Raw genomic sequence first — 52,509 nt, forward strand, 5'->3', positions numbered from 1 at the left:
CGCGGCGCACCTGGCGGATGGTCTCGCGCTGCGCGGCCTTCACGGCGGCCAGCTCACGGCGGGCGGTGGGGCCAAGGACGGGACGCGGGGGGAGGGCGCTCATCGTGGTCTCCGATCGGGTGGGGCGGGGTTCCAGTACCGCCTCGCAAGATCAGCCTAAGCCAAACGCGGGAAACACGCAAGTCACACTTGCATGTTTCCCGCGTCAAGTCGGCTAGAAGCAGATGTTCGTCCGCACCTCGTACGGCAGGCTCCCCACCGTGCCCTGCTCCACGAGGTACACGACCTCCGGATCCGGGTTGCGCTCGTCGGCGACGCCCACGGTGTCCGTGGCCAGCAGCATCTCCAGCGGGTTGTTCGGCATGTAGGCCACGCGGATCTCGGTGTCGTCCTCGAACGGCTCCAGCAGCTCCAGCAGGCGGGCCTTCGTCATGCGCTCCATCGGGCTCCTCAGGTGTGGGGCGGGGTTCCAGTACCGCGCCTCGCAAGCACAGCCTACGCCCGCCCACGGAAACATGCAAGAGCGCCCCGCATGTTTCCATGCGAGGCGCTCGTTTGCGCTGGTCAGACCGCCAGCATCACCTCACCCGTGAACGGGTTCAGGTTCGGCGCCTGCTCCCGCGCCTCCGCCACGGTCAGGCCGGCGGCCGGGTAGTCCTTGCCGTACACCGCGATGGCGTAGCTGCCCAGCTTCTGCAGCTCCAGGCTGGCCCGGTGGCGCGCGTGAGCGGTGTTCAGGCCGCTCTTGCCCTTGACCCCCTTGGGCTCCATCTCCCCGCACGAGCAGACGATGACCTCGTCAATGCCCGGCCCGAACGTGTTGTAGATGATCACCGGCAGGTGGTCGTCACCTGCGGGCATGTCGCCCTTGACGAACGCGGGGGCCTCGGCCTCCGGCTCGAAGATCTCCACGCCGTCCTCGCCCGGGTCCTCGGCCAGCTCGACCCCGTCACCCAGGTCCTGGAGCACCTGCGCCTCAGCAGGACCCTCGGCGGGCTCCGTGGTGGCCTCGGTCATGGCGGCCAGGACCTCGGTCGCCTCCGGGTCCACGGCGGGCGCCGGGGCGGGCGCCGCGGTGGCGCGGCCACGGCCGGTGCGGACCGGCGGGGGCGGGGCGGGCAGGTCGATCACCGGCAGCGCGGAGTTCGGCAGGGTGACCTTCTGGGCGACGCCCCACGTGGTGCGGTAGCCGCGGACGGCCTCGCCGTCGACCTTGACCAGCCAGTACGCGATGCGCTGGTCCCGGCGGAACCGCGGGTCCGGGACGGTCAGCGGGCCGCTGCGGGTCAGCAGCGCGATCCGGAGCTCGTCCTCCCCGGCGGCGCTCGTCACGGCCACCGTGACCTGGTTCCGCTTGACGGTGAACGCCTCCAGGTCGTAGCGCGGGCCGATCGTCGCGGTGTTCTCAGTGCTCATGGTTCTCCTTCGTCGGTGGGTCCAGGAGGGGTTCCAGATCCCCCTGGTGACACGCCTACTCTACAGCCGTCCCGGGAAACATGCAACTCGGGCCGTCCTGTTTCCCTGCAAACACGGGTGACGCTCGCGCGTGCCCCCACCGGCAGCGCCGGTAGCTGGGGACGAGCGCCACCACCACGCGCACCAGTGGTGGCGTGCTGAGCGAAGGACACCCCCATGCCCGCATCCCGCGCCCAGCAGACGGTCACCGCCAAGCGGCGGGCCCAAGCCGTCCAGATGCGCCTCGCCGGCGTCGACCTGGCCACCATCGCCAACAAGCTCGGCTACTCCTCCGTGGCCTCCGTGTCCAAGGACCTCAAGCGCGCGTTCGACGCCGCGCGCAAGGAGGCGGTCACCAACACCCAGCACCTCAAGCAGCAGACCCTGATGCGCCTGGAGCGCCTGCTGGCCGCCCACTGGTCCGCCGCCATCGGCGGGTCCACCAAGAGCGCCGAGTTCTGCTTCAAGGTCATCGAGCGCCTGGACCGGCTGCAGGGCGTCGGGGAGAAGGGCACCGCGAACGAGGCGGCCCGCTCCGTGCTCGGCGACCTCGCCGCGGCGCTCAAGGTCGCGTCCGAGCTGCTGCCCGAGGGCGACGTCCGCGACGACGAGGAACCCCGGATGGCCGACGACGCGGACGACGACGACGCGGACGGTGACGAGCCCGGCGCCGGCGTGCCCGCGCTCGTGCGGTGATCGACCCGGTCCGGCTGACCAAGGTCCTCTCGCCCAAGCAGATCCGCTCGATCGTCAACGCCAACCAGCGCGTGAACATCTGGAGCGGGGCGATCCGCAGCGGCAAGACGGTGGCGTCGCTGATCCGCTGGATGATCTTCCTGGCCAGCGACGAGTGCCCCACCCACGGGCGCCTGATCATCGTCGGGCAGACGAACCAGACCATCAGCCGCAACGTCTTCAGCGTGCTCCAGGACCCCGCGATCTTCGGGGAGCTGGCCAACGAGGTCAAGTACACCCCCGGTGCGCCCACGGCCGTGATCTTGGGCAAGACCATCGACATCATCGGCGCCAACGACGCGCGGTCGGAGCGCAAGCTCCGTGGTCTCACCTGCGCCGCGGCGTACGTCGATGAAGCCACTTTGGTCCCGAACGAGTTTTGGACCCAGCTGATGGGCCGCGCCTCCGTCAAGGGCGCCAAGATCTTTGCGACCACGAACCCGGACAACCCGGCGCACTGGCTCCGCAAGGACTTCATCAACCGCCGCTACGAGCCGGGCATGCGGCTCGCCTACTGGCACTTCACCCTGGACGACAACCCCGGCCTGCCACAGGAGACGAAGGACTCGTACAAGGCCGAGTTCGTCGGCCTGTGGTACCGGCGCTTCATCTTGGGCCACTGGGTCGCCGCCGAGGGCGCGATCTACGACATGTGGGACGACCGCAAGCACGTCGTCGACGACCACCAGATGCCCACGATCTCCCGCTGGATCAGCGCCGGCGTGGACTACGGCACCGTCAACCCGTTCGCCGCCGAGCTGCTCGGCCTCGGCAGCGACAACCGCCTGTACGTCGCCAGCGAGTACTACTACTCGTCCAAGCACGCCCGCAAGTCCATGACGGACGGCGACTACAGCAAGGGCCTGCGGAACTGGCTGGAGACCTGCCGCATCCCCGGCAGCGACCAGCGCGGCGCCCGGCCGGCGTACACGTGCGTCGACCCGAGCGCGTCCTCGTTCATCGTCCAGCTGCACCGCGACGGGCTGACCCCCACCCCGGCCCGCAACTCGGTCGTCGACGGCATCCGCACCGTGGCCACCCTGCTCGGCCAGGACCGGTTGCGCGTGCACAAGTCCGCCAAGGCCCTCATCGAGGAGTTCCCCGGCTACAGCTGGGACGACGAGGCGGCGCTCAAGGGCCTGGACGAGCCCATCAAGACCGATGACCACTGCCTCGATGCTCTCCGCTACGGCATCTACACCACTGAGACCGTCTGGCGCCCGCACATCGGGGACCTGGTCACGGTGTAGCGCGCAGCGCACCTCGAGGCGACCCCCCTGGACCGCGAGGAGTCGTTGATGGCCGGTTTGCCCGAGGGTGGGCGTGGTTTCGAGTGGCCACCGAAGGACGTGAAGGACCAGCTGGAGCTGATGGGCGTCTACGACGCCTGGTACGCCGGCGACCCGGACCGGCTCGCCAACGTGTACGGCGGCGGCCGGTACGGCACCACCTACAGCGAGCGCCGGTTCGACACCCCCCGCAACCACCCCAGCCAGCACCGCGGCGGGCTGATGGGCACGATCGCGCGCATGTGGTGGGGCAAGCCCACGCCACAGGGGGACTTCCCGCACAAGCTGCACCTTCCGGCGGCCGAGGACCTCGCCGTCGTGTCCTCCGAGCTGCTGTTCGCGGAGCCCCCGCGGGTGGTGTTCGAGGACACCGCCACCCAGAAGCGGTGGGACGAGGTGGCCGGCAAGTCGGGGCTGCACGCCAAGCTGCTGCAGGGCGCTGAGGTCCAAGCACCCCTTGGCGGGGTGTACATGGTCATCACCTGGGACAAGAACCTCGCCCCCTACCCGTTCCTGCGCCCCGTGCACGCCGACGTCGCCCTGCCCGAGTTCCGGTTCGGGATCCTGACGGCGGTCACGTTCCACCAGATCGTGCACGAGGACAAGGGCCAGCGGTGGCGGCACCTGGAGCGGCACGAGCCCGGCCGGATCCTGCACGGCCTCTACAACGGCACAGAGGACGAGCTCGGCTGGCCGCTGCCCCTCGAAGCGCACCCGGAGACCGCCGGCCTCCAGCCGATCGTGCCCACGATCGACCGCCGGATGACCGCGGCGTACGTCCCGAACGGGCTGCCGAACCGCCTGGACCGCGCCTCCAACTGGGGGCGCTCCGACTACTCCCCCGGCATCATCACCCTGTTCGATGCCCTGGACGAGACATACACGTCGGTCATGCGGGACCTGGACCACGGCAAGTCCCGGCTGGTCGTCCCGGAGTCGTACCTGCAGAGCAACGGCGCGGGGCACGGCAGCCGGTTCGAGAGCGACCGGCAGATCTTCACCCCGATCTCCGCGATCGACTCCCCGGAGCGCGCGGCCACGATCGCCCAGGTGCAGTTCGCGATCCGCGCGCAGGACCACCTGCTGATCGCCACCGACCTGATGAACCAGATCGTGCGGTCGGCCGGCTACAGCTCCCAGAGCGTGCTCGGCGACGACAGCACGGTGGAGACCACCGCGACCGAGACCAACGTCAAGAACCGCCGGTCCAACCAAACCAGGGACAAGAAGGCCCTGTACTGGGGCGATGCCCTGGAAGGCCTGATCGAGACGTACCTGATGCTCGACGCCCTCGTGTTCGGGAGCGGGGTCAAGGCGGAACGCCCTGAGATCGACTTCGGCGAGCAGGTCCAGGAGCAGCCCCTGGTGCTCGCCCAGACCGCCCTGGCGCTGTTCCAGGCGGAGGCGGCCTCGATCGATACGCGGGTGCGGACCGCGCACCCCGGCTGGGAGGACACCCAGGTCAAGGAAGAGGTCGAGAAGATCAAGGAGGAGATCGGCACCGCCATGCAGAAGGAGGAGATGGCGCTGCCGCCGGTCCTCCCGGGTATGGGCAAGCCGGGCGTGCCGGGGAAGCCGGGCCAGGGCAAGCCGGCCGGGCTGCCGGGCACGAACCCGACCGGCGCGACCAAGCCGACACCGCCCGGGGGCAGCAAGTGACCCGCCGGGGGAACGATCACTGGCGGTTCCAGCGCCGCGACGCCAAGGGCCGGTGGACAAAATCGGCCACCTCGCTGCTGAAGCAGAAGGACGTGGACCGGGCGCGGGAGATCGTTTCCGGTCACCGGCCTACCGTCCGCCTGGACAAGGGCGAGCAGCGCGCGTTCCTGGCCGGCCTGGACGCCTCCAGGGGCAACGCCGCCGTCGACCGGTTCCGTGCGGGCGGGTGGCAGAGCGTCAACGCCTCCCTGCGGCAAGGAGGCACACCGCGGGACGTGGTGCAGATCGACGCTGCGATGAGCCCGCTCCCGGAACCGATCACCGTGACCCGGCGCATCCCGCGGGAGGTGTTCGGTCGTGAGGACCTGCTCGTCGACGCGCTCGTGGGCCGCAGCCTGCGGGACGCCGGGTACACCTCGGCGCAGTACGGCGACAGCGACCCGGCCGGGCCCGGCGAGGTGCGGATCACGATGGCGGTCCCGGCCGGGACGCCGGCGATCGTGGACCCGTCCACCGGTGAGGTCACCCTCGCCCGGGATGCGGAGGTCGCCATCGGGGCGGCCCGCGCCACCCCCGGTGGCGGGTGGGAACTCGCCGGCGTGGTCCTGGGCACCCGCGAGGCCGCGCCGGCACGGCGGCCGCGCGCGTCGTCCCGCGCAACCCGCGGGGAGACACCGCCGACGGTCCAGGTCGAGCGCGCCCGGGCGGAACAGACGCCCGCAACGACGTCCACACCCAGCGCGCCCGCGCCCGCCCCGGCTGGCGTGGACGTGGCCAGGATGAGCGTGGTCCAGCGGGCGCGGTGGCGCTCCGAGATGATGCACGAGGAGGCGGGGACCACCGACCTGGGCGCGATGACCCCGGAGCAGCTGGCGAAGGTCAGAGACCGGGCCGCGGCCGCAGGGGACACCGATCTGGCGACCCGGGCGGAGAACATGCGGACCGGTGCCGGGCCCCAGCTGCTGGAGCCGGACGCGGTGGGCCGCGCAGTGTCCGACGCGCACACCCAGGCGCTCCAGGCACCTGCCGTGCCGCCGGCGTTGTCCGAGCGGCACCAGGCGGACCTGGCGGACATGCGTCAGCAGCTGGCGGACGCGCGGGCGCGTGGCGACGGCACCCCGGCGACGAACCGGGCGCTGGACGCCATGACCGCGCAGGCGGAGCGTGGTGCGGTCACCCCGGACGACGTCCGGACCGTGCTCAAGGGCATGGGGCTGGGCCCGAAGGAGAGCGGCCCGCCGGCTGGCGGGCTGCTGGACGAGATGGGCCAGGTCGACATGGAGGACCCGGACTCGGTCCGCGCGTTCAACGAGGACGCGGCGGAGTTCATGCGGGAGCACACCAGCTTCACCGACCCCGACACCGGGCTCCAGGCGGAGCTGGACTCGGTCATCCTCGACGAGGCCGACATCTTCCAGAACCAGCGGGGGATCGGGGGCCTGATGGAGGCCACCTACACCATCCGGGACAGCCAGGGGAACGAGGTCGGTGAGGCCACCCGGATCTTCCTGATGGGCATCAACGGGGCGCCCAACCGGGTGGAGCACTCCTATTTCCAGATCAACGAGAACGTCCGGGGTGGAGGGTTCGCCAGCCGCTGGAACCGGCGGATGGAGGACCTCTATCGGTCCCAGGGCTTCACCGAGGTCCAGCTGTATGCCGATATCGACGTCGGCGGGTACGCGTGGGCGAAGCAGGGCTATGGGTGGCACCCGGACAAGGGGTGGAGCAACACCCAGAACGTCCAGAGGCGGTTGGCGCTCGCGTTGTCCGGTGACGACGGCATCCAGCGGGACCTGACGGACCAGCAGAAGCAGGAGCTGTCGTCCCTGATGCAGCGGATGCGCGAGGACAACTGGGGCAGCCCCACGTTCCCGCCGCCGCTGGAGATCGCGATGCTCGGCTGGACGCCCGGCGCTGAGACGTGGCTGGGCAAGGAGATCATGCTCGGCGCGAACTGGTTCGGCCTCAAAACACTGTGACATACCACGGAAACACGCGGGTCACGCTCGCGTGTTTCCGTGGTATTGCGGTACGCTGAGGGGGACCTGCCCACCACGCCAGGAGGACCGATGGACCTCAACGACCTGCACGCGGAAGCCGAACGCGCCGCCTACGCCCACGCCGACCGGTACGGCGACCAGGTCGCCGGCAACCCCGCTCACTCCCACCCCCACGAGCTCGACGGCAAAAGCGACCTCAACGAGCACGCCTACCTCGTGTCCGCGCCCCCCAGCACGGACGACGAGCTGAACCAGCAGCTGGTCGACTCGCTGAACCAGTGGAAGCGGGACAACAACATCACCTGACACCCGGGAGGTCCCCGTGCCCATGCCCGTGGACCTCGCCGATGACCTCGCGGACGCCGTAGCGGAGATCTACCGCGAGGCAGAGACCGCCCTGATCCGCATCATCACCCGCCGCCTCAACCGCAACCTGGACGCACCCGACTGGGCCATGCGGCGCCTCGCCGACGTCCAGCTGGTGCGCCGGTCAGCCGCCGCGGTGGTCGCCGGGCTCGACGTCGCCGGGACCGCCGCCGTCCGTGAGCTGGTCGTCACCGCCTACGACTCCGGGAACGCGGCCGCCGTCGCCGACCTCGCCGACGTCCTCGCCGATGTCCTGGGCCGCAGTGAGCGAGGGGCGGGCAAAGAGGTACGCCGGCTGGCTCGCGAGGTAGGGCATGACGACCCAGGCCGCGCCCTCAGCGTCCAGGCGCTTGCCAACGCAGTAGTCCATGAGGTCCGACAGGCGCATCGCGCGATCCTCCCCGCCACGGTCTCTCTGTACCGGCAGGCTATCGCCGGGGCCACCGCCCGTCACCTCGCCGGCGGGATCGACCGTCGCACCGCCGCACAGTCCGCGTGGCAGGCCCTGTCCGACCGGGGCATCACCTGCTACATCGACAAGCGCGGGCACCGCTGGTCCCTCGCCTCGTACGTCGAGATGACCTCCAGGACCGCGGCCACGCGCGCGATCGCGCAGGGCGTGGTCGACGCCAACGAGGCAGCCGGGAACGACCTGCTGTACGTGAACGACCGGGCCGGGGAGTGCAAGCTGTGCCGGCCCTTCGAGCACCGCGTGCTGTCGATCGCGGGCCCGGCCGGGCCCCGCCGCGTGCTGTCGCTCAAGTCCGGCCGGTGGGGCACCGTGAACGTGGTCGCCACCGTGGAACAGGCCCAACTGGCCGGGCTGTTTCACCCGAACTGCTGTCATGAGCTGCGCTCGTACCTGCACGGGCGGACCCCGCTGCGCCCAGACCATACCGCGGACGAGATCGGGAACCTCGCGCGCTCCCGCCAGCGGGAGATCGAGCGGTACATCCGCAAGTGGCGGATGCGGGAGGCCAGCGCGCTCACGCCCGCGGCCGCGGCCGACGCCGTGCGCCGCCGGTTGCTGTGGGAGGACGAGCTGGAGCAGCTGATCACCGACTACGAGCTGCCCCGCATGCCGTACCGCGAGCAGATCGGGGTGGGGCACATCCCGCCCCCGGCCCGCGCCGAGGACGCCGCGGCGATGATCGGGCTGTAGGTGGGCCGTGGACGGAGTCCAACCGCCCCTTGCACCCGACCGCAATGGCCTGACGGCTCTCGCCCGTGAGCTACACGGCCCGCGCCGATCATAGCCACAAAACCGCAGGTCACGAATTCGCCGGGAGTTCTCCGTATTCCCCACGGCGGCCCCGGATTTATAAATGCGGGCCGCGCCGTAGCGACCTGGAGAACCCCTCACCAGTGCGTTCGCACGGTTCTGGGCGGTCACGCGGCCCGCGTCACCAACCGTAGCCACGGCGTGGCCGGTTGATCTCCGTCGTTTGGTCAGACCTCGATCCTTTGGTCAGACGTTCCCCCACCAGCGGAAACGAATTGTTCACGGATTGTTCGCGGATTGTCCGGGATTTGGTCAGAGTCCCCCGCGACCTCTCTGTGACCCGAAAACCAGGTCAATCGGCGCACGCTGAGTGACCTCTCAAGGCCCTACACCACCCGGTGTGGGGCCTTTTCCATGTCCACCACCCCGGGCGCGCCAGAGGCCGCCACCGGGGGGGTGCTGCATCCGCCCGAGGAGGGCCCTCGCATGTCCCAGCCGTTCCAGCCCGCGCAGGCAGCGCCCGCGCAGGCACCCGCGACCCCGAGCCCGGTCCAGCAGCGCCAGGCGGACGCCGACTACGGGCTGTTCGGCAGCCCGGCGCCGGCGAGCACCACCACCGCGGCCGGTCAGGTCCCCCCGGCAGTGCCGGCGGCCCAGCCCGGTTTCCAGCCGACACAGCAGCCCTACCAGCCAGCTGTGCCCGCGCCCGACCCGACCCAGCAGCAGGCACCCGCAGCGGCGTCCGCCCAGCCGACCGTCCCGGCAGCGCCGGTGATGATCGGTCCGGACGGCCAGCCGTTCGACCCGGCCCGCGCCATGCAGACGATCCAGCACCAGCGACAGGTGGAGCGGGATCTGCAGGCGCAGCTGGCGCAGCAGCAGCAGATGTTCGCGCAGATGCAGCAGCTGATGGGCGGAGGGACCCCCAACACCCCGCCAGACCCGGCCGCGCTCGCGGCCCAGGTCCAGCAGGAACAGGCCGCGGCGCGCCAGGCGCGCGTCGAGCTGGCCGTCTGGCAGACCGCCCACGCCGCGGGCGCCGACCCGGCGCGCGTGCTCGGGTGGATGCCGTTCCACCAGGCCATCCAGGGGCTCGACCCCGCGTCTCCGACCTTCGCGCAGGAGCTCGGCGCGAAGCTCACGGAGCAGGTGACCGCACAGCCATGGCTCCGGATCCCCCAGCAGGCAGCGCCTGCCGGTGATCCCGCCGCCGCCCCGCCGGCCGCCGCGCCGGACGCGGGCCAGGGACAGCCCGCCCCCCAGCCGTACGCGCAGCCCTACGGGCAGCCGGCGTACGGCCAGCCCCACGTCCAGCCCCAGATCCCAGCGGTGTCCGGGGGCCAGGTCGTGGGCGGTGGCGTGCCTGTCCCGATCACCGAAGCGCAGCTCAAGGCCATGTCGCCCGAGGAGATCGAGAAGGCCTGGGTCGAGGGCCGCCTCAAGCACCTCGCGTAACACCCGCGAGCGCACACCCTTCCACGAGAACAGAGGTAGCCGTCCATGGCGATCACCCGGTTCAAGCCGGAGATCTGGTCCGGCCTGCTCATGTCGTCCTACAAGAAGTCCCTGGTGTACGCCAACCTGGCGAACCGGGACTACGAGGGCGAAATCCGCAGCGCCGGTGACACCGTCCGGGTGTCCAGCATCTCCCGCCCGACCATCAACACCTACGGCCGCAACGCCGACATCTCCTACGAGGAGCTGACGGACGCGCAGCGCACCCTGGTCGTTGACCAGGAAAAGTACTGGGCCTTCTCCGTCGACGACGTCGACGCGTTCCAGGCCAGGGGCAACGTCGTCCCGGAGGCCATGGCGGAAGCGGCCTACGGCCTCGCCGACGTGGCGGACCAGTACGTCGCCAACCTGTACACCGGCGCGAACACCGCCAACCAGGTCGGCACCGTCAGCATCACCACGGGCGACCTCGCCTACACCGGCATCCGCAAGGTCATGCTCAAGCTGGACGAGGCGAACGTCCCCAAGCAGGGTCGCTACGTCGTGGTTCCGTCCTGGTACCACTCGATCTTGCTGGAGAACAACAAGTTCGTCGATCTCTCGGCGAGCGGTTCCCGGGAGCCCCTGTGGAACGGCCTGGTGGGCCGCGCCCTCGGCGCGGACATCTACGTCAGCAACAACGCGCCGAACCCGACCGGTGACGACTACGTCGTGATGGCCGGCACCCGGGCGGCCATCAGCATGGCCGAGCAGATCACCAAGACCGAGGCCATGCGCAGCGAGCTGCGCTTCGCCGACCGCGTCCGTGGCCTGCTCGTCTACGGCGCCAAGCTCATGCGCCCGGAGGGCATCTCCACGATGCTCGCGTCCATCACCTGATCGACGCCCCCACAGCAACTCCACGCACCACCGCGGCCGCCTGAGGGCGGCTTTTTTCGTGCCCGCACACCGCCCGGCCCGGGACTGCCCGGCCGGGCGGGTGCGGCACCCCTTCTCCTGCAAAGGACACCAGCATGGCGCGCACTCCTGTCGCCTACTCCCCGTTCGTGGCGAACGGGTCCCTCGCCGACCCGGCGGGCACGGCCGTCGACGCCACCAACCACCACGTCATCAACAACGCCGTCCCGGAGCGGACCATCCTCCGCGTCACCAACACGGCCTCGGCGACCAAGGTCGTCACCGTCAAGGCGGGCGACTACCCGCCGGCGTGGGCGGCCGGTCAGGGCGACCTGACCTACACCCTCGGCATCGGCAACGTGACCACCCAGATCGTGTTCCTCGGTCCGTTCGAGTCCGGCCGCTTCCTCCAGGGCAACGGCTCGCTGGAGGTCGACATCGCGGCCGGTCACACCGGCACGATCACGGCCTTCCGCGTCCCGTCGGCGACCTGACATGACGGAAGCAGCGGAGAACGAGATCTGGCTGCGGGGTGAGAGCGGCACGGTGTTCCCGCACAAGCTGCCGCTCCCGGACGGCATCCAGGACCGACTCGACAAGGGCTACCTGCAGCGCGTCGCGGACGCGGACGGTACCCCCTGGTTCGAGCCGGTCCCGGAACCGGAGCCCCCGCACGCCCCGCCGGCGGACCAGACCGGCGACACCAGCACCCCCGACCCGACCCCGGCGTCATCCCTGCCTGAGCCGCTGCCCGCGTGGCCGGCGAAGTCAGATGCCAAGCGCCTGTGGGTCGGGTACGTCGTCCGCCACCTCGGGTGGAAGCCGGATGACGCGGAGGCCCGCACCAAGCAGGACCTCCAGGACGCGGTCCGGGTGGCTGCGCTGGAGCGCGGGCAGGAGTTCGCCTGATGCCCCGGCCCGGAGGGGCGGAGGTGGGCCGGTCCTCCGGGCCGGTCACACCCCCGGGCGTCCTGGAGCCCCGCGTGTGGGCCACCGGGTGGGAGATCGCGGTCATCCGCAAGAACTCCACCACCCCCGCGCGGCGGCTCCCTGGTGAGCCTCTCGGCGAGTACCTGGGGGTGCAGCTGTTCGAGGCCGGGTGTCCCGGGTGCTCCACGCTGCCCCGCAGTGAGGACGATGTGCAGCCCCCGTGCTGCTGTGCCGTCCCCTGCGGGTCGCCGCGGTGCACCCCTGGCACCGCCCCGGTCACCGCGGCGTTCTGCCACCAGCGTGAGCAGGTCCGGGAGACCGGCCGGCTCTCGCGGATGTTCCCGGCGGAGCTGTCGTGGCGGTTCGCGATGTACGCGACCAGCTACGCGCCAACGGCCCTGAGCCGGTGCGTGCTGGTCACAGGGACTGGCGCGTAGCGGCCACCTCGAGGGAGTGGACAGGGGCCGCTTCACCTCATGGCCGGTGAGCAATCGGTACCAGCGGCGCCCTGGCGGCGAGCTTACGCCGCGGTCCCACAGACGTGCAGCCGGGTCGGGCGAGCGGCCCGGCTGCACCCCCACTGACCTCCCCGATGAAGGGCTTCACAGGCATGTCCACGAGCACCCCAGGCACCCCGATCGACATCGAGAAGCTGCGGTCCCTGGCGGTCATCTCCCGCCGCAGCGGCGACCGCATCCAGGAAGCCCGGCGGGCGGACGGGGTGCGGGTCAAGGCCGTGACCGACGAGGCCGGCAACACCACCGTCCACCACGCCACCAAGGACGACCGCGTGGACGTGCACCTGCGCGCGCCACAGGTCCAGGTCGTGGCCCAGCACAAGGAGATCCGACAGTGAGCGCCCTGGACGACCTGATCGCACAGAAGGAGTACGCCGACGCGCAGCTGCGCGCGGCGGAGGAGGAGCTGCTGGCCACTCTGGCCGCGGCCAAGGACGCGTACCGCGCCGACAAGTCCCCCGAGAACCGCGACTTCAAGGACCGGGCGGTGGACGCCGTGCAGGCGTACCGCGCGGTCGTGCGGTCGGAGCGGGCCGGGGTCAGCGTCGCCGGCGACGCCTACCTCGACGGGGGCAACTGACCATGGCAGTGACCGTTTCCGGGCTGTTCGTCGCGACGTTCGTGGACTCGCTGGACACCACCCAGCTGGCCCTGGACCTCGACCTCGATACCCACCGGCTGGCGCTGTTCTCCAACAGCATCACGCCCGACTTCGACGCCGCGGCGGCGTCGGCCGCGTACGGCGCCGGCGTGTACGCCTCCAACGAGGTGTCGGGCACGAACTGGGCCGCGGGCGGGGTGCTGCTCACCGGTACCACGTTCGTCGGTGGCTCCGGTACCGCGACGTTCGACGCCACCGACATCTCCGTGGCGTCGACCACGCTCACCGCGGCCCGCTGCGGGCTGATCTACGCGGACGCGCTCGCCGGCAACAACGCCATCGCGTTGATCAACTTCGGCGGCGACTACTCCACGAACAACGGCACCCTCGCCATCACCTGGCACGCCAACGGCATCTTCTACATCGACCTGACCCCGTAACGCGCTGCTGACGGGAGGGGCCAGGCGTGGCACGCAGGTTCAACGGCACCAGCGACTACATCATCCACACCCTCCCGTCCACGCTCCAGGGGCTGGACGCCGGCCCGCTGACGATCGCCGTGCTGGCGTCAGTCACGAGCACCACGGACGGCGCGTTCGTCCACACCAGACAGTCCGGCGGCACCAACTGCTGGTGGATGGAGTGCGCCAGCGCCCAATGGAACTACGGGCAAGGCGTCGCCGCCCGTGACGTCGGTGACCTGACCACCTCCGAGGGGTGGGCGGTCTACGCCGCGCACAAGGACAACGGCGGCGCGTCGTTCCCGGTCGGCCGCAAGGTCATCCTGGGCGGGTCAACGACCACGGTCACGGCACCGTCCGCGCTCGCGGACGGGTCCACCCCCGGTGTCGGCGGCATCCTCCAGGTCGGCCGGTGGGGCACCGCCGCTGAGTACCTCGGCGCCGACATCGCCTGTGTGGCGGTGTGGGACTACGAGCTGTCGAACGCGGAGATCGACGCGCTCGCCACCGGCTACAGCAACTGGTCGGCGACCGTCAGCCCACCGAAGTGGCTGGTGCACTACAACCAGGCCAACAGCACGGACGCGGTCACCGACGACAGCGGGAACGGCGGCGGGTCCAGCTCGATCATCGGGACCACGATCGTGGCGAACCCGGTCGGGTTCTTCGGCGGTAGCGGCGCCACGGTCACCCCGGCCGCGATCGCCGTGGTCACCACCGTGCCCACCGCCACGAAGTCCGCCGGGTCCACGGTTGTCCCGTCCGCTGTCCAGTCGCTGGCCAGCGTCCCAACGGCTGTGACCTCGGCGGGAGCACGTCCCACACCGGCGGCGGTCGCCGCAGTGTCGACCGTCCCGACCGTCGTGGTGTCCAACGGGCAGACCCTCACGCCGGCGGCGATCGCCGCGGCGGCGAGCGTCCCGGCGGCCACGAACTCCGCCGGGTCCAACCCGACCCCGGGCGTGGTCGCCGTGGTGGCCGGCATCCCCGGCCCGGTCGTCAGCAACGGCCAGACCCTCACCCCTGCGGCGATCGCCGCGGCGGCGGGCATCCCGGCGGCCACGAACTCCGCCGGGTCCAACCCGACCCCGGGCGTGGTCGCCGCGGTGGCGGGCGTGCCTGGACCTACCCCCTCTGCGGGCACGACACCGGCCCCGGCCGTGGTCGCCGCGGTGGCGGGCGTCCCCGGCCCGTCCCTGAGCACCGGGGCGACGGTCACGGCCAGCGCGGTCCCCGCGGTGACCGGTGTCCCGTCAGCATCGATCTCGGCGGGCGGGAACGTCGACATCCAGGCCAGCCCGATCCAGGGCGCGGCAGGTGTTCCAGGGGTCACGCCGAGCGTCGGCTCGACCATCAGCCCGGCCGCGATCGCGGCGGCGGCTGGTGTGCCGGCGGCGGGCGTGAGCCTCGGGTCGAACCCCGCCCCCGCAGCGGTCGCTGCTACCGCCGGCGTGCCCCAACCTACCCCCTCTGCGGGTACGACACCGGCCCCGGCGGCAGTCGCTGCTGTGGCCGGCATCCCCGGCCCGGCCGCGGCCGCGGGGACCACGGTGTCCCCCGATGCTGTCGCCGCGGTGGCGGGTGTCCCGGCGGCGGTGGTGTCGGCCGGTGGCAGTGCGAGCCCGGCCCCGGCCGCGATCGCCGCGGCCGCGGGCATCCCGGCGGCTGTGCCCTCGGGCGGGTCGACGGCGGCGCCCGCAGTGCTCGCGCTGGCGGTCACGATCCCGGCCGCGACGGTCGGGGCGGTCACCGCCGCGCAACCGGCCGCGGTCGCCGCGGCCGCAGCCGTCCCGGTGCCGGTGGTGGCGCTGACCGCGCTCGTGCAAGCCCAGACCGTGGTCGCGCTCGCGCGTGTGCCCGGGGTGGTGCTGCAGACGGTCACGCTCCCGGCGACCTCACTGTCCGGGAGCACCCCGGACGCATCCACGCTCACCGGCGCCGTGCCGGTGGCGGGCACGTTGACCGGCGCCGTGCCGGCGGCGGGCGCCTTGACCGCGACGACAGCCCCGTAGGAGGCGACCATGCCGGATGTCGGCGACGGCACGATCCCCCGGCTGGTGGTCGCCCCGTACGCGGGCGACACAGCGGCCACGCTCACCGTCACCCGCGGCGATGACACCGTCCAGGTCTGTCCAGTGTCCACGTTGGACGCTGGACAGACGTGGCAGGCGGACGCCGCGGTGGTGTACACGGTCGGCGGCCGGTGGATCTTCCGCTGGAAGGTCACCGGGACCGGGTTCGGGTGGCAGGACGTCACCGTGAACGTGACCCCGGACGAGCTGGTCACCCGCCGCTCGTGGGCGACGACCGCGGACCTGGCGGCGTGGATCAACGCCCTGGTGCCGGTCGACGCGCGGCGGATGCTCGCGCACGCCACCCGCACTGTGGAGGACCTGCTCAAGCACTCCCGCTACGACGTCGACGACGCCGGCGAGCCCACCGACACCGACGTGATCGCGGCCCTCCGGGATGCGGTGTGCGAGCAGGTCAACTGGTGGATCCAGGCCGGTGACGAGCACGGCGCCCGCGGCCTCTACACGTCGGTGTCGATCGGGTCCGTGAACCTCTCCCGCGCTGCAGGCCAGGGCGCGGGGTCCAACTCGAGCATCCCCGGGATCGGCCGGGACGTGATGCCGATCCTGCGCCGCGCAGGGCTGCTGGACGGGCAGCCGAACGCGTGGTGACCAACCACAGCGAGGAGTCCCGTGAGGGTCTATGAGAAGCGCAAGGACGGCGTGGTCGTCGAGCGGGTCGCCAACGTCGCCGACGGAGGTTGGCGGGACCAAGAGCTGGCCGGCTGGGTGCGGACGCGTGAGGCGCTGCACCTGGAGGACGGCTGGCACCTGGTGGCGGATGACCACGACACGGGGGAGTCGGCCGCGGCCAGCGCGCTGGCAGGTGACGCCGTGGGCGTCGCGGAGATCCTCCAACGGGTCGAGCAGGAAAGCCACCGCGAGGAGACCGAGCAGCTGGAGCAGCTGCTCGCCGAGGCGCGCACGGAGCTGGCCACGGAGCTGGCCGCCGAGCTGTCCAAGCCGTCGCCCGAGAACGAGCCGGCGCGCACGCAGCGCGCGGCGCGGAAGCCCAGACCCTCCCGAGCGAAGGAGTAGACCGTGGCGTACACCACGCGTACCGCGACCACCCTCAGCCACCTGGACGCGTTCGAGGTCGATGCCGCCAGCGGCACCGTCCCGGGCACGGGCGGCGGCAACGGCATCCAGTTCGTGAACAACGGCAGGATCGTGGCCGTCGTGACCAACACGGGCGGCAGCCCGCTGACGGTCACCGAGGTCATCGGCAAGTCCCTGGCGGGCGTCACGCCCACGGCGCCGACCAAGAGCGTGGCGGCGACCAGCGGCATCAGCGTGCTGGGCCCGTACCCGCCCGGCACCTGGAACGACGCCAACGGGCTGATGAAGCTCGACTTCTCCGCGACCTCGGGCGCGAAGGTCGTGCTGCTGGAAGTCCCGGCGACCTCGTGACCGCGATCCCCTGGACCACGGTGATCGCCGCGGCGGGCATCGTCCAGGAGATCGAGCTGGAGGAGTACCTCGGCCGTGGTCCCCGCGGGGACCAGTTCGCGCCGGCGGTGACCGTGACCCAGGTCGTGGTGGAGGACAAGCGCCAGCGGGTGCGGGCCGGCACGGGCGACACGGTGTGGTCCAACCGCACGGTGTACGCGCCCCCAGGCACTGGCGGTGCGACCGGCAGCCGCGTGACGTTCGAGGGCGTGACCTCCATCGTCCTGGCGCGCCAAGCGTTCGACGGTGGCGGGGCGGAGACCCCCGATCACGTCATGTTGTCGCTGCAGTAGCGGCGGCCCCCCTGAGCTCCACCCTCACCCCTTCACGCCCATGGGAGGGGCGATGCGGCATGCCCCGTAACTACGATCTCCAGTTCCGCGGGGACCGGCTCACCGCGATGCTGCACGACACCGACCGGGACGCGCTCAAGGCCGCGCTCAAGTGGTTGTTGCTGAAGTCGCGTCCCAAGGTCCCGCTGGACACCCGGCCGGACCGGGACAACGTGGTCCTCCGCGACACGGGCCGGGTCATCGTCGACGACAACGTGGGCGCGGTCGTGTACGGCGACGAGCGGACCCCGTACGCGCGGCGCCAGCACGAGGACCTGACCTACTACCACCCGGTCCCCGGCACCCAGGCGAAGTTCCTGGAGGAGCCGTTCGAAGAGGGCCGCGACACCATGCTGCTGATCATGGCGACGGTCTACCGGCGCCGGTTGACGGGCCGCTGATGGCGACCGTCACCGAGGAGTTCGCGCTCCTTCTGCAGCTGCTGGGGCACGGCAGGTACCCCACCGACCCGGCCGACGTGAGCGGGTCGATCTTCCTGCATGCGATGCCGGACGGGCCCGGCAGCCCGGACGCGGTGATCGTCGTCAGCCGCTATGCGGGCGGCGATCCGGAGTCCCTCCAGGGCTACGACACGGTCTCGATCCAGGTCCGGGTGCGTGGTCCCCGGCACGACGCCGGGGTGCCTGAGGCGACCGCACAGGCGGTCTACGACGACCTGCAGGGGCTGCGTTCCCGCCGGTTGCCCGGCGGCACGTGGCTGGTGCACCTGCTGGCGCTCGCCGGCGGGCCTGTGTGCATCGGCCAGGACACCCACCAGCGCACGGAGTTCGTGGTCAACCTGCGGGCCGAGCTGCGCCGGATCACACCCAACCGTCAGTAAAGGAAGGCGAGCATCTATGACACAGGTGCGTATCCCGGCGCGGGACATCGTGCTGGAGGTGCTGCTGGCCAACGCGACCACGTGGTCGGGAGTCGGCGGCCTCACATCGGTCACTGTCAATAAGTCGGAGAACGAAGAGGTCGAGGACGTCACCGAGTACGACTCGGACGGCGCCTACGAAGAGCGGGTCATGCAGCGCGGTGCCGCGCTGACCCTGACCGGCTTCATGCACAAGGACGACCAGACCGGCGCCCAGGACACCGGCCAGGCCCGGGTGGAGGTCCTGGCGGAACAGACCGGTGAGGCGTCCATCGGCAAGTACCGCTTCCGGCACCCCCTGGACACCGAGTGGACGGTCTGGAACGCGACCACGCGCGTGGCCGAGCAGGGCGGCGCGCAGAACGCGAACACCACCTGGGGCGCCACGGTGCGCCGGTCCGGCCCGTCCTCGAAGGTCGCGGTGAGCTGACCATGCGGAATCCCACCTCCCGCAAGGGCAAGCAGTCGCGTGGTGCACGGCAGCTGCGCCAGCAGGTGCAGCTGCAGATGGACCCCCAGGACCTCCAGGAAGCACGGACGAGCATCGGCATGGTCGACGCGCACGTGGCCGGGATGATGGCCGGCGCCGGCGAGACCCTCGGTGCCGAGGACGGTCTCGACTTCGACTTCGACGCCCACTGGGCGAAGAAGAAGGGCAAGGCGAAGGTCCGCACGGTGCGGATCAAGGGCCGCCGGTACGCGCTGCCGGGCAGCATGCCGGTCGGTGTGATGGCGCTGGGTATGCGCAGGGAGTTCCGGGACAAGAAGCGGGTCGTCGGCGCCGACGAGGCGGTCCAGCTGACGCTCGACATGCTCACCGCGGCGGTCGGCGAGCCCAACGTCAAGCAAATGCTGGCGGACGGCATCCAGATGGACGAGCTGCCCGACGTCCTCTCCTACGTCATGGGTAACTATGACGAGCTCGGCCTGCTCCGCGACATGCCGGCGGCCGACGGGGGCGAGCCCGACCAGGGGGAATCGCGCGGCGGGCGGGGGCCCGCCACCTCTGGTTCCTGATCTTCCGGCACTACCGGTACCTCAGCGCTGACTTCCTCCGGGAGTACGGGCTGGACCTGGACGGGTACATCACGAACCCCCGGACGCCGGCGTGGGAGTTCCTCGAGCTGGTCGACGCCCTCTCGGTGGAGGCCAGCTTTCGCTACGTCATCGACGCGGAGCGCAAAGGCCCGCGGGAGGCGACCGGCGAGGAAGCACGCGCAGCGCTCCAAGGCCTGTGACACCAAGCGGCCCGGCATCCCCTGCACCTGGGGGTGCCGGGCCGCTTATTCGCGCCAAGCAGAGAGGGCCGCCAATGGCCTATTCAGTCGGCGACCTCATCACCTACCTGCGCATGGACACCATGCCGTTCCGGCGGAACCTCGCGCACGCCCGCACAGCGATGCAGAACCTGGGGCAGCGGCTGGGCGACGAGTCCGATGCGGCAGGTCACAACTGGGCCCAGCGCTTCGTCCACCGCATCCGGGGGACGTTCGAGGAGATGCGCCGGCCTGGGTCGCTGCTCCAGCGGTCCATGCGGAACATGTGGCGGGGGCTGCTCAACTTCGGTAACGACGTCGACGGCAACAGCTTCCGGCAGCGACTACAGCCGCTGGTCAGCAGCCTGATCACGACGCTGACGACCGGGTTCCAGAACCTGATGACGGCGGGCGTGAACCTCACGACCCAGATTTGGAACTGGATCCCCGCGATCCTCGCGTTCATCGGGGCGTTGGCCGCTGTCGGCCCGGCCGTGTACGTCCTCGGTGGTCTGCTGGGGTCCCTGCCGGGGCTGATCGGTGGCGCCGGCCTCGCCTTCGCCACCGTGAAGTTCGGGCTCAAGGGCATCTCGGAGGCGTTCAAGGACTCCGCCGGTGGCGGGCAGTCGGCGGCCGACCAGATGCACGCGGTGGAGGTTGCCACCCGGTCGCTCGTCCGCGCCCAGAAGGAAGCCAAGAAGGCGTCCGAGGCGATCACCCAGGCGCGCAAGGACGAGGTCCGCAGGCTCCGGGACCTGAACCTGGAGATCCGCCGGAACGCCGCGGACCAGAAGTCGGCGGCGGCGTCCGTGGCGCAGGCGCGGGACGAGCTGGCGCGCGTGCGTGGGACCGGCGACGCCAACGCGATCGCGGAGGCGGAAGCGGCGTACGAGAACGCGCTGCTCGCCCTGGAGGCGATCAAGAACAAGACCTCGGACCTGTCCGAGGAGCAGGACAAGGCCAACCGGGACGGGGTCGAGGGCAGCGACCAGGTCCAGGCCGCGATCGAGCGCCAGCAGGCGGCGGTCGAGGCCTTGGCCGACGCGGAGTACGCCCTGATGAAGGCCCGTGAGGGCAGCGGCGGCGGCGCGGCGGCGGAATTGATCAAGCTCGCGCCGGCGGCCCAGGACTTCGTCAACAAGATCAAGAGCCTGAAGGCGGCCTTCGAGGCCCTCCGGCTCGATGTGCAGCAGAAGCTGTTCAAGGGCCTGGGGGATCAGGTCGTCGCGCTGGCCAAGGCGTGGATGCCCGCGCTGCACCGCCAGATGGGCGGGATGGCCGAGGTCCTCAACAAGATCATCACGGTCTTCACGACGACGGTCCGCAAGCCGAAGTTCATCGATGACATGGAGAAGGGTCTATCGGCCTTCACGTTCATGATCAAGCGGATCGGCGAGGCGATCGCCGGCCCGTTCATGACCGCGTTCGGGTCCCTGACCGCCGCGGCCGCCCCCGTGTTCATCCGGATCGGTGAGTCGATCCGGTGGGCGATCCAGCAGTTCTCGGACTGGATCGCCGCCATCGAGAAGTCGGGCGCGCTCGACAGCTTCATGAACGAGGCCGGGCTGCAGATCGGTTTCCTCCTCGACTCCGTGATCGCGCTGATCCGGCTGATCGCGAACCTGGCGTGGGTCATCACCAAGCTGCAGCCGACGTCGGCGGACGGCAAGATGATGAGCCCGCTGGAGACCCTGGCCAAGACGCTGGAGTACTACGCGGACTGGCTCGGCAACCCAGCGAACCAGAAGGCGATCGACGAGTGGATCAACAAGATCAAGGACTGGGGCCGCTGGATCCTCGACGAGGGCATCCCGAAGACGATGAAGTTCTTCGGCCAGATGTCCACGTGGATGGACCGGATCGACGGGTGGGCCAAGACCTGGGAGGGCTGGGGCCAGACGATCAAGCGGACGTTCACGACCGTGGAGGGCGCCTTCGACGCCTTCCTGTGGTCCCTGAAGTGGACGAACCCCTTCTACCCGATCTGGGAGGGCTTCCGCTGGGCGATCAACAAGATCATCGACGGCTGGAACGCGCTGAGCTTCACCTTCCCGGGGATCAACGCGTTCGGTGTCCAGATGGCCGGCTTCCGGATCGACACCCCGAACATCCCCAAGCTCGCCGCGGGCGCGCTGGTGGGGCACCGGCCGGGCGGCACGATGGCCGTGGTCGGTGAGGGCCGTGAGGACGAGATGATCGCCCCGGTGTCCAAGGCCCAGGACATGATCGGCCAGGCCGTCATGGACTCCATGATCAGGCTGGCCGACGTGCTCGGCGGCGGTGACGTGTACATCGTCGTCGACGGCAAGATCATGGAGAAGCACGCGCTGTCCGCGCTGCGCAAGAACGCGCCCAAGGTGGCCGCGGCCGCGAAGTCCGGCACGCGCACCCGCACGTTCGCCGGCGGCTCGACCGCCGCGCTCACCTCTTCCTGACGGACAGCCCCACACCGGCCCCGGTGTGGGGCTGCTCGTCGTCTCCTGCACCGGACGGAGCAGCCGTGACTGTCTACATCGGACGCCCAGGGGCCATCGTGGCGCTCCGCTCCCCCCGCAAGGGCGTCAACGCCAAGATCACGCGCGCGTCCCGCATCCGGGAGACGCTCGCCGGCGGCCGGTCCGTCGACTTCTCCCCCGGCCTGCTGCGCACCTGGGACCTGAACTGGCGGGCCCTGTCGCACGAGGACCAGGGCGCCATCATCGGGTTCTGGGGCGGGCACAACGGTCCCGGCCCGTTCGTGTTCCTCGACGGGGCAGAACGGAACCTGCTCACCCCCAACCAGTCGGCGGCAACGAGCGTCTTCAACGACACCTCGGGCTTCACGCTGTCGTCCGGGTCGGAGGCCCTGGCCTCCGTCAGCACACCGGTGAGGCGCGGGCCCCGCGCGCTGCGGTGGACGATCCCGAGCCCGGTCCCGGCCGGGCTCCTCAGCGTGGGCCCATCCCGCGACGACTGGCCCGGCATCCCCGTGGTCCCCGGCGTGGACTACAGGTTCCAGTTCGAGGTCTACGGCGCCGGCACGGACACCACCATCGACATCGCCGCGGCGCTGCGCTGGCTGGACTCCACCGGCAGCCTGGTGTCGACCAGCACCGGCAGCGCGGTCACCACCGCGGCCGCGTCGTGGACACCGGCGTTCGTGGCCGCGACCAGCCCGAGCACCGCGGCGTACGTGATCCCCCGCGGGGTCGTGACCGGCACCAACATGTCGGCGGCCTCGACCCCCGTCATCGACAAGCCGATGTTGTCCATGCCGACCGCCAGGGACCCCGGGACCACCTGGGTGCCTGGGTTCGGTGTCGCGCGGGTGTCGCTGCCCCAGCTGGAGCACCAGCTGCCCTGGATCAGCTACCACAACACCACCCTCACAATCACGGAGGTGTCATGAGATCTGTCTCGCCGGCGCTGGCCGCCGCGATCGAAGCCGTGGAGCGGGTGGTGTACCCGGTCGTCAAGGTCGACTGGGACAACGACGGTGCCAACACCACCAACTATGGCGATGACTTCGCCCGGACGGTCGTGAACGACTGGGGCTTCTCCTCCACCGGGTACTCGTGGCTGATCGCCGGGACCGCCAGCAACTACCAGGTCACGCCCGGCGTGGCCACGCAGATGGTGACCGCGGCGTTGTCCTTCACCCGCGCCCGGATCGCGCTCACGGCGCTGAACGTGGTCGACCAGGACGTGCTGGTGGAGTGGAACTGCCCGTTCCCGACCGGCGGTGACCTGGAGCCGGCCAACGTGTACCTGCGGCAGCAGAACACCACCGATGACGTGCTGCTGCGGGTGACCCTCGGCACCGGCGGGCAGGTCCGCACCGCGATCTACCGCAACAGCGCCAGCCTGGGCAACATCACGATCTCCAGCACCGCCGACATCCCCGGCCTGACGTACACCGCGGCCACCCGCTGGTGGACACGGTTCCAGGTGATCGGGCCGGTCTACCGGATGCGGGTGTGGCAGGCCGGCACCACGGAGCCGACCCAGTGGCACGCCACGGCCGTCGACCGGACGTACACATCCGGTGCGTTCGGGCTCCGGTCGGGGCGCGGGAACGGGAACACCAACGCCAACTGCATCTTCTCCTACTACTCGGTAACCGTCGCCACCAGCGCCTACGACGACGTGACGGACCAGCTGGCGTCGCTGTCGATCGACCGGGACGTGACCGGGCAGATCCCGGACCAGTGCAAGGTGATCGAGGGGATCGCCGCGGCCACGATGACCGGTGACCTGGTCAAGGGCGACAGCGACGACGAGCAGGACCACGCGATCGCGTTCTTCTCCCGCTACAACCCCGACAGCCCGCTGTTCGGCAAGGAACGCGCGAACCGGCGCGTGGACGTGTCCACCCGCTGGCTCACGGAGAACGGGTTCGAGGACGTCCCCCGGCTGACGAACGGGGTGCTGCAGGCGCTGCCGATCGACGTCGCCAACCGCACGGCACAGATGGAGGTCGTCGACGGCCGCGACCGGCTGCGCAGGCTGATCTCCCTGCCGGGCATGATCGCGAACACGCCACAGGTGCCCGGGTTCAGCATGATCGCACCGGGGCTGGAGGCGTCGTGGATCGCCGCGTACGCCGCCTACCAATGCGGTCTGTACCTGGCGCCACCGGCACAGACGGAGTCCGGGGTCGTGCGCCTGTATGCCCCGATGTACGGCAGCGCCATGGCGTTCATCAGCAAGGAGTACTTCGGTGCCCCGCTGGCCAGCCAGACGGGCGGCCTGGACTTCCGGTGCCAGTTCACCAGCGATGCCCCGTACTTCCTGGCGCTGGACCCCACCAGGGACGGCACCGCGACCGGGTACGCCAACATGACCTGGTTCCTGAAGACGATCACCTCGTACAGCCAGTCGGCATGGGACGTGTACGGGCGGGCCAACTTCCGGTACACGATGTGGGTCAAGGTCAGCGGCAGCGAGCCCTCGCAGGCCGTGTATGCCTCCACCTACACCGAGTTCGGGACCCAGACCACGTTCACCGTCTCGAACGCCGGCGTGCTGGCGATCTCGACGACGAACGACGGTGTGACCCGGACCGCGACCGGCCCGACCATCAGCCTGAACACGTGGACGCTGGTTGGGGTCCACGTCGATGACGCGGCCGGGCGGGCGGCGTTCCGGGTGAACACCACGACCACCGTGCAGACGTTCACGGCCACACCGCAGTCGTATCGGTACATCCCGCTGGATGCGGAGTGCGAGCTGAACACGTACGCCAAGGTGGCGGAGTTCCAGGTCCGCACCGCGTGCGGGGAGTCCGGGACGTGGCCGGACACCACCTACGCGCGTGACTTCGTGCTCGACAGGCTGCAGAACCGGGAGCTGTCCGGGATCTTTCCCCCGGAGGAGCCTCAGGAGGCGTGGGACCTGCTGCAGGAGCTGGTGGCGCCTGAGCGGGGGCTGGTGTGGATCAACTACGACGGGCAGCTGCAGATCTGGTCCCGCGCCCGGCTGAACAGCAGCGACAGCCTGAACGTCCAGCGCACCCTGACGACGTACCAGCACCTGTGGCAGCTGGGGTACGACGACAACCGGGTGATGGTCTGCAACGTGATCCAGGTCCCGTACGTGGAGCTGTCGGCGAACCAAGGCGCGGTGCTGTGGTCCCTCACGGGCGTGCTGTCGATCCAGCCGGGGGAGACGGTCACGTGGCAGCTGACGTTCGAGCCCCACGCCGGCGGCGAGGTCGCGTTCCAGGGCACGTGGGCCCAGAACGCGGACGGCACCGGCGACAGCGGCAGCTTCAGCTCCCTGGACACCTTCCTCAACGGGGACCTGTACGTGGCGTCGCTGGTGATCACCTCGGCGCGCACGGCCACGGTCACCCTGCGGGCCGGGAACGACGCCTACCCGAAGTACTTCGTGGACAACGCGGGGGTCCCGAACTGCCAGCTGTTCGGGATCCCGATGGTCCAGTCGGACGGCCGGCTGTCGTACGAGGCGCGGTCGGAGGACTCGATCGCGCCGTTCGGGGAGCTGCCGCTGCCGGTCAACGCCAACCCGTGGCGGCAGTCGCTGAACTGGGCCAAGGGCGAGGCGCACCAGCTGCTGGCGATGCTGTCGCTGCCGCAGGTGGTGTTCACCGATCTGGCGGCCCCGCTGGACCCGCGCCTGGAGCCGTTCGACCGGTTCAAGGCGGTGGACCCGCGCGGGCTGCACCTGGACGTCGAGCTGCTCGCCGAGGGCATCCAGGACGAGCTGGACAGCGGGGGCGCCGACATGGAGCTCGTGGGCCGCCAGGCCCGGGAGCAGTGGGTGCTCGGCGCGTCCGGCGTCGGGACCACGATCGGGAACACGATGCTCGGGGGTGAGCCGGAGTGACCACGTACTACAGCGCACCCACCCTGGCGGACACCGACGTGGTCACCAGGAAGACGCTGGAGCCGGCCATGCGGGCGGCCCAGCGTCTGGACTCCACCGACCGGGTCAAGGTCTTCCGGTCGGTGTGCGGGACGGGGGCCGCGTTGACGACCACGCAGGTGGACGTCAACGACTGCATCCAGACGGTCACGATCAAGGGCTCGAACGCGTTCTGCGTGGCCATCGGCTCGTTCGACTTCCAGGGCTCGCCCTCGGCGGCGTTCTGGCTGATCCGTGGGGCGTTGTGGGTGGACGGGGTCGCCAAGACCGGTGAGGCGACGAAGTACATCGCGCGCAACGACCGGCAGACGGTCGGGCGGGTGTGGCCGTTCACCCTGGCCGCGGGCTCCCACGAGATCAAGCTCCGCGCGGTCAAGGACGCCGGCGCCGGGACGGCGTCGTACATCGCCCAGCACACCAACCTGACCGTGCTGGTGGTGGACATCCCGTGACGGCGCCGTACATCGCGCCGTTCCTGGTGGACGGTGACCCGGTCAGCGCTGAGGCCGTCCAGGAGTTCCTGCTGGCGGTGGAGGCCCTCGACGCGGCATCCCGGATCCACATCCACCGGGCGGCGGCCTCGGCCAGCCTGACCGTGACCACGGCCGTCCAGAGCGTCACCGGGAGCACGGTCACGTTCACGGCCACCGGCAACAACGCATTCGGGCTGATCATCGGGGTGTTCGACATCCAGAACACCTCTGCGGCCACGGTGTTCACCGGGTTCGTGTACCAGTCGTCCAGCCCTCTGGACTCCCAGGTGATCAAGGACTGCCAGGGCGGCGCAGACCGCAACACGCTGTGCCAGACCCAGATGGTCAAGCTCCCGGCCGGCGCCTACAGCTTCGACCTGCGGGCGTCCAAGACGGCGAACGTCGGCACGGTCAGCGCGCTGCTGACAAACACCACGCTGACGATCCTGGTGGTGGACCTGCTGTGAGCGCCTACACCGCATCCCGGGCCGCACCCCGCAACGGCGTCACCCACGTCCCCGCAGCCACCCTCCAACCAGCGCTGAACGCCGTGGCGTGGCGGGACAGCCCGTCCGCCATCCGGTCGATCAGCGCCGTGTGCACCTCGGCGACCACGGTCACCACCAGCCAGACCGACATCACCGGTGCCACCGTGACGTTCACGGTGACCGGCGGCAACGCGTTCGCGCTGGTCCGTGGGGTGTTCGACTTCTCGATCTCCGCCACGGGCGCGGCCGACTGCAGCGGCCGGTTGGTGATCGACGGGGTGCTGCAGACGAGCGCCGCGGCGAAGTCGGCGGCGAACTTCGACTCGATGACGGTCCAGCAGATCTGGACACCGACGTTGGCGGCCGGGTCGCACACCCTCAAGCTCGCCACGATCAAGAGCGCTGCGGCCGGAACGATCGCCGTCGGCGCGACGAACACGATCTTGCACGTGCTGCTGTTCGACCACAGCTGACCGTTCCACTCCCTCGAGCACCTCCCGGGTGGACTACCCGGCGCTTCCACGCGCCCAGGTAGTCCACCCGTTCGTGTTTTCCCAGCTCACGAAGGGGTTCCCACCCATGACCACAGACCCGGGCGAGGCCTTGACCGAGGCCACTGACGAGCCCATCACCGACGCCGACCTGGCCACCTGCGCCGGCGACGTCGACCACGAGCAGTTCATCGGCGAGCGGCTGTCGGAGGACCCGCTCGATCTCGCTGAGGCGGCCGTCCTCGAGGACGACCTGGACGAGGAGGCCTGACCGTGGCGATCAAGCCGAACAGCATCAAGACGGCGTTCGCGGACCTCGACGCGCGCTGGCCCGGCCGGGACCGGCGCACCGACGGGTGGATCGGCGACGCCGCGCACCAGGCGACGAAGTCGGACCACAACCCGGACTCGCGTGGGGTCGTGCACGCCCAGGACATCGACGCTGACGGGATCGACGTCCCGGCGACGGTCGCCGCCCTGTGCCGGCACTCCTCGACGCGGTACGTGATCTCCCGGTTGGTCATCCGGCGCCGGGCGACCGGGTTCGCCCCGGAGCGGTACACGGGCGCGGACCACAACGACCACATCCACCGGTCGATCGAGTACACGGTGGCGGCGGAGAACTCGACCGCACACCTGGACTGGGGGACCGGCTCGCCGGCGCACCCGTCGCCGGGGAGCCCGAGCTCCGGGGCCGGGTACCTGGTGAAGATGCCGGTGCTGCGGCGGAACCCCTCGCGGTACACCGCGGCGGGCGCGCTGTTCCAGCGTGGTCTGCGCCGGCTGGGCTACAGCCTGGGCCGGTGGGGCGTGGACGGGAAGTACGGCAACGCGAGCGTGGCCGCGACCCGGGCGTTCCAGTCGACGACCGGGCTCCGGCCGGTCGACGGTGTGGTGGGCCCGGTGACGTGGACGGGCATGGCCCAGGTCCTCGTCGGTGTGCACGGGTTCCCGACCACGCCGGACGGGAAGTACGGGCCGAAGACCACCGCGGCCGTGCGCGCGTTCCAGGGCTCGCGGGGGCTGAAGGCCGACGGGATCGTGGGACCGAAGACGTGGGCCGCCCTGGTGGCCTGACAGCTATTGCGCGGGCTCCGCACCCTCAGGGGTGTGGGGCCCGCGCTTTTCGCTGTTTCTGGGGCCTCTGGGGCCTCTGCGGCGCGCCTCGACGCCGGCGCCCTCCAGGCGGGTCTGGACCATGTTGAACGAGCAGTCCAGCTGGAACGCGATCTTCCGCATCGAGAGGCCTTCCTCGACGTATAGGCGGATGATCTCTTTGGTGTCGACGTCGTTCCGGCGTCGCCCGTCCACGCGGTCAGTCACGCCGGGTCCCCTTCGCGGTGGGTGGTGTGGCGCGCGGATCGTAACGCAACCGTGGGGTGACGGTGCGCGTACGTGACCCGTCAGGCGGCGAGGTGTGTCGGCTCGTCCGGCTCTTCCTCGTCTTCTTGGTCAACTTCTGCGTCGATCGTGACACCGCGGCCGCGCAGGAGGCGGCGGCGCTCGCGCTCGCTGGTGCCGCCCCACACGCCGTGCAGCTCGTGGTTGTCCAGGGCGTACTCCAGGCAATCGGGCCGGACGTCGCAGCGGGCGCAGATGCGTTTGGCGGGGCGGGCGGTCCCGCCGGTGACCGGGTAGAACGGCTGCGGGTCGGTGGAGCTGCAATTGGCGAGGTCCATCCACTCGGGAGGCCGATCGATGTCCATGAACATGGTGGGGGTCCTTCGGGTAGGGCGTGCCGGTGGTTCCAGTGACCGGCGTTCTCACCCAGCGTATCGGCTCGCATGGAAACATGCAACTCGGACTGTGGTCTTTTACGTGCCAAACACGTGCTACGCTGCGTAGCACGCCGTCTTACGGGGCGCTTAAGCCCGCCCGTTCGGCCAGTGTCCGCAGGCTAGTCGGGCCGGATACTGTCCGCCCGTGTCCCCCGGCTCCGGCCGGTGGGCCGACGCGCAGGCCCTCGTCTGGGAACCTGGGGTCTGCTTTGCCGTCCGCGAAGTGGTGGGGAACGAGGCAAGGCGGGGCAGCTTAGGCCACCGTCCCCCACCGCAGCGGGCCTGCGCCGGTTCCCCCTGTTCTGGGACCACCTCGCGCGCCGTTCTGGACGTGGCGCTGCGCACAGTGGCTGGGAGATCGGGTTGGCCCTATCGCGGTCACCCACCTCGTCACGCGCGGTGGGGGGCTGTTGCGCACCCTACAGGGATCGACATGCGTCCGCACACCACGCGGTGTGCCAGAAACGAAACGGCCCGGGAGGGTGACCCCCGGGCCGTCCGTGCGGGCGAGCGTCAGCCGGTGAGTGCCCGCCGCGCCCCGCCGTTCACCCGCTGGCCCCCGAGGTCGGCGCGGGCGCCGGCGTCACGGCCCGCCTGCAGGCCGGTTCCGCTGGTGGCGCTGCGGCCCTCCCGGTAGCTGTTCGCGGGGTACTTCTCGTGGAACGCCCGGGTGACCACGTCGGCCTTGCTCGCGAGCACAAGTTCGGTGCTGGTGCCGGTCGGCTGGTTCTCGGTGGCCTCGCGCTGGGCGCGCAGGCGGGCGTCGGTGAGCCGCCGCTTGACGGTCTGCGCGAACCCGAGGATGAAGCTGTTGCGCCACGCGCGGGCCCGGCCGCCGGACCCGGGCACGCGGCCGTTGATGACCCGGCTGACCTCCAGCAGCATCAGCGTGTAGAGGAACTCGCAGTGCTCGATGTCCTCGGCGGTCCCGAACATGTGGATCACGTCATCGCCGCGACCGCCCAGCAGGATGGCCTTGAGGCCGAGGCCGTCCGCGATCAGGTAGAGCAGGGTGGCCTTCTGGCGCCCGAAAGGGTTCGGGACGGTGATCATCTTATCGCTGGCGATAAACGCGGCGCCCGTCTTGTGCTGGGCCAGGGTGACCGTGACCTGGTACTTCGCCATCAGCTCGAACGCCTTCTCCTGGTAGGCGTCGCGGGTTGCCTGGGGCAGGGCCTCATCGTCGGCGTTGGCGAGCAGGGCGCGGATCTTGTTGAGCATGCCCTCGCTGACCTTGGGCGCTTCGGTCGTCATCTCAGGGATTCCCTTCGGGTGGGGCGGGGTTCCAGTACCGCCCAACAAGGATGATCCTATGCGAAACGCGGGAAACACGCAAGTCAAGCTTGCGTGTTTCCCGCGTCCATGATCAGTATTCGCCGGACAGCATGACCATCGTCAGCAGCCGGTCGGCCGAGGTCTCCACCAGCACGCGGACCTTGTCCGGGCCGACCTCGTACCAGGACATCACCCGCGCCCCCGCGCTGATGTCGCGCAGGTTCTTCTCGCAGTCCTCTGGGTGGGTCTGCCCGAAGTCCCCGTGCTGGTGCCGGTAGACCAAGGCGCCCAGCGGGCCCGCGAACGCGGGCCCGTAGACCTCGGTGAACAGCTCGACCGCCGCAGTGGTGGCGGCCAGCTGGCCGATCTCGAACAGGGGGTCCGGGGACGTCCCCGCCGCGACCTCGCTCACCGGGGGACCTGGTCGCACAGCGGGTTGCTGACCTCGGTCACGTAGCCGCGCCCGACCGTGCGGCCGCGGAGGTCCACCGAGCCGCTCCACGCGGTGCCCCACTGGTCGCGGTAGTAGGCGTTCCCGGTGGCGGGTTCGTAGGTCACCCAGACCTCCCCCTCGTGGGAGCCGCAGATCCCGTCCCACTTGCCGTGGTTGCGGCCCTCGGCGGGGCCGCGGTGCTCGCGTGCGAGGTCGATCGCGGCGCGGACCTCCGCGCGGTAGGAGTCGAGCGCGTCGCGGTGCAGGTCCAGGCTGTCCCCCTTGCTGCTGCCCCAGGGCACCAGCGCGGTGATCGCGGAGCCGATGTCGCTGAGCAGGAAGTTCGTGGTCTGCCAGACCAGCTGGTTCAGCTTGCTGTCGCGGTAGGCGATCGCGACCTTCAGGCGGGCGCCGCCGTGCAGCTCGCCGCTGGTGGCGGTGCCCTTCAGGACGGCGTTGACGTAGGTCAGGCCGCGGACCTGGACGACGCACGGGCGGCCGGCGAGAGCCTTGACCACGTGGCGCATGTGCCCGAGGTCCCAGTGGTTCTCGTGCTCCTTGAAGCGGTGGGGGAACTGCCGGGCGTGGATCGTGGTGGCGGTCAGGGTGTCGTACTGGCCGAGCGCCGGGTACAGCTCGTCGCCCATCGGGTCTCCCTTGCTGGTGGGGCGGGGTTCCAGTGCCGCCCTCGTGGAACCGAGCCTATGCCAAACGCGGGAAACACGCAAGTCACGCTTGCGTGTTTCCCGCGTCAAGTGAGGGTCAGGTTGCGTCCGGCAGGTCGGACAGCATGACCGGCTCGATGTGCGTCTTCGGGTTGCGGACCGAGCCCAGCACGCGGCGGACCTTCATCGTCTCCAGGCCGGACAGCTCGACGCTGCCCTCCAGCTGCAGCCGGATGCGCTTGGCGCCGCCGGCCCCCAGGTTCGGGGAGACCGTGCGGCCGGTGATGGTGCGCACCCGCCCCTGCACGAGCAGCTGCCACGCGCGCTCGACCTCCCCGAGATCGCGGATCTCGATCACGTACTCCTCACCGTCCGCGTCGGTGTCGATCTCCGTCCCTGGTTCGTGTGCCGTGTGTGCCATGTGTGTGCCTCTCGATGGGTCAGGGACGCCAGCGGGGGTTCGCTGGCGTCCCTGAGGTGTATCAGACCGCGGCGGTTGCCGGGGCCAGGGTGATGCCCTTCGCGCGGCTGAGGTAGCCGAACAGCTCGTCGTTCTGGCTGGGCTTGAAGTCGGCGGTCAGCGTGACCCGGCGGCCCTTCAGCTGGTCCAGCTCATCGACCTTGTTGCGGAGGACGGCGGGGCACGTGCCCATCGCGCGCCAGCCCTCATCGGTCTCGATGAACATCTTGTAGACCGTGGTGCCGTGGTAGTTGTACTTGTAGTCGACGTCGTCCTTGACGTGGTAGATCGTGCCGGTCACGGTCCGGGTGCCCTGGGGGACGGTCACCCCGGCGGCCTTGAGGTTGGCCTCGCGCACGGCCTTCGCCTGCTCCTGGGCGGTCTCGCGGTCCCAGCGGTCCATGTCGCGGACGATAGCGGTGGCGCCGACCTCGGCCTGGCGGGGGCTCATCCGGCCGCCGGTGTAGGCGTCGGCCATGTCCTGGAGGAACCGGCTCCAGACGTGCTGCTCCAGGTTCGGCAGGTAGGTCAGCCACACCACGTTGGGGTGCGCGGCGATCGCCTCTTCCTGGTTCTCCTCCGCGCGGGTCTTCTTGCGGGCGGCGTGGGCGGCCTTGCGCTCCGCGTGCTCGCGGCGGCGGTTCTCCTGGTGCTTGCGGGCGGCGGCCTGGTCCCAGACCGGGACCAGCTCGATGCGCATGTTGCGGGAGCCGTGGTTGGCGCCGCCGCAGGCGCAGGCGCAGGCGTCGGAGACGGCGCCCATGCACCGGCCGTCGCAGGGGATGCTGGAGCGGTTGCCGAAGACCCATTTGAGCACGAGCTTGGCGCCGCAGTGGTGGCAGGCGCTGCGGAGGGTGCCGCTGGAGGCATGCGCGGCGGCGGCCGGGACGGCGTTCGGGGTGCCGCAGTTCTGGCAGCCGCCGACCGCGCGGCCGGCGAAGCTGGCCGTGGAGCGCAGGCCCTTCATCAGGTCGGGGGTGGCGTCCTCGGCGATCTCGGTCATCGGGTCGGTCCTTCCGGGTGGGGGTGTGCGGTTCCAGTCGCTGCCCCTGTGCACTGACTCTACGCTCTCCCCCGGAAACACGCAAGTCCGTCTAGCATGTTTCAGCGCCCCTCGCGTTTGCCCTGATAGGCAAGCGCGAGGGGCGCCGATTTTGTCGTTACTGGCCCACCCTCGGCAGGCCCACGTGCTCCCGGAGCATGCCCAGGTGGACCGCGCGGGCCCGCGCGCCCTTGCCGGTCAGCTCGAACACCCACCGGTCGATCACCGTGGGGTGCGGCACCCGCCGGACCCACCCGTAGCGCGTCAGCTCGTCGACGACGGCCGTGCACCGCTGCTGGTGCGCGACCTCCCCCAGCCACACCGGGCCGTCACCGTCCTGGAACACCTGGACCGGGTCCCGCCGCTCGATGACCAGCAGGTGCTGGAGCCGGGCCGGCGTGAGAACGCGCTCGCGCGCCTCGAGGCACGCCGCCATGACGTAGACCTCGACCATGTCCCCCAGCGTGAACGGCGGCGTGCCGTTGAGGTGGAGCCCGTACATGATCGGGGTGTCCATCGAGCCGTCCACGGCCACGTGGTAGCGCAGCTGCGTCTCCAGGCGGTCCAGGGCGGTCCCGGTGACGATGACGTCGGTCATGCCTGCTCCTCCGTGAGGGTCTTGCTGATGCCGCGGGTGACGTAGCCGGCCACCATCGGGCCGTTGATGCTGGCGGCGAGCGCGTCCCTGGTGGCCGTGTTCGCGGTGACCTCGACCCGGTCGAGGGCCGGCGTCCACTGGGCGAGCTTCCGGGTGTTCACCGGCGGCACCTGGCAGTGGCGCCAGAACTCGACCGGGGAGTCCACGTCCCCGGACGTCAGGGCGTAGACGTCGTAGCTGAAGTCGATCGGGCGGCCGGGCTCCAGTTCGGTGCTGAGCCAGTCGTCGGGCAGCCGGTACCAGACGTCCCGGTCCAGGTCGCTGTCGAGCCAGGAGACGAACAGTTGCCCGTTCGCGCCCCAGTGCAGGCTGATGGGGCCGCTGTCGCCGGGCCACGCGTTGTGGTGGCGGTCCAGGATGGACGCGATCGCGCTGTGGCTCACGTACTCCACGGCGCCCTGGTGGACACCGGATTCGTGGTGAATCTTCAGCATGTCCTGGGCGCGGTACGCCTGGATGAGGTCGTCGGCCTCGCGGACCGGCAGGACCAGGTGCAGGGACAGCCGTTGCGGGTTCGTCCAGAACAGCGTCAGGTGCTTGCGCTCGGGCACGGGGACTCCTAGTCCGTGGTGGGGAACATGGCGACGGTGAGCGTCATGGCGTGCAGGTGGCGGGTGACGGAGGCCAGCTCCCGCATCATCGACTCCGTGGTGTCGATCATCGAGCTGGCCGCGTCGACCTGGTCGACGCGGTCGACCTCGGCCTTGGCGAGCCTGCGCATGCCGAGCCTGTCGAGGGCCTCGATCAGGCAGGTGGCGTTGGACCGGACCAGCTCCAGCTGGTCCAGGGCCTCGGTGCGGGACTCAGTCCAGGTCTCGCGCAGGTCGGCGCGGCCCGGGCGGGCCGGCGGCTCCTGCTCGTCGGTGGGTGGTGTGGTGCTCAAGGCGCGCCTCCAGGGCGACGACGGGGGCCCGCCGGCGAACCGGCGGGCCCGGGGGGTTAGACCAGGGACTGGTGGATCGGGGACGCGGGCATGTGGTGCTCGCCCACGAGGGCGTTGAGCACGGTGGTCCCGCACTGGCAGGTGTAGGAGAGCAGGGAGCCAGCGGGGTGGTTCTGCTGGCGGACCGGCCAGTACCACTTGCCGGACCAGTTGCACTCGCGGGGGACGCGGAGCTTGATGTTGTCCACGTCGTGCTGGGAGCTGCGCTCGATCAGGACCGCTTCCCCGCCGGGGAAGAGCAGCGTGTCGCCCAGGCGGGCGTGGATCACGCGGCCCTCCTCCTCCGCCTTGCGGTGCTGGGCGCCGGAGCTCATCCGGGGGTCCGCGGTGATCGAGGTGGTCTGGGGGACCACGAAGGCGTGCGGGCCGGGAACGAGCGGGCCGTCCTGGACCAGGCGGGTGACACCGGCGGCGCCGGTGAAGTGGATGGTGTAGTAGCGGCCGAAGCCGCGGCCCATCTGCGCCAGGTAGAGCAGGACCTGGCCGCTCTCCCAGCTGTCGCGGGCGAAGGCGTTGTCGTCCTCGATGTCCGGGTCCAGCGAGCGCAGGTGCTGGCGGGTGGGGACGAGCGGGACCGGGTGGACCGTCGCGCGTTTCTCGTCGGTCTCAGCCGTCATCGGTGTGCTCCTTCGGTTGTGGGTCCGGGAGGGGTTCCAGTTCCTCCCGATGCAGCTACGCTACCCTGTCGCGGGTAAACATGCAAGTCCGTGTTGAACGTTTCTGCGTGGGGTGTCCGGGAGTCGAACCCGTGGGACCGCGCACCCCGCGCGGGGCGCCGGCTGCCCGGCGCCCCGCGGGTCGATCAGTAGCCCTTGCGCTCGCGGGTCGTGTAGCCGGCCGGGGTGTAGGCGAGGGAGTCCATCGCGGCCTTGATGACCAGCTCCAGCTCGAACAGGTCCCGGGCCCGGGCGGCGATCCCCAGGACGCGGCACACCGCGGCGGCGTAGTCGTACATCTGGTGCCGGGACGCCTTCGACGGGACCCGGAGCTTGTTGTACGCCTCGAAGTCGCCGCTGATGGCCTTGCGGCAGGCGGCCTGCCAGCGCAGGTGGGCGCGGTGCTTGGAGAGCAGGTTCTTGAGGTGCCAGCGGGCCAGCTCGACGCGCTCGGGGTCGGCCTCGGTGACCTGGAAGGCCTGCTCCGCGTTGTAGTCGGCGCGGTCCCTCGCGGGGTCCAGGACCGCGCTGGTCACCTCGGCGTGGGCCAGGGTGTAGGTGCGGTAGGTGTTGTCCCGGGCCTCGGTCATCTCGGTGATGACGATCGCGTTCATGCTGGGCTCCCTCTGGGTGGGGGGCGGGGTTCCAGTGCCGCCCTCGTGGTGAAGACACTACGCCCGCCCCCTGAAACACGCAAGTCAGGGTTGCGTGTTTCCATGTGACGGGGACCACACGGGAAAGAGGCAAGTGCGACTTGCGTCTTTCCCTGGACGGACGTAGTGTCTGTGCATCGGGTGGTACTGGAACCCCACCCACACCCCCAAGGAGGAGCCGAGATGGCCGCCACGACCGCCCCCGCGAAGACCCTGACCCTCGCCGAGCAGTTCCGCGCCGAGCAGGCCGCCAACGCGGTCCCCGCCGCGCTCAAGGGCCTGCGCAACACCAACCGCCTGGTCAAGACGGCGATGGTGGCGGGCATGGCGATCACCTACACCCACGCGGCGCACTACGTGGCGGACGACCTGGGCGCCGGCGTCGCCGGTTACGCGGTCCCCCTCTTCTTCGACCTGACCCTCTTCACCTGCGTGCAGGTCCTGACCACCCCGGCGATGTCGGCCGCGGCCCGCAAGATGGCGCTGCAGATCATGATCCCGACGGCGCTGATCAGCGCCGCTATCAACGCCCTCGCGGACGGCCCGGTCATCCTGCGCGGCCTGTACGCGCTGATCGTGGTCTTCGCGATGCTGCTCAAGGTGCTGGGCAGCAAGGCGAGCACCCCCGACTTCGACGCCCTGGAGGCGGTCACGGCGAAGATCGCCCCGGTGGTCGAGGAGGACACCGACGAGGACCCCGAGCGTGAGGCGCGGCTGGCGGCCCGCCGCGAGGCCGACCGTGACCGCCGCGCCGCGAAGCGCGCCGCCGCCGAGGCCGCCGCCGCCGCCGAGGCCGCGAAGCTGGAGGCCAAGCGCGAGGCGCGCCGGGCCGCCCGCCAGGCCGCGAAGGAGCAGGCCCTGATCGTCGCGGTCATCGACGACGAGGTGACCGTCGCGGAGATCCTCGACGGTGACCTGCCCGAGGCGCCGACCAGCGCGATCCCGGTCAGCAGCTGACCCGCCCGGCCGCAGGGCCCGCCCCCACCACGGGGGCGGGCCCTTTCGCTGTGCTGGGGCGGCCCGCCGAGTGCGCCCGAGAGCGCTCGCCGGCGCCGCGGTGTACGCGGGTGCACCGCGGCGCCGGCGGGCCGCCAGAGAGCCCCACGGAGGGCCTGAGAAAGACGCAAGACTGACTTGCGTGTTTCTCCGGACGGGCGTAGGGTCTGCGGTGAGGGCGGCACTGGAACCCCGCCCCACCCGAAGGGAGCCACGATGGACCAGGTCGACGCCCGCAAGGCCGCGAAGTTCAAGGCGGTCGGCACGCTGGAGGGCGCCACCGGCTACGGCGCCCGCGTCTCCTTCACGGCCTCCAAGGTCGGGGTGCATGCGCGGGTCGAGCAGGGCGGCCCGGACTGGTTCGTGGTCTACCTGCTGCGCACCGGCAACCGCACGGCCACGCTCCAGGGCTGGGCCCGCTTCGACGCGGAGACCGGCCTGTGGCGGGCCGAGTACGAGAAGCCGGGCCGCGGCGCCCTGCGCTCGAACGTGCACGTGGTCGGCCGCTACCGGACCGCCGATGACGCGGAGCTGGCGCTGCTGCTGCTGGCCTCGCGCAAGCGGGGCAGCACCAAGCTGGCGTGGCCGGCGGAGCTCGTCGACGCCGCCCGGGTCGCCCGGCGCGGGCCGGACCCGGAGCAGTGCACGACCTGCGGGAACGAGGTCCGCGGCGGGGAGTGCACCCGCCTTGACGTCCACTGGTGATCATGGACGCGGGAAACATGCAAGTTCGACTTGCATGTTTCCCGCGCATGGCGTAGGCTGATCTTGCGAGGGAGGAACTGGAACCCCTCTCCGCACCCCCCGAAGGAAGGGAGCACGGTGTGCACGTGTTGACGGCGGGCCAGTGGTTAGCACTGGTCAAGACGGTCGAGGGGCTGGCCATCGGCCTGGCCTGGCGCAAGCCGGGCGTCGAGGGCGTGGCCACGGGCCGCAGGTTCGTCCTGCGGTACGAGGAGGTCGGCACCGGCTACCAGGTCGAGGCGTGCGAGGACGGCAACGTCCGGCTCGTCGCGCTGGTGACCGCCGGTGTCGCCGAGCCCCTGCGCGGGCGCGGCTGTGACGCGCAGGGCCTGGTCCTGCCGTCGCAGGCGGCCCACTACGTGGTGCAGGTGCTGCGTAGCCGGACCAGCCGGTTCGCCGGTCTGGCCGTCGTCAGGTAGCTAGAAGTCCGGGGAAACATGCGGGTAAGACTTGTATGTTTCCCCGGACCGTTATAGGCTTCTCTCATGCGGGAGGTACTGGAACCCCTCCCCACCCCCTGGAGGAACCCCATGAACGACCGGACCAAGGGCCCCGACCTGGAGAAGTGGCAGATCGAGCTGAACGACCGGACCGGGCTGACCCAGGTCGCCCCGACCGGCATCTGCGTCCGCGACTTCGCGGTGCCGAACGGGTTCCCCGTCGGCTGCCCCGGTGAGCACGCGCTGGACGCGATGGTCGGGTACGTCGTCCGCATGACCATCGTGGCGGGCAAGATGCTCCCCCTGCACGAGGGCAAGATCGGGTACGACGTGGCCGCGTTCGGCGACGAGACCCAGTACGCGCAGGCGGTCATCGCCGCGGGCGACATCCGCAAGACCGGCAACTGGGCCGTGATCGACTGCCTCTACATCTGCGGGCACCGCAGCCCCGCCTGACCCTCACCCACCGCGGGCCCGGGACACCCCGGGCCCGCCTGTCAGCCCGGAGGGCGACGTGACGATCGAGTACACGGCAGAGCAGGCGCAGGCCCTGGGCGCACGCCCGTGGCTGCACCCCAGCACCAAGGAGATGCGGTACTACCTCCCGGACGACCTGCGGTACCAGCTGATGGGCCTGTGCGTCGAGTTCTACCGCACGAAGAACGTCAGCTACGCCGAGCTGGACGACGTGAAGATCAGCAACCGGCGCGGCGGCCAGCTGGCCGCCGCGCGCATGTACGTCGCCGCCGGCAAGCTGCACATCGAGCACCCCGCGGACCACGAGCTGGGCGAGCGGATCCGGGAGCGGTTCGCCGCCCAGGTCGCCGCGCTCCCGGAGGCGTGACGTGGCCAGGATGCTGACCAACACGCGCCGGGCCGCGGTCTGCCACGAGACCTGCCTTTCCCGGCGCCGCCGGGACCTGTTCGAGCACGGCGGCCGTCGCCGCCGGCGTGCCCGGAAGGAACGCCGGGCCGCGGACAAGCGCTCATGGCGCGCGGACGCGTCGTGGTGACCGCTGAGCGCCGCCCGCTCGCCGAGGTCCTGGGGGAGCGGCTGGCCGCCCTCGAGGAGCTGCGCGACGCGACGGACGCGGTCCAGGCGGCCCGGCGCACGCCCGGGTTCAGCGCCGCGTACGCCGCCTACCGGGCGGCGTACGCGCGGTCGCAGGACCTGGGGTTTGAGCTGCAGGAGACGCTGGCGCGGGTGCAGGGCAGGGTGCGGTGACGGAGGAGGAGTGGGACGACATCGTCTACCGCAAGCTGTCCCGGGTGGACGCGCACCGGTGGCACCGCAGCGCGCTGCGGTGTTCGCGGGAGCACCGGCGGCGGGCGCTGGGGCAGGACCCGACCGCGTGGCGGCCGGGCCGGCGTTCCCCCAGCCACCACGCGGAGGCGGCGTACTGGCTGGAGTCCGCGGCGAGGGCGCGGCGGGCCCTCGCGGAGGTCTCGAAGTAGCACACGGTGAGCCCTGAAACACGCAAGCGTCACTTGCGTGTTTCAGGGCTCACGCGTAGGATGACCTTGTGAAACGCAACTCGCGGCGCCCGACCTGGAACCCGGGCGCCACCCGAAACCGAAGGAGCGCGCCGATGCACACCTGGCGCCTGCAAGACGAGATCCACGGCCTGTCCCGCAACGGCCGCGTCCTGATCACGGCCCAGTTCTGGCTCCGCAGCGACGACCGGGCCGTGATCTTCACCGCCCACAACGGCGTGCGGGCGGTCGACCCGGAGTACGGCAGCGCCGACCAGGCCCGCGAGGCGATGGGTCTGGCCCGCCAGATGCTCGCCGACGTCGAGCTGGGCGGCCCGGCCGCCGCGGCGAAGCTCGCGGAGCTCGTGCCCGGCTGGACCCGCACGGAGTGCCTGCGGGACGAGTGCGGCGGGTACCTCGCGATCGGGGAGCACCGCTGCCAGGACTGCGGGCGCGCCCCCGGCCGGGTGGGCTCCGGGCTGCTCTCCGCGGCCGCGCGCCGCCGCCCCATCCACATGCGGGCGCCGGGCCGGGGGAACGCCTGATGCACCCGGACAGCGCGCCCGACCAGATGCTCGTCCGCGAGGCCCGGCGGCCCGCCGGCGCGCCCCCGATGATCAAGGTCTGGCACAGCGCCCCCATGGGCTGGGTCTGGGAGTGCACGCAGGTGGACTGCCTGGAGTGGCGCACCGACCTGGGGAGCCAGGACGAGGCGTGGTCGCAGGGCGCGATCCACGCGACGGAGTGGTGCAGCCGGCTGCCGCGGGAGCTGGTGCACGCGATCACCTTCGCCCGGCAGGCCCTGCACGGCAGCAAGCCGAAGGGCTGGGAGGACCCGGACGTGCTGCTCGCGAGCCTCGCCCGGCACGACCGGTCGTGGCGGCACGGGGCCCGGGGTGCGTTCGACCGGGCGCTTGCGCGGACCGGGCAGGTGTGGCCGGCCAGCACGGTGGCAATCTAGGTCCCGTGACGCGGGAAACATGCAAGGCTGACTTGCGTGTTTCCCGCGCATGGCTTAGGCTGATCTTGCGAGGCGGGAATGGAACCCCCGCCTCCACCCACCCGAAGGAGGCCCCACCGTGGCGCACACCTACCTCCCCCGCAAGGGCGGTCGCCTGTCGATCAACCTGCGGGTGCTGCTCGCCAGCGACACCCGGCCCGCCGTGCTCGTCGACGAGCGCCCCGACGAGCGTTCGCTGGTCCAGGTGCTGTACGGCACGACCGCCGCGTGCGAGCACACGCACTGCGGGACCGAGATCGCCACCGTGGACACCTTCACCCAGTGCGCCGCCGACCTCGCGGTGTGCTGCAGCTGCTGCACCGACTGACCCCTGGAGATGAACATGAAGCAGAAGGCCCTCAGCAAGGACCTCGCGATGGCCGCCCTGGCCGTCCTCAAGCGGCAGTACGGCCCGTACCTGGAGCCCGGGTGCGAGCCCAAGCTGTTCGAGCCCGGGCACAACGGGCCCGGCTGGACGATCGGCTGGGAGGAAGGCCCGTACGAGTGGACGCACACCGCGTTCGTCGGCGGCCTGGACGAAGAGATCTACGAGGGGCTGCGCACCGCCGGTGCGAGCCACGAGAAGGCCACGAAGACCGCCACGATCGCCGCGGCCAAGCGCCCGGCCGGCGTGGGGGCCGAGCCCATCAACCACTGGTGCCTGGCGCTGTACCCCGCCTGAACCACACCCCGGCCCGGGGCGGACTGGAACCCGTCCCGGGCTGCACCTTTCCCGAAGGAGCACCATGAGCACCACCGCCAAGAAGTACGCGGACGGCCTGACCAAGCTGTCCGCCCTGATCACCGAGACGTCCGACGCGGTCGACGACGCGATGGAGCCGGTCCAGTGGGCCGAGGACGAGATCATCCAGGCGTGCCGCCGGCACCCCGCACAGGCGGACCTGCTGTGGCACGCGTTCAAGATGATCAGCCGCCCGGAGACGATGCGGACGGAGTTCATGTACCGCGGGTACGCGCGGGAGCTGCTGGAGCGGGTGGCCGCCGGGCAGGACACCCGCCCGGGGACGTACGCGGAGATCGTGCTGGTGTGCATGGAGGCCAGCAAGGTCACCCCGTTCAACACCGCCGGGGTCGGTCTCTACCTGCGCGCTTGGTCGCGGGCGTTCCCGGACCAGCAGCTTTTCGTGGACGACCCCGGCGCGCACTACGAGGCCATCCGGTCGGACCAGATCGACCGGTTCGAGGCGGAGTCCCGCCGGCGTCTCACGGTCCCCGGCCGGGTGATCGGCGAGATCACGTGCCGGGGCCAGCACCACGCGGAGTGGGTGCCGTGCCGGTTCGTCGCGCCGGTGGCGCCGCCGCCGCGCGCACCGCGGGCGGTCGAGGTGGTCGGGGACCAGCTGGCGCTCCCCCTGTAAACCCACCAGGGAAACATGCCTGTCTGACTTGCATGTTTCCCTGGTATGCCCTAGGGTAGTGAGTGAGGGCGGGACCTGGAACCCCCGCCCCACCCGCAACCCGAAGGAGGTCTTGATGACCAAGACGCTGGAGCAGAAGATCCCCCCGGCGCCTGAGCTGAACTGGGCGGAGGCCACGCCTTACGACCAGCTCTCTCACGCGTTCGACCTGGGCGTGTACGACCAGACGCACGGTCGCGAGAGCGAGCGTTTCGTCCTGGCCGACATCTGCATCCGGAGCCGCTACCTGGCGGGCCGGGCCAGCGTCACCAGCTAGCACACCGGGCCGGGCAGCTCACGGGCTGCCCGGCCCTTCTCTCGATAGAGGAGCAGCACGTGAGGAGCAACAACAGGCGGCAGGCGCTGGCCGCCGTCGAGAGCCCGTGCAGGGCGTGCCCCTGGCGCACCGAGAACCACAGCAAGCGGCACCCCGACGGCTGGTACACCAAGGCGAACCTCCGCCGGCTGTGGGCCGGGCTGCGCGCCGGGAACCCGATGTCCTGCCACGCCACCGACCCGGACAACGAGGTCTCCGAACGCGCCCAGGCGGCCGGGTACCGGCCCGCCCCGGCCGGGACCACGCCACGGGAGTGCGCGGGGGCACTGGTGCTGGTGCAGCGGGAGGTGCAGATCCTGGACTCCGTCCACCACGGGAACGTGGCCGCGTACCTGCGCGCCCGGCCGCTCGGGCTGAACCGCGGGGGCCTGATGAGGATCGTGGCCCGGCTGATGTTCGGCGGGACCCCGCTCGGCGGCCCGGTGATGACCAAGGTGGACCTGTCGGCGCCGGTCAGCTACGAGCCGCTGACGTGGGACGAGGCCGCCGTCAAGTCCACACAGGAGGCCGCGCCGTGAAGGTCCACGTGGTGCGCCGGATCCAGGAGTTCCCGCCCCCGGCGCACGGGGTCGGGGACCACGTGATCGTGGCGTGGATGGCCACGAAGGTGCCCGGCGTGGTCACGGTCGTAACCGACGACCGGCAGCGGTCCGGCGACGCCCGCGCGCTCGCCTACACCGTGCAGCACAAGATCGGGCTGGCGTACGTCGGCGCCGGCGACATCGAGGCCGCGCCGCGGCCGCACTCCCAGGAGGTTTGATCATGGCCGACTTCAACGACGCCGCAGCTGGCCCGCAGTTGCTGGTCGTCGTCGCGGCTCCCGACGCGCCGATCATGGACGAGATCATGGACGACGTCGAGGGCGGCAAAACCCGGTGGGGGCTGGTCATCGGCGACGAGTCCACCACGGGGATGATCGTGCACGGCACGCTGCCCGAGCTGCTCGACGTCGCGCAGCGCGCGGTGGACGACGTCAAGGCGGCCATGCGGGAGGTGAGCACCCGTGGGGCCCGTGGCTGAGTGGGTGATGCTGGGCCAGTACCCGGGCACGCTGACGCCGGAGCTCCACGGGCCGGACGCGGAGTTCTGGGAGCGCGTGGCCGAGCGCGGGTGTGACGGGCGGGCGCCGGTGGAGAGCTACAACCCGCGCCGCGACTGGGCGGTCACCCTGGGGTCGGAGGACGGGCTGGTCATCACCGGCCCGCTGGAGGTCCTCCAGGCGGAGATCGGCAAGCTGTGCCAGCTGGTGCAGCGGGGGGTGCCGACCCCTGAGTGAGGGTGCGCGGAGCGCACCTCGAGGGAGTGGACCGGCGGCCATCAGGCCGCCGGTCCTTTCGTTGTCGATCACGGGCCGTGTCGCGATAACTGCGACCTATAACACGCGATACCGACTTGAGTGTTTCCCTGGTAACACGTAACATGGTGTGCGGGCGGGGCATTCCGCCCGGACACCCATTCCCAGAAGGACGATCATGCAAACCGCGACGATGGAACTGGAGCCCGAAGTGGCAGAAAAGGTGTCAGCGGCTGAACGCCGCCGGCGAGAGAAGCTGCTGAGCTCGTCCCGGCCGGTCCGGGTGCCCGAGGGCGCCAAGATCCTCGGGATCTCCGAGAACCGCTTTTACCAGCTCATGGGCAACACCCGTGAGTGGCTGCGCACCGGCGCCGACCCGAAGGCGTTCGACGGCACCACGATGACGCCCCCGGCCACCACCCCGTGCGGGCCCGAGGAGGTCGGCGGCATGCCGACGTTCGGGTGGACGGAGGGTGAGCTGTACGCGTACGGCCTGCGGTACCCCGAGCGGCACCCGCGGCTCAAGCCGGACCTGACGCCGCAGCGGGTCCCCGGCCCCGGGCGCGCCCCGGGCGGGAAGAACACCGTGGAGACCGAGGCAACCCGCCGCCTGCGGGAGAACATGCAGGTCATCGTGGACCTGTACGTCAAGGCGCGGAAGGCCGGCGAGGCGGACGCGCAGGCGCGGGCCACCGTGCTGGAGAAGTACAACGCCCGCCCGGGCGCGGAGCAGGTCACCGCCAACTACGTGTACCGGACGCTGCGCAAGGCCCGTGACCGCGAGGAGCACGCGCGTAAGCTGCGCCCCTTCGACGTGTAACGGCCCGGAAAACACCCGGGCCGCTACCCCCTTGATGGACTGTCGCGCGAAGTCTGGAACCAGCGCGAGCAGACCAGGGGTAGCGGCCACCTTCCCGAAGGAGCACCAGCAGCACCATGACCTCAGCCACCGCGCCAACAGACTCCCTTGAGGGGTCCGACGATAGCGCATCTGTCCACCCCCCGTCGACCCAGGACACGCACGACGACGAAACCGAGCACGACGACAACCACGCCGGCGAGCTGGACGGTGAGGCCGACCCCGACCCGGCCGCCGCCGGTGACCCCCGCAAGGCATGGTCCGAACGGGTCCAGGAGATGGCCCGGATCGCCCTGTCCCCGGTCAAGCTCGGTGACGTCCTCCGTGGCCGGTTCGAGACCTGGCTCCACGACGGTGACGCCTGGTGGAAGCACGCCGAGCGGCTCGCGCTCGCGCGGACCACGATCCCCCGCATCTACCGCGGCAGCCCCGGTGACATCTACACCGTCATCAGCCACGCCGCCGCCCTGGACCTGCCCGTCGCGGTGTGCCTCCAGCACCTGTACTTCTCGCAAAACGAACGTACGTACGGTGAGGTCGGGCTCAAGGTCGTCCTGAAGAACGCGCTGCTGCTGCGCGCCGGCTGGCGGGTCGCGCTGCTGTCGCCGCCGAACAACGGCCGCAAGTGCGTGATGCGGCTGCAGCGCCCGGACGGGTCGCTGACGCCGCAGACGGTGTTCCACATCCTGGAGGCCCGCCGCAACTACCTGCTGACCGGCAACGCCAGCGACGTGTGGCAGCGGGTGCCCTCGGACATGCTGTGGAAGTCGTGCCTGGACCGGGCCACCCGCCGGTTCGCCGCTCACCTCGTCAACGGGCTGCCGTCCCCGGAGTCCCTGGACCTCCCGGTCGCCCTTGATGACGGCATCGAGTCCGTCGTCTTCGACGACAACCCCCAGGTCAGCGAGGAGGTCACGGCGTTCCTGGCCGGGCTGGACGGCAAGAGCTTCCAGGAGATCCGCCAGATGCTGGCGGTCGAGGCACCCGCGCGCGGGATCCAGTTCGCGTACGCCGGGACCGACGAGCACGGCGCGCACCAGAACGTGGAGGAGGTCCTGTTCGACGCCGGCGAGATTGCCCGCCACCGCGAGACCCAGGCCGCCGAGCAGGCCGCATCGGACACTGTCGGACACCCTCAGACACCGTCGGACACTGTCGGACAGCCCGGCCCGGAATCTGGTCCGGATTCCGGTCCGGACGCTCCGGAATCCCCGGAATCTCCGGAACCCGCAGGTCAGCCGGTCAAGGTGGAGAACGACTTCGCCGGACGCGGGGTGTGGCCTTGCGGATGCACCGCGATCCAGGTATCGACCCTCGGCGGGCACCGCCCACCGGGGACGAACGGCCCCGACGATCCCGGCTGTGTCCGGTTCATCGCCCGGGAGCCGCGGCGGCCGGGGAAGCGGGGTGCGAAGTGATCCGGGGTGCCGTGCTCGACGTGTTCGGCGCCAACGAGCTGGCGCGCGTGGTCGGCGACCACACGAAGCCGCTGCTGCCGCCGCTGTACGCCGACAGTGCGCTGGCCGCCGGCGAGACCATCGCCCAGGCGGTGCCCAAGGCGTTCCTGGCGGAGACCGCGGCGGGCAAGGAAGGCCGGGACGCGACCCGGATCAGCATGTCGAACTGGGGCGGGTGCACGAGGTTCGCCGCCTACAGCGTGGCCGAGGTCGACCCTGACCGGCAGTTCGACCCCGCGCTGGTCGTCGACGAGGCCCGCGCCGCGCACCTCGGCACTGGGACCCACCGCTGGTTCCTGCCCCGGCTGGCCGAGCAGTTCGACGGCGCCCAGGTGGAGGTCCCCGTCCGGCTGAACGCGATGGGCATCCTGCTGTCCGGGTACGTCGACCTGCACGTCCCCGGGGCCGCCGTGGACCTGAAGACTACCGGCCAGTACATGCTGACGTCGGTCCGGCGCCAGGGCGGCCCGAAGGGCGCGAACCGGCTCCAGGTCATGTCGTACGGCGTGGCGCTGATGCAGCTCGGCATCGAGATCCGCTATGTCGTCTGGCTCTACATGGACCGCGCGTCCGGTGAGAGCACGGTGATCGTGGAGAAGTTCACGAACGCGCACGTCCAGCAGGTGTTCGACCGCGCGGAGGACCTGCTGCTGTACGCGGACGACCCCGACGAGGCCCCCCGCGAGGAGAACGGGCCCGGCTTCTCGTTCGTGTGCGACCGGTGCCCGTTCCTGCGCCGCTGCTGGGGCCAGGACGCGATCCCCGGGGTCAAGATGTCCCGCGCGAAGGCGCACATCGCCCGGGACGACCCCGAGGCGATCGCCAAGATCGAGCACCTTCTGCAGCTGCAGGAGGCCGCCCGCGAGCTGGACATCGAGATCGATATCGCGAAGGCCGAGCTGGGCCGCACCCTCCCGGGCCGGTACGGGCCCTATCGGCTGTGGTGGACCGGTGGCCAGGAACGCGTGGACATGGCACAGATGAAGCTGGACTTCGAGCGGGGCGTCGCGCCCGGCACGAAACCGCCCATGATGCGCACCCGTGGTGCGCTGAGGATCGAACTGATCGGTGAGGAAGTGATGGTGCTGTGAAGACCCTGGAGCAGATGGCCGCCGAGGTCCGCACGGCGGGCGCACAGTGACCGACGCCACCACCGCGGCGGCGGCCCCGTGAGCGCCCGCTACCAGCTGTGGCTGCCGGACGAGCAGGCGGCCGTCCGGCTGTCGCGGCTGGACCTCGGCCGCGGGCTGTGGCTGCGCCGTGCCGGCAACAGCGCCCGGGTGCAGCTGCGCCAGGACGTGCTGGAGGCGCTGGACGAGCTGCCCCGCGGCGCGCCCGGCTGCACCCAGGTCGACCCGGCCGGGGTGACCACGCTGTGGTTCGAGGGCTCCTGGTACCGGCTGTGGCGCTGTGGGTGGGGCAACGTGTGCGGCTCGTACGCCGGCTACACGATGCACACCAAGCAGCAGAGCGAGCGGTGTGAAGCGTGCCGGGAGGCGAACCGGCTCAAGGCGGCGGAGCGGCGGGCGGCGAACGGGGCCAGCGTGACGTCGCGGGAGGCGGACAAGGCGCGTGGGCAGGCGTACCGGACGCTGGCGAAGCTGTACCCGGACGAGTTCCGTCGCCTGTACGAGGAGTCGCTGTCGCAGCTACGCAGCGGGGTCAAGACACGCCCGTCTGCGGGATCCAATGGCGTGGCGGCTTGACCTGGGATCCTGCCGTGTTACCGGCGAGTTGCACTCCGGGCAACGTAGCGGGCACGGATTGAAGGGTTTACCATCACGAACGGCAGCGAAAATGATCGACAAAACGCTTCGGCCCCCGGCTTGGGGGCCGGGGGCCGAAAGAAGCAGTTGACCAAGAAGAGGTGATACGCCTCGCGAGCCTGGTTGGGACCCAGCTCGCGATTGACCACTTGCGCAGTGATTTTGCCTTCAGACGACGACTAAACCTGCTCTTGGTGTTCCTGCGGGGCAGCAATACATCCGTCAGTCTAGCGTTTTCGCCTGGGCAGCGCGAGCGCTGGACGCTGGATTCTGCCACGATCCGTAGCACCAAAGCGGGTGGAAATGGGTACCCGCTATGACAAACCGGACAGTGTCCGGCCGCACAATCGACGGACGCCGTGTGCGTCTGCCGGTTCCCCTGCTCTACTCCAGCCACCACTCAGCGCTCGCGGTCGCCGCCTGGGCGCTGCTCGACATCCTCAGCGGACCCGGCCAGGACGTTCACGCGTCCCGCCAGTGGATCGCCGACCGGCTCGGCGTGTCTGTGTCCGGGATCTCCAAGGCCCTCGCCGCGCTCACCCACGAGCACCAGGGCCAGGACGACCTGACCCCGGACTCGCCGGCGTGGGCGACCTCCCGGCACCGGGGCAAGAAGCTGACCGCGGCCCGGTCCGTCATCAAGGGCGTGCCGTGGGTCGACGTCCCGGAGTGGACGATCGGTCTCGACGCGCCCCTCATCCCGCACCAGTCGTGGCGCCTGTTCGTCGTGCTGCTGCACAAGGTCCACCCGGTCACAGGGGTGTGCTCGCTCTCCCGTGCCGAGCTGGCTCAGCTGCTCGGGGTGCGGACGGACTCGATGACGAAGCTGATGGCGCCGTTGCTCGAGCACGGCATGGTCGTGACCTCGGGCGGGCAGAAGACGGGCAGGACGACGCAGATCGTCCCGGTCCTGAAGCCCGGCCTGGAGGGCAAGGTCGAGGCCCTCGGGGTCCTGTACTCCCAGGCCATCCCGGTTGTGGATAACCCCGCCGAAATTGTGGATGCGGATGGGGATAACTCAACGGAAACTGTGGATAACCGGGGTGAAGGTGACCCCTCTGAAGGAACGACACCTAACCCCCCAAAGGGTACGGCAGGTGACCCCTCCCAGGGCATTTCCACAGGAGGCCCGCACTATCAGTCCCCTTCTAAGAAGACCCGTCGTCGTAGTGCGCGCGACTCCGCCGCTCCGCGGCGCGCGCACAACGACGGGACACACCACCACGGCTCGCTCCGCATCGCCGACGAGCACGACACCGGCCGCTGGTGCGGCAGGTGTCTGCACCCGAACCACCGGATCGTGCTGCACCCGGAGACCGCACTGCCGACCGGCGATCCCTGTCCGTGCGCTCCACACATCGAAGGGCGTGACGTCGCATGACCGTTCGCACGGTAAACCCTGAGGTTTACAACCACCTGGAGCCGTCCCCGCGACCGCCGGTCCCCAGCCGCGTCCAGGCGTACGCCGCCGCCGATCGGATCTGCCAGCGCCGCGCCGACCACCGCGACCCCGACATCGGCCGGATCACCGATGACCTGCGGCTTCTCGTCGACCACGTGATCCACCGGCGCCGCGTGCCCCCGGAGGTCCTCATCGCCGACGCCGTCGACGCCATGATCATCCGGCAGTGGCTGGCGGCCGAGATCGACGGCCAGGAGCACGGCCTCTACCAGCTGCTGCGCGAGGAGCCCCCACGCGGCGCCGGCCTGTCCTGGGACGACGTCGCCGCCGAGGTCGGCCACTCCGGCAAGCAGGCCGCCCTGCAGGCTGCCCTGCGCGCCGAGGCCGCGTTCTACCGGTTCCCCCGCAGGCACGCGAACTGGCGCCAGGTCCTGCGCCGCGCCGCGGCGCACATGGCCGAGCAGCAGCGCCTCCAGAGCCGGGTCCAGGCCGCGGCCGCCATGCTCCTGCGCAGCCGGGACAAGCTGGGTCCCGCGTTCGATGAGGACCTGGACCACCTGGCCGAGCTGTCCCGGGAGACCCCCACCCGCTACCTCGTACTGGCCGCCCGCGTGCGCCAGGTCCTGCGCGACGCCCTCAACGGCCACCTGCTGGACCTGGTGTTCCGCGCCTACCTCGCCGGCGCCTATGACGAGCTCCGCCTCCCGCCCGACCAGCAGGAGGCCGCAGCATGAGCACCGGCGACCCGCACCCGGGCCCCCGCCCCTGCCCGAAGAAGTGCGGCGCCCGCGTGGCGCTGTTGCGCGTCCAGCGTCACGCCGGCGACAAGGACGGCGGGAGCGCAGCGTTCGACACCGAGCCCATCGCCGCCGCCGACGTCGACTTCACGCACGCGGAGCAGCACGTGCTGCAGGTGGTCGGCCGGACCGGCGCCGTCTACGCACAGCCGGTGCCGTCCCTGACCGAGGAGGAACGCCAGCTGGTCCGCAGCGCGGTCCGCCTCCACCACTGCGAGCCCCCGGCGGCCCCGGCCGCGCCCGTGCGCCGCCGCAGGGTGCAGCGCAGGGTGCCGGCGTCCGCGAGGCGGTGACCGGATGCCCGTGGTGTCCAAGCCGTTGCCGTGCCGGGCGTGCAGGACCCGGGTCCAGCACGCGGAGGCCATCGGCGGCGTGGTCGTGGTCGAGGTCGGCAGCGATCCGCACGGCGACGTCGTCATCGACAGGCGGCACGGGCGGCTGCTCGCCCGGATCAAGGACCCCGGGGAGGAACCGCCCCGCGGCGCCACCCGGCTCACCCGCCACCGGTGCAGCGGCGCGCACGGGGCCGCCACCGTGCCGCCGCCGGCCCCGGCCGCCGTGCCCGCGCCGGACCTGGCCCCGGACGTCGAGGCGGCCGCGAAGGCGATGGGCGTCGACCGGGCCGAGTTGCTCGCGATCGCCGCGTTCGTGGACGTGTTCGGCGCGGAGAACGTCGAGATCCTGGGCCGCTACACGCGTTGCCACGGCGGGTGCGGCACGGAGGTCAAGATCGGGCCGGACGGCGGAGGGGCGCTCTGCCCGACCTGCCGGGAGCAACAGCACGCGCGGCCGAGACGCAAACGGTAGACGATCGGCATAGGTTGATCGTTCGGGAGCAAACGGGAGGCAAGCAGCATGACCGCAGGCACCATCCGTACAGCACCATGGCCGCGGCGCCCGGCCGCCGCGGCCAGCACGATCGGTGAGGTCGACACCGTCAGGATCGAGCAGGGCAAGGTGGCCGCGATCGTCGGCGAGGTCGAGGACACGACCGGCCACCGCTTTCGGCGGAGGCTGGAGGACGAGCTGGGCCAGCGCAGCGTCGGGCTGCTGATCTCGCGGGCCCGCCGGCGTGCCGCCCGGGAGGCTCGGCGCCGGGCTGTGCGGGCGGCGAACGCCCTCGAGGTCGGCTCCGCCGTGGTGTTCCTGGCGACGCTGCTGCCGACCCTGGCGTGGCTGCGGGACGCGTCCACGCTCGGCGTGGACCCGGTCTCGGAGTGGCTCGTGCTGGCCGGGTGGAGTGCGGCCACCGGTCTGTGGTGGGCGGCGCTGCGGGTCGCGCGCCACACCCCCACTCATGCTCAAGCAAACACACAAGGCTGACTTGCACCTTTAAGCGCGAGGGGCTAGCGTAGGTGGTGCGAGGCGGTACTGGAACCCCGCCCCCACCCCGAAGGAGCAACGATGACGGCGGTCCTCATCGGCGACGTGCGCATGAGCTTCGAGATGCAGCCCCTGGGCATCTACGGCGCCCCGGTCAACGGCGGCAACCACTACGCCAACGCCGACAGCATCGAGGGTGCCCGCGACTTCGCGGCCCGCGTGCTCGCCGGCGACGGCCGGTACCTCGGCTACCAGCTGACCGGCGTGTCGATCGACGGCCGCGAGATGCGGTTCACCGGCGGCGGCTGGGCCCCGACCGGCCACGGCTACAGCCACGAGGTCATCACCAACGGCGTGCCGGTCCAGCCCCGCCCCGTCCCCGCCCCGTACGTGCCCCCGGCGCCGGTCTACACCACCGGTGAGGCGGTGCTGGAGATCCACATCTGCGAGCAGCGCCGCAGCTACCTGGTGACCTTCGTCGACGATGCCCAGGCGGTGGCGTGGCTGACCGACCGTCAGGCCACCCACGCGTTCCTCCAGCTGGAGGACCAGGTGTTCGACCCGGCCGAGTTCCCCGCCCTCTACGAGTACCTGCACCCCACCTGCGAGCACGGCCTGTCCGCAGACCTGTGCGCCGGGCCCGGCCACTACCCGGCCGACATGTGACCCTCCTCACTACCCCCGTCCGGAGAAACACGCGATAGACACTTGCGTGTTTCTCCGGACGGGGGTAGTGTCGTTCCTGTGAGGCGGTACTGGAACCCCGCCCCCACCGAAGGAGCCCACGATGAACGCGACCGCCAACCCCACCACCACCTGCATCGACTGCGGCGAGGCGGACGCCCCCTACAACGTGCTGGCCCTCGGCGACGAGGTCTCCGTGGAGCGCATCCACGAGGCCTGCGCCTACCGCGTGGTTGACGCCTTCCGCCGGGACCGCGCGGAGGCCCTGCGCAACGCTGACACCACCTGGTGCCGCGGCTGCGGGACCACGGACCCGGCCGCCGACGTGCAGCCCGTCGACCTGGGCATCGAGACCGGCTACGGCTGCAAGGCCTGCCGGAACCAGCACGGCCACTGACCCGCGGCACCCGGCCCGCCCTCCCCGGGGCCGGGCCGGGTGCCACCTGTCCCTGAAGGAGCACCGATGACCAGGATGCTCTGGCGTGGGGGGGGGGGGGGGGGGGGTGGTAGGGGGGCCACCAATACTCGGAACCCATGGCAACAACTACACCCATCACC

At 70.8% G+C, this 52,509-nt stretch carries 73 protein-coding genes and 1 pseudogene (1 of these 74 cut by a window edge); 59 read left to right on the forward strand and 15 right to left on the reverse strand.

Annotated features, from left to right (window positions below; all coding sequences use genetic code 11):
* The 3 genes from ACZ6TV_RS46175 to ACZ6TV_RS46185 all read right to left on the reverse strand — a co-directional run.
* On the reverse strand, positions 1-103 hold the start of the coding sequence (locus ACZ6TV_RS46175; protein ID WP_465306373.1) for a hypothetical protein. 269 nt of this gene lie to the left of the window's left edge; the window shows 103 of its 372 coding nt (coding positions 1-103); the start codon lies at positions 101-103; its stop codon lies off the left edge, out of view.
* 111 nt (positions 104-214) lie between these two features.
* A complete protein-coding gene (locus tag ACZ6TV_RS46180; RefSeq protein WP_465306375.1) occupies positions 215-442 on the reverse strand; it encodes a hypothetical protein in 228 nt (75 codons plus the stop codon).
* Between the two features lie 122 nt (positions 443-564).
* Positions 565-1,416: a hypothetical protein gene (locus ACZ6TV_RS46185; protein WP_465306377.1), complete on the reverse strand. Its 852-nt coding sequence runs from the start codon at positions 1,414-1,416 to the stop codon at positions 565-567.
* Positions 1,417-1,632: 216 nt separating this feature from the next.
* Here ACZ6TV_RS46185 and ACZ6TV_RS46190 point away from each other — a divergent pair, with 216 nt between their 5' ends.
* From ACZ6TV_RS46190 to ACZ6TV_RS46340, 31 genes are all read left to right on the forward strand, one after another.
* A complete protein-coding gene (locus ACZ6TV_RS46190; protein ID WP_465306379.1) occupies positions 1,633-2,151 on the forward strand; it encodes a hypothetical protein in 519 nt (172 codons plus the stop codon).
* The gene (locus tag ACZ6TV_RS46195) at positions 2,148-3,440 is read left to right on the forward strand and encodes a PBSX family phage terminase large subunit (RefSeq protein ID WP_465306381.1); all 1,293 of its coding nucleotides are present in this window, start codon (positions 2,148-2,150) and stop codon (positions 3,438-3,440) included. The genes ACZ6TV_RS46190 and ACZ6TV_RS46195 overlap by 4 nt, the downstream gene beginning before the upstream one ends.
* A 48-nt stretch (positions 3,441-3,488) precedes the next feature.
* On the forward strand, positions 3,489-5,138 hold the full coding sequence (locus ACZ6TV_RS46200; RefSeq protein ID WP_465306383.1) for a hypothetical protein: 1,650 nt from the start codon (positions 3,489-3,491) through the stop codon (positions 5,136-5,138).
* Entirely contained in the window at positions 5,135-7,120 is a 1,986-nt protein-coding gene (locus ACZ6TV_RS46205) for a hypothetical protein (protein ID WP_465306385.1), read from the forward strand. The genes ACZ6TV_RS46200 and ACZ6TV_RS46205 overlap by 4 nt, the downstream gene beginning before the upstream one ends.
* 90 nt (positions 7,121-7,210) lie before the next feature.
* The gene (locus ACZ6TV_RS46210) at positions 7,211-7,447 is read left to right on the forward strand and encodes a hypothetical protein (RefSeq protein WP_465306387.1); all 237 of its coding nucleotides are present in this window, start codon (positions 7,211-7,213) and stop codon (positions 7,445-7,447) included.
* Positions 7,448-7,469: 22 nt separating this feature from the next.
* The gene (locus tag ACZ6TV_RS46215) at positions 7,470-8,669 is read left to right on the forward strand and encodes a phage minor capsid protein (protein WP_465306514.1); all 1,200 of its coding nucleotides are present in this window, start codon (positions 7,470-7,472) and stop codon (positions 8,667-8,669) included.
* A 546-nt stretch (positions 8,670-9,215) separates the two neighbouring features.
* The gene (locus ACZ6TV_RS46220; RefSeq protein ID WP_465306389.1) at positions 9,216-10,184 is read left to right on the forward strand and encodes a hypothetical protein; all 969 of its coding nucleotides are present in this window, start codon (positions 9,216-9,218) and stop codon (positions 10,182-10,184) included.
* A gap of 45 nt (positions 10,185-10,229) precedes the next feature.
* The gene (locus ACZ6TV_RS46225; RefSeq protein WP_465306391.1) at positions 10,230-11,063 is read left to right on the forward strand and encodes a phage major capsid protein; all 834 of its coding nucleotides are present in this window, start codon (positions 10,230-10,232) and stop codon (positions 11,061-11,063) included.
* A 134-nt stretch (positions 11,064-11,197) separates the two neighbouring features.
* A complete protein-coding gene (locus ACZ6TV_RS46230) occupies positions 11,198-11,575 on the forward strand; it encodes a hypothetical protein (protein WP_465306393.1) in 378 nt (125 codons plus the stop codon).
* A gap of 1 nt (position 11,576) precedes the next feature.
* Positions 11,577-11,990: a hypothetical protein gene (locus tag ACZ6TV_RS46235; RefSeq protein ID WP_465306395.1), complete on the forward strand. Its 414-nt coding sequence runs from the start codon at positions 11,577-11,579 to the stop codon at positions 11,988-11,990.
* Complete coding sequence (locus ACZ6TV_RS46240) at positions 11,990-12,448, forward strand: hypothetical protein (protein ID WP_465306397.1); 459 nt, start codon at positions 11,990-11,992, stop codon at positions 12,446-12,448. The genes ACZ6TV_RS46235 and ACZ6TV_RS46240 overlap by 1 nt, the downstream gene beginning before the upstream one ends.
* 155 nt (positions 12,449-12,603) lie before the next feature.
* Positions 12,604-12,867, forward strand: coding sequence for a hypothetical protein (locus ACZ6TV_RS46245; RefSeq protein ID WP_465306399.1), 264 nt, complete (start codon positions 12,604-12,606; stop codon positions 12,865-12,867).
* Positions 12,864-13,109 carry a hypothetical protein gene (locus tag ACZ6TV_RS46250; protein WP_465306400.1) on the forward strand — a complete coding sequence of 82 codons (246 nt, stop codon included), beginning with the start codon at positions 12,864-12,866 and terminating at the stop codon, positions 13,107-13,109. Before ACZ6TV_RS46245 ends, ACZ6TV_RS46250 begins: the two co-directional genes overlap by 4 nt.
* 2 nt (positions 13,110-13,111) lie before the next feature.
* Positions 13,112-13,570 carry a hypothetical protein gene (locus tag ACZ6TV_RS46255; RefSeq protein ID WP_465306402.1) on the forward strand — a complete coding sequence of 153 codons (459 nt, stop codon included), beginning with the start codon at positions 13,112-13,114 and terminating at the stop codon, positions 13,568-13,570.
* A gap of 26 nt (positions 13,571-13,596) precedes the next feature.
* Positions 13,597-15,603, forward strand: coding sequence for a hypothetical protein (locus tag ACZ6TV_RS46260; RefSeq protein WP_465306404.1), 2,007 nt, complete (start codon positions 13,597-13,599; stop codon positions 15,601-15,603).
* Positions 15,604-15,612: 9 nt separating this feature from the next.
* The gene (locus ACZ6TV_RS46265) at positions 15,613-16,275 is read left to right on the forward strand and encodes a head-tail connector protein (protein WP_465306406.1); all 663 of its coding nucleotides are present in this window, start codon (positions 15,613-15,615) and stop codon (positions 16,273-16,275) included.
* A gap of 21 nt (positions 16,276-16,296) precedes the next feature.
* A complete protein-coding gene (locus ACZ6TV_RS46270) occupies positions 16,297-16,701 on the forward strand; it encodes a hypothetical protein (RefSeq protein WP_465306408.1) in 405 nt (134 codons plus the stop codon).
* A gap of 3 nt (positions 16,702-16,704) precedes the next feature.
* Positions 16,705-17,073 (forward strand): hypothetical protein, encoded by a 369-nt coding sequence (locus ACZ6TV_RS46275; RefSeq protein WP_465306410.1) that lies wholly within the window; start codon positions 16,705-16,707, stop codon positions 17,071-17,073.
* Positions 17,070-17,405, forward strand: a complete 336-nt coding sequence (locus ACZ6TV_RS46280; RefSeq protein WP_465306412.1) for a hypothetical protein — start codon at positions 17,070-17,072, stop codon at positions 17,403-17,405. The genes ACZ6TV_RS46275 and ACZ6TV_RS46280 overlap by 4 nt, the downstream gene beginning before the upstream one ends.
* A 59-nt stretch (positions 17,406-17,464) precedes the next feature.
* Positions 17,465-17,845 carry a hypothetical protein gene (locus ACZ6TV_RS46285; RefSeq protein WP_465306414.1) on the forward strand — a complete coding sequence of 127 codons (381 nt, stop codon included), beginning with the start codon at positions 17,465-17,467 and terminating at the stop codon, positions 17,843-17,845.
* Positions 17,845-18,285: a minor capsid protein gene (locus ACZ6TV_RS46290; protein ID WP_465306416.1), complete on the forward strand. Its 441-nt coding sequence runs from the start codon at positions 17,845-17,847 to the stop codon at positions 18,283-18,285. Before ACZ6TV_RS46285 ends, ACZ6TV_RS46290 begins: the two co-directional genes overlap by 1 nt.
* A 16-nt stretch (positions 18,286-18,301) precedes the next feature.
* A complete protein-coding gene (locus tag ACZ6TV_RS46295; protein ID WP_465306418.1) occupies positions 18,302-18,754 on the forward strand; it encodes a phage tail tube protein in 453 nt (150 codons plus the stop codon).
* Between the two features lie 2 nt (positions 18,755-18,756).
* Positions 18,757-19,341, forward strand: a complete 585-nt coding sequence (locus ACZ6TV_RS46300; RefSeq protein WP_465306420.1) for a hypothetical protein — start codon at positions 18,757-18,759, stop codon at positions 19,339-19,341.
* A gap of 295 nt (positions 19,342-19,636) precedes the next feature.
* A complete protein-coding gene (locus tag ACZ6TV_RS46305; protein ID WP_465306422.1) occupies positions 19,637-22,015 on the forward strand; it encodes a zinc ribbon domain-containing protein in 2,379 nt (792 codons plus the stop codon).
* Positions 22,016-22,080: 65 nt separating this feature from the next.
* Positions 22,081-22,968 (forward strand): hypothetical protein, encoded by an 888-nt coding sequence (locus ACZ6TV_RS46310; RefSeq protein WP_465306424.1) that lies wholly within the window; start codon positions 22,081-22,083, stop codon positions 22,966-22,968.
* A complete protein-coding gene (locus ACZ6TV_RS46315; RefSeq protein WP_465306425.1) occupies positions 22,965-25,907 on the forward strand; it encodes a hypothetical protein in 2,943 nt (980 codons plus the stop codon). Before ACZ6TV_RS46310 ends, ACZ6TV_RS46315 begins: the two co-directional genes overlap by 4 nt.
* Positions 25,904-26,398: a hypothetical protein gene (locus tag ACZ6TV_RS46320; protein WP_465306427.1), complete on the forward strand. Its 495-nt coding sequence runs from the start codon at positions 25,904-25,906 to the stop codon at positions 26,396-26,398. The genes ACZ6TV_RS46315 and ACZ6TV_RS46320 overlap by 4 nt, the downstream gene beginning before the upstream one ends.
* Positions 26,395-26,886, forward strand: coding sequence for a hypothetical protein (locus tag ACZ6TV_RS46325; protein ID WP_465306429.1), 492 nt, complete (start codon positions 26,395-26,397; stop codon positions 26,884-26,886). The genes ACZ6TV_RS46320 and ACZ6TV_RS46325 overlap by 4 nt, the downstream gene beginning before the upstream one ends.
* Positions 26,883-27,380 (forward strand): hypothetical protein, encoded by a 498-nt coding sequence (locus ACZ6TV_RS46330; protein WP_465306431.1) that lies wholly within the window; start codon positions 26,883-26,885, stop codon positions 27,378-27,380. The genes ACZ6TV_RS46325 and ACZ6TV_RS46330 overlap by 4 nt, the downstream gene beginning before the upstream one ends.
* A gap of 106 nt (positions 27,381-27,486) precedes the next feature.
* Entirely contained in the window at positions 27,487-27,669 is a 183-nt protein-coding gene (locus tag ACZ6TV_RS46335) for a hypothetical protein (protein WP_465306433.1), read from the forward strand.
* 2 nt (positions 27,670-27,671) lie between these two features.
* Positions 27,672-28,475: a peptidoglycan-binding domain-containing protein gene (locus ACZ6TV_RS46340; protein ID WP_465306435.1), complete on the forward strand. Its 804-nt coding sequence runs from the start codon at positions 27,672-27,674 to the stop codon at positions 28,473-28,475.
* Positions 28,476-28,478: 3 nt separating this feature from the next.
* Here ACZ6TV_RS46340 and ACZ6TV_RS46345 read toward each other — a convergent pair whose 3' ends face one another.
* From ACZ6TV_RS46345 to ACZ6TV_RS46400, 12 genes and pseudogenes are all read right to left on the reverse strand, one after another.
* The gene (locus ACZ6TV_RS46345; protein WP_465306437.1) at positions 28,479-28,721 is read right to left on the reverse strand and encodes a helix-turn-helix domain-containing protein; all 243 of its coding nucleotides are present in this window, start codon (positions 28,719-28,721) and stop codon (positions 28,479-28,481) included.
* 161 nt (positions 28,722-28,882) lie between these two features.
* Positions 28,883-29,110: pseudogene (locus ACZ6TV_RS46350) on the reverse strand (WhiB family transcriptional regulator); the annotation flags it as partial.
* Positions 29,111-29,689: 579 nt separating this feature from the next.
* The gene (locus ACZ6TV_RS46355) at positions 29,690-30,430 is read right to left on the reverse strand and encodes a DUF2786 domain-containing protein (protein WP_465306439.1); all 741 of its coding nucleotides are present in this window, start codon (positions 30,428-30,430) and stop codon (positions 29,690-29,692) included.
* Positions 30,431-30,542: 112 nt separating this feature from the next.
* Positions 30,543-30,863, reverse strand: coding sequence for a hypothetical protein (locus ACZ6TV_RS46360; RefSeq protein ID WP_465306441.1), 321 nt, complete (start codon positions 30,861-30,863; stop codon positions 30,543-30,545).
* Complete coding sequence (locus tag ACZ6TV_RS46365) at positions 30,860-31,531, reverse strand: hypothetical protein (protein ID WP_465306443.1); 672 nt, start codon at positions 31,529-31,531, stop codon at positions 30,860-30,862. The genes ACZ6TV_RS46360 and ACZ6TV_RS46365 overlap by 4 nt, the downstream gene beginning before the upstream one ends.
* 115 nt (positions 31,532-31,646) lie before the next feature.
* A complete protein-coding gene (locus ACZ6TV_RS46370) occupies positions 31,647-31,970 on the reverse strand; it encodes a hypothetical protein (RefSeq protein ID WP_465306445.1) in 324 nt (107 codons plus the stop codon).
* 61 nt (positions 31,971-32,031) lie between these two features.
* Positions 32,032-33,012 carry a hypothetical protein gene (locus ACZ6TV_RS46375; RefSeq protein ID WP_465306447.1) on the reverse strand — a complete coding sequence of 327 codons (981 nt, stop codon included), beginning with the start codon at positions 33,010-33,012 and terminating at the stop codon, positions 32,032-32,034.
* 157 nt (positions 33,013-33,169) lie between these two features.
* Positions 33,170-33,649: a hypothetical protein gene (locus tag ACZ6TV_RS46380; protein WP_465306449.1), complete on the reverse strand. Its 480-nt coding sequence runs from the start codon at positions 33,647-33,649 to the stop codon at positions 33,170-33,172.
* Positions 33,646-34,260 carry a hypothetical protein gene (locus tag ACZ6TV_RS46385; protein WP_465306451.1) on the reverse strand — a complete coding sequence of 205 codons (615 nt, stop codon included), beginning with the start codon at positions 34,258-34,260 and terminating at the stop codon, positions 33,646-33,648. The genes ACZ6TV_RS46380 and ACZ6TV_RS46385 overlap by 4 nt, the downstream gene beginning before the upstream one ends.
* Before the next feature lie 8 nt (positions 34,261-34,268).
* Entirely contained in the window at positions 34,269-34,592 is a 324-nt protein-coding gene (locus tag ACZ6TV_RS46390) for a hypothetical protein (RefSeq protein ID WP_465306453.1), read from the reverse strand.
* 56 nt (positions 34,593-34,648) lie between these two features.
* Complete coding sequence (locus ACZ6TV_RS46395; RefSeq protein WP_465306455.1) at positions 34,649-35,269, reverse strand: hypothetical protein; 621 nt, start codon at positions 35,267-35,269, stop codon at positions 34,649-34,651.
* Between the two features lie 185 nt (positions 35,270-35,454).
* Complete coding sequence (locus tag ACZ6TV_RS46400) at positions 35,455-35,922, reverse strand: hypothetical protein (RefSeq protein ID WP_465306457.1); 468 nt, start codon at positions 35,920-35,922, stop codon at positions 35,455-35,457.
* A gap of 222 nt (positions 35,923-36,144) precedes the next feature.
* On the opposite strand from ACZ6TV_RS46400, the gene ACZ6TV_RS46405 reads away from it, so the two are divergent.
* The 28 genes from ACZ6TV_RS46405 to ACZ6TV_RS46540 all read left to right on the forward strand — a co-directional run bounded on the left by ACZ6TV_RS46405 (position 36,145) and on the right by ACZ6TV_RS46540 (position 52,348).
* The gene (locus tag ACZ6TV_RS46405; protein ID WP_465306459.1) at positions 36,145-36,918 is read left to right on the forward strand and encodes a hypothetical protein; all 774 of its coding nucleotides are present in this window, start codon (positions 36,145-36,147) and stop codon (positions 36,916-36,918) included.
* A 255-nt stretch (positions 36,919-37,173) separates the two neighbouring features.
* Positions 37,174-37,662, forward strand: coding sequence for a hypothetical protein (locus tag ACZ6TV_RS46410; RefSeq protein WP_465306461.1), 489 nt, complete (start codon positions 37,174-37,176; stop codon positions 37,660-37,662).
* 119 nt (positions 37,663-37,781) lie between these two features.
* Positions 37,782-38,120, forward strand: a complete 339-nt coding sequence (locus tag ACZ6TV_RS46415; protein ID WP_465306463.1) for a hypothetical protein — start codon at positions 37,782-37,784, stop codon at positions 38,118-38,120.
* 111 nt (positions 38,121-38,231) lie between these two features.
* The gene (locus tag ACZ6TV_RS46420) at positions 38,232-38,597 is read left to right on the forward strand and encodes a hypothetical protein (RefSeq protein WP_465306465.1); all 366 of its coding nucleotides are present in this window, start codon (positions 38,232-38,234) and stop codon (positions 38,595-38,597) included.
* Positions 38,598-38,655: 58 nt separating this feature from the next.
* The gene (locus tag ACZ6TV_RS46425; protein WP_465306467.1) at positions 38,656-38,985 is read left to right on the forward strand and encodes a hypothetical protein; all 330 of its coding nucleotides are present in this window, start codon (positions 38,656-38,658) and stop codon (positions 38,983-38,985) included.
* A gap of 144 nt (positions 38,986-39,129) precedes the next feature.
* The gene (locus tag ACZ6TV_RS46430) at positions 39,130-39,366 is read left to right on the forward strand and encodes a hypothetical protein (protein ID WP_465306469.1); all 237 of its coding nucleotides are present in this window, start codon (positions 39,130-39,132) and stop codon (positions 39,364-39,366) included.
* A complete protein-coding gene (locus ACZ6TV_RS46435) occupies positions 39,363-39,596 on the forward strand; it encodes a hypothetical protein (protein ID WP_465306471.1) in 234 nt (77 codons plus the stop codon). The genes ACZ6TV_RS46430 and ACZ6TV_RS46435 overlap by 4 nt, the downstream gene beginning before the upstream one ends.
* 134 nt (positions 39,597-39,730) lie before the next feature.
* Positions 39,731-40,159, forward strand: a complete 429-nt coding sequence (locus ACZ6TV_RS46440; RefSeq protein ID WP_465306473.1) for a hypothetical protein — start codon at positions 39,731-39,733, stop codon at positions 40,157-40,159.
* Entirely contained in the window at positions 40,159-40,575 is a 417-nt protein-coding gene (locus ACZ6TV_RS46445; RefSeq protein ID WP_465306475.1) for a hypothetical protein, read from the forward strand. The genes ACZ6TV_RS46440 and ACZ6TV_RS46445 overlap by 1 nt, the downstream gene beginning before the upstream one ends.
* A gap of 118 nt (positions 40,576-40,693) precedes the next feature.
* Positions 40,694-40,942, forward strand: a complete 249-nt coding sequence (locus ACZ6TV_RS46450) for a hypothetical protein (RefSeq protein WP_465306477.1) — start codon at positions 40,694-40,696, stop codon at positions 40,940-40,942.
* A 15-nt stretch (positions 40,943-40,957) separates the two neighbouring features.
* Positions 40,958-41,296, forward strand: a complete 339-nt coding sequence (locus ACZ6TV_RS46455) for a hypothetical protein (protein WP_465306479.1) — start codon at positions 40,958-40,960, stop codon at positions 41,294-41,296.
* Positions 41,297-41,360: 64 nt separating this feature from the next.
* Positions 41,361-41,993 carry a hypothetical protein gene (locus tag ACZ6TV_RS46460; protein WP_465306481.1) on the forward strand — a complete coding sequence of 211 codons (633 nt, stop codon included), beginning with the start codon at positions 41,361-41,363 and terminating at the stop codon, positions 41,991-41,993.
* A 115-nt stretch (positions 41,994-42,108) separates the two neighbouring features.
* Positions 42,109-42,309: a hypothetical protein gene (locus tag ACZ6TV_RS46465; RefSeq protein WP_465306483.1), complete on the forward strand. Its 201-nt coding sequence runs from the start codon at positions 42,109-42,111 to the stop codon at positions 42,307-42,309.
* A gap of 59 nt (positions 42,310-42,368) precedes the next feature.
* On the forward strand, positions 42,369-42,887 hold the full coding sequence (locus tag ACZ6TV_RS46470; RefSeq protein WP_465306485.1) for a hypothetical protein: 519 nt from the start codon (positions 42,369-42,371) through the stop codon (positions 42,885-42,887).
* Positions 42,884-43,129 (forward strand): hypothetical protein, encoded by a 246-nt coding sequence (locus ACZ6TV_RS46475; protein ID WP_465306487.1) that lies wholly within the window; start codon positions 42,884-42,886, stop codon positions 43,127-43,129. Before ACZ6TV_RS46470 ends, ACZ6TV_RS46475 begins: the two co-directional genes overlap by 4 nt.
* Positions 43,130-43,131: 2 nt before the next feature.
* The gene (locus ACZ6TV_RS46480; RefSeq protein WP_465306489.1) at positions 43,132-43,389 is read left to right on the forward strand and encodes a hypothetical protein; all 258 of its coding nucleotides are present in this window, start codon (positions 43,132-43,134) and stop codon (positions 43,387-43,389) included.
* On the forward strand, positions 43,373-43,645 hold the full coding sequence (locus ACZ6TV_RS46485; protein ID WP_465306491.1) for a hypothetical protein: 273 nt from the start codon (positions 43,373-43,375) through the stop codon (positions 43,643-43,645). The genes ACZ6TV_RS46480 and ACZ6TV_RS46485 overlap by 17 nt, the downstream gene beginning before the upstream one ends.
* 241 nt (positions 43,646-43,886) lie before the next feature.
* Positions 43,887-44,483 (forward strand): hypothetical protein, encoded by a 597-nt coding sequence (locus ACZ6TV_RS46490; RefSeq protein ID WP_465306493.1) that lies wholly within the window; start codon positions 43,887-43,889, stop codon positions 44,481-44,483.
* Positions 44,484-44,599: 116 nt separating this feature from the next.
* Positions 44,600-45,940, forward strand: a complete 1,341-nt coding sequence (locus ACZ6TV_RS46495; RefSeq protein ID WP_465306495.1) for a hypothetical protein — start codon at positions 44,600-44,602, stop codon at positions 45,938-45,940.
* Positions 45,937-47,070, forward strand: coding sequence for a PD-(D/E)XK nuclease family protein (locus ACZ6TV_RS46500; RefSeq protein ID WP_465306497.1), 1,134 nt, complete (start codon positions 45,937-45,939; stop codon positions 47,068-47,070). The genes ACZ6TV_RS46495 and ACZ6TV_RS46500 overlap by 4 nt, the downstream gene beginning before the upstream one ends.
* Before the next feature lie 78 nt (positions 47,071-47,148).
* Entirely contained in the window at positions 47,149-47,685 is a 537-nt protein-coding gene (locus ACZ6TV_RS46505; protein ID WP_465306499.1) for a hypothetical protein, read from the forward strand.
* 391 nt (positions 47,686-48,076) lie between these two features.
* Positions 48,077-49,126, forward strand: coding sequence for a hypothetical protein (locus tag ACZ6TV_RS46510; RefSeq protein ID WP_465306501.1), 1,050 nt, complete (start codon positions 48,077-48,079; stop codon positions 49,124-49,126).
* Entirely contained in the window at positions 49,123-49,881 is a 759-nt protein-coding gene (locus ACZ6TV_RS46515; RefSeq protein ID WP_465306503.1) for a hypothetical protein, read from the forward strand. Before ACZ6TV_RS46510 ends, ACZ6TV_RS46515 begins: the two co-directional genes overlap by 4 nt.
* Complete coding sequence (locus tag ACZ6TV_RS46520; RefSeq protein ID WP_465306504.1) at positions 49,878-50,237, forward strand: hypothetical protein; 360 nt, start codon at positions 49,878-49,880, stop codon at positions 50,235-50,237. The genes ACZ6TV_RS46515 and ACZ6TV_RS46520 overlap by 4 nt, the downstream gene beginning before the upstream one ends.
* A 4-nt stretch (positions 50,238-50,241) precedes the next feature.
* A complete protein-coding gene (locus ACZ6TV_RS46525; RefSeq protein WP_465306506.1) occupies positions 50,242-50,751 on the forward strand; it encodes a hypothetical protein in 510 nt (169 codons plus the stop codon).
* A gap of 48 nt (positions 50,752-50,799) precedes the next feature.
* Entirely contained in the window at positions 50,800-51,267 is a 468-nt protein-coding gene (locus tag ACZ6TV_RS46530) for a hypothetical protein (RefSeq protein WP_465306508.1), read from the forward strand.
* Between the two features lie 81 nt (positions 51,268-51,348).
* Entirely contained in the window at positions 51,349-51,933 is a 585-nt protein-coding gene (locus ACZ6TV_RS46535) for a hypothetical protein (protein WP_465306510.1), read from the forward strand.
* Between the two features lie 121 nt (positions 51,934-52,054).
* Positions 52,055-52,348, forward strand: a complete 294-nt coding sequence (locus ACZ6TV_RS46540) for a hypothetical protein (protein ID WP_465306512.1) — start codon at positions 52,055-52,057, stop codon at positions 52,346-52,348.
* Positions 52,349-52,509: the final 161 nt, after the last annotated feature.

It is taken from the genome of Dactylosporangium sp. NPDC051087 (genome assembly GCF_055586325.1).

Bases quoted from the DNA above. Each gene is read 5' to 3' on its own strand.
- ACZ6TV_RS46180 (WP_465306375.1), bottom strand. From the start codon at position 442: ATGGAGCGCATGACGAAGGCCCGCCTGCTGGAGCTGCTGGAGCCGTTC.
- ACZ6TV_RS46185 (WP_465306377.1), bottom strand. From the start codon at position 1,416: ATGAGCACTGAGAACACCGCGACGATCGGCCCGCGCTACGACCTGGAG.
- ACZ6TV_RS46190 (WP_465306379.1), top strand. From the start codon at position 1,633: ATGCCCGCATCCCGCGCCCAGCAGACGGTCACCGCCAAGCGGCGGGCC.
- ACZ6TV_RS46200 (WP_465306383.1), top strand. From the start codon at position 3,489: ATGGCCGGTTTGCCCGAGGGTGGGCGTGGTTTCGAGTGGCCACCGAAG.
- ACZ6TV_RS46210 (WP_465306387.1), top strand. From the start codon at position 7,211: ATGGACCTCAACGACCTGCACGCGGAAGCCGAACGCGCCGCCTACGCC.
- ACZ6TV_RS46215 (WP_465306514.1), top strand. From the start codon at position 7,470: ATGCCCGTGGACCTCGCCGATGACCTCGCGGACGCCGTAGCGGAGATC.
- ACZ6TV_RS46220 (WP_465306389.1), top strand. From the start codon at position 9,216: ATGTCCCAGCCGTTCCAGCCCGCGCAGGCAGCGCCCGCGCAGGCACCC.
- ACZ6TV_RS46225 (WP_465306391.1), top strand. From the start codon at position 10,230: ATGGCGATCACCCGGTTCAAGCCGGAGATCTGGTCCGGCCTGCTCATG.
- ACZ6TV_RS46230 (WP_465306393.1), top strand. From the start codon at position 11,198: ATGGCGCGCACTCCTGTCGCCTACTCCCCGTTCGTGGCGAACGGGTCC.
- ACZ6TV_RS46235 (WP_465306395.1), top strand. From the start codon at position 11,577: ATGACGGAAGCAGCGGAGAACGAGATCTGGCTGCGGGGTGAGAGCGGC.
- ACZ6TV_RS46240 (WP_465306397.1), top strand. From the start codon at position 11,990: ATGCCCCGGCCCGGAGGGGCGGAGGTGGGCCGGTCCTCCGGGCCGGTC.
- ACZ6TV_RS46245 (WP_465306399.1), top strand. From the start codon at position 12,604: ATGAAGGGCTTCACAGGCATGTCCACGAGCACCCCAGGCACCCCGATC.
- ACZ6TV_RS46255 (WP_465306402.1), top strand. From the start codon at position 13,112: ATGGCAGTGACCGTTTCCGGGCTGTTCGTCGCGACGTTCGTGGACTCG.
- ACZ6TV_RS46265 (WP_465306406.1), top strand. From the start codon at position 15,613: ATGCCGGATGTCGGCGACGGCACGATCCCCCGGCTGGTGGTCGCCCCG.
- ACZ6TV_RS46285 (WP_465306414.1), top strand. From the start codon at position 17,465: ATGCCCCGTAACTACGATCTCCAGTTCCGCGGGGACCGGCTCACCGCG.
- ACZ6TV_RS46290 (WP_465306416.1), top strand. From the start codon at position 17,845: ATGGCGACCGTCACCGAGGAGTTCGCGCTCCTTCTGCAGCTGCTGGGG.
- ACZ6TV_RS46295 (WP_465306418.1), top strand. From the start codon at position 18,302: ATGACACAGGTGCGTATCCCGGCGCGGGACATCGTGCTGGAGGTGCTG.
- ACZ6TV_RS46300 (WP_465306420.1), top strand. From the start codon at position 18,757: ATGCGGAATCCCACCTCCCGCAAGGGCAAGCAGTCGCGTGGTGCACGG.
- ACZ6TV_RS46305 (WP_465306422.1), top strand. From the start codon at position 19,637: ATGGCCTATTCAGTCGGCGACCTCATCACCTACCTGCGCATGGACACC.
- ACZ6TV_RS46315 (WP_465306425.1), top strand. From the start codon at position 22,965: ATGAGATCTGTCTCGCCGGCGCTGGCCGCCGCGATCGAAGCCGTGGAG.
- ACZ6TV_RS46335 (WP_465306433.1), top strand. From the start codon at position 27,487: ATGACCACAGACCCGGGCGAGGCCTTGACCGAGGCCACTGACGAGCCC.
- ACZ6TV_RS46355 (WP_465306439.1), bottom strand. From the start codon at position 30,430: ATGACGACCGAAGCGCCCAAGGTCAGCGAGGGCATGCTCAACAAGATC.
- ACZ6TV_RS46365 (WP_465306443.1), bottom strand. From the start codon at position 31,531: ATGGGCGACGAGCTGTACCCGGCGCTCGGCCAGTACGACACCCTGACC.
- ACZ6TV_RS46370 (WP_465306445.1), bottom strand. From the start codon at position 31,970: ATGGCACACACGGCACACGAACCAGGGACGGAGATCGACACCGACGCG.
- ACZ6TV_RS46375 (WP_465306447.1), bottom strand. From the start codon at position 33,012: ATGACCGAGATCGCCGAGGACGCCACCCCCGACCTGATGAAGGGCCTG.
- ACZ6TV_RS46380 (WP_465306449.1), bottom strand. From the start codon at position 33,649: ATGACCGACGTCATCGTCACCGGGACCGCCCTGGACCGCCTGGAGACG.
- ACZ6TV_RS46395 (WP_465306455.1), bottom strand. From the start codon at position 35,269: ATGACGGCTGAGACCGACGAGAAACGCGCGACGGTCCACCCGGTCCCG.
- ACZ6TV_RS46400 (WP_465306457.1), bottom strand. From the start codon at position 35,922: ATGAACGCGATCGTCATCACCGAGATGACCGAGGCCCGGGACAACACC.
- ACZ6TV_RS46405 (WP_465306459.1), top strand. From the start codon at position 36,145: ATGGCCGCCACGACCGCCCCCGCGAAGACCCTGACCCTCGCCGAGCAG.
- ACZ6TV_RS46410 (WP_465306461.1), top strand. From the start codon at position 37,174: ATGGACCAGGTCGACGCCCGCAAGGCCGCGAAGTTCAAGGCGGTCGGC.
- ACZ6TV_RS46420 (WP_465306465.1), top strand. From the start codon at position 38,232: ATGAACGACCGGACCAAGGGCCCCGACCTGGAGAAGTGGCAGATCGAG.
- ACZ6TV_RS46430 (WP_465306469.1), top strand. From the start codon at position 39,130: ATGGCGCGCGGACGCGTCGTGGTGACCGCTGAGCGCCGCCCGCTCGCC.
- ACZ6TV_RS46440 (WP_465306473.1), top strand. From the start codon at position 39,731: ATGCACACCTGGCGCCTGCAAGACGAGATCCACGGCCTGTCCCGCAAC.
- ACZ6TV_RS46445 (WP_465306475.1), top strand. From the start codon at position 40,159: ATGCACCCGGACAGCGCGCCCGACCAGATGCTCGTCCGCGAGGCCCGG.
- ACZ6TV_RS46455 (WP_465306479.1), top strand. From the start codon at position 40,958: ATGAAGCAGAAGGCCCTCAGCAAGGACCTCGCGATGGCCGCCCTGGCC.
- ACZ6TV_RS46460 (WP_465306481.1), top strand. From the start codon at position 41,361: ATGAGCACCACCGCCAAGAAGTACGCGGACGGCCTGACCAAGCTGTCC.
- ACZ6TV_RS46465 (WP_465306483.1), top strand. From the start codon at position 42,109: ATGACCAAGACGCTGGAGCAGAAGATCCCCCCGGCGCCTGAGCTGAAC.
- ACZ6TV_RS46480 (WP_465306489.1), top strand. From the start codon at position 43,132: ATGGCCGACTTCAACGACGCCGCAGCTGGCCCGCAGTTGCTGGTCGTC.
- ACZ6TV_RS46495 (WP_465306495.1), top strand. From the start codon at position 44,600: ATGACCTCAGCCACCGCGCCAACAGACTCCCTTGAGGGGTCCGACGAT.
- ACZ6TV_RS46515 (WP_465306503.1), top strand. From the start codon at position 49,123: ATGACCGTTCGCACGGTAAACCCTGAGGTTTACAACCACCTGGAGCCG.
- ACZ6TV_RS46520 (WP_465306504.1), top strand. From the start codon at position 49,878: ATGAGCACCGGCGACCCGCACCCGGGCCCCCGCCCCTGCCCGAAGAAG.
- ACZ6TV_RS46525 (WP_465306506.1), top strand. From the start codon at position 50,242: ATGCCCGTGGTGTCCAAGCCGTTGCCGTGCCGGGCGTGCAGGACCCGG.
- ACZ6TV_RS46530 (WP_465306508.1), top strand. From the start codon at position 50,800: ATGACCGCAGGCACCATCCGTACAGCACCATGGCCGCGGCGCCCGGCC.
- ACZ6TV_RS46535 (WP_465306510.1), top strand. From the start codon at position 51,349: ATGACGGCGGTCCTCATCGGCGACGTGCGCATGAGCTTCGAGATGCAG.
- ACZ6TV_RS46540 (WP_465306512.1), top strand. From the start codon at position 52,055: ATGAACGCGACCGCCAACCCCACCACCACCTGCATCGACTGCGGCGAG.